36 protein-coding genes and 1 riboswitch (1 of these 37 only partly in view) are annotated in these 45129 nt (G+C 44.2%); of the genes, 19 read left to right on the plus strand and 17 right to left on the minus strand.

Annotation, left to right across the window (positions count from 1 at the left end; all coding sequences use genetic code 11):
* Nucleotides 1-1310, minus strand: partial view of a carboxypeptidase M32 gene (locus QWZ04_RS19795; protein WP_290329965.1) — the 5' portion only. The gene continues 172 nt to the left of window position 1, outside the view; 1310 of the gene's 1482 nt are visible here — the first part of the coding sequence; it begins with the start codon at nucleotides 1308-1310; its stop codon lies beyond the left edge, outside the window.
* 191 nt (nucleotides 1311-1501) lie between these two features.
* On the opposite strand from QWZ04_RS19795, the gene QWZ04_RS19800 reads away from it, so the two are divergent.
* Nucleotides 1502-2140, plus strand: coding sequence for a LysE family translocator (locus QWZ04_RS19800; protein WP_290329966.1), 639 nt, complete (start codon nucleotides 1502-1504; stop codon nucleotides 2138-2140).
* Nucleotides 2141-2212: 72 nt separating this feature from the next.
* Here QWZ04_RS19800 and QWZ04_RS19805 read toward each other — a convergent pair whose 3' ends face one another.
* Complete coding sequence (locus tag QWZ04_RS19805; RefSeq protein ID WP_290329967.1) at nucleotides 2213-3589, minus strand: alanine/glycine:cation symporter family protein; 1377 nt, start codon at nucleotides 3587-3589, stop codon at nucleotides 2213-2215.
* Nucleotides 3590-3682: 93 nt separating this feature from the next.
* Nucleotides 3683-3788, minus strand: a riboswitch (glycine riboswitch).
* A 461-nt stretch (nucleotides 3789-4249) separates the two neighbouring features.
* Here QWZ04_RS19805 and QWZ04_RS19810 point away from each other — a divergent pair.
* Together QWZ04_RS19810 and QWZ04_RS19815 are read left to right on the plus strand one after the other, a co-directional pair.
* Nucleotides 4250-4408: a hypothetical protein gene (locus QWZ04_RS19810; protein WP_290329968.1), complete on the plus strand. Its 159-nt coding sequence runs from the start codon at nucleotides 4250-4252 to the stop codon at nucleotides 4406-4408.
* Between the two features lie 15 nt (nucleotides 4409-4423).
* On the plus strand, nucleotides 4424-5170 hold the full coding sequence (locus QWZ04_RS19815) for a chromosome partitioning protein ParA (protein WP_290329969.1): 747 nt from the start codon (nucleotides 4424-4426) through the stop codon (nucleotides 5168-5170).
* A gap of 373 nt (nucleotides 5171-5543) precedes the next feature.
* Here QWZ04_RS19815 and QWZ04_RS19820 read toward each other — a convergent pair whose 3' ends face one another.
* Entirely contained in the window at nucleotides 5544-6503 is a 960-nt protein-coding gene (locus QWZ04_RS19820; protein WP_290329970.1) for a transposase, read from the minus strand.
* 250 nt (nucleotides 6504-6753) lie between these two features.
* On the opposite strand from QWZ04_RS19820, the gene QWZ04_RS19825 reads away from it, so the two are divergent.
* Nucleotides 6754-7110, plus strand: a complete 357-nt coding sequence (locus QWZ04_RS19825; RefSeq protein WP_290329971.1) for a rhodanese-like domain-containing protein — start codon at nucleotides 6754-6756, stop codon at nucleotides 7108-7110.
* Nucleotides 7111-7369: 259 nt separating this feature from the next.
* On the opposite strand, the gene QWZ04_RS19830 is transcribed toward QWZ04_RS19825, so the two are convergent.
* The 4 genes from QWZ04_RS19830 to QWZ04_RS19845 are packed head-to-tail and all read right to left on the minus strand — an operon-like array spanning nucleotide 7370 to nucleotide 12036.
* Entirely contained in the window at nucleotides 7370-8506 is a 1137-nt protein-coding gene (locus tag QWZ04_RS19830) for an ABC transporter permease (protein WP_290329972.1), read from the minus strand.
* Nucleotides 8503-9669 (minus strand): ABC transporter permease, encoded by a 1167-nt coding sequence (locus tag QWZ04_RS19835; protein ID WP_290329973.1) that lies wholly within the window; start codon nucleotides 9667-9669, stop codon nucleotides 8503-8505. Before QWZ04_RS19835 ends, QWZ04_RS19830 begins: the two co-directional genes overlap by 4 nt.
* Entirely contained in the window at nucleotides 9650-10633 is a 984-nt protein-coding gene (locus QWZ04_RS19840; RefSeq protein ID WP_290329974.1) for an HlyD family secretion protein, read from the minus strand. Before QWZ04_RS19840 ends, QWZ04_RS19835 begins: the two co-directional genes overlap by 20 nt.
* Complete coding sequence (locus QWZ04_RS19845; protein ID WP_290329975.1) at nucleotides 10630-12036, minus strand: TolC family protein; 1407 nt, start codon at nucleotides 12034-12036, stop codon at nucleotides 10630-10632. Before QWZ04_RS19845 ends, QWZ04_RS19840 begins: the two co-directional genes overlap by 4 nt.
* A 218-nt stretch (nucleotides 12037-12254) precedes the next feature.
* Here QWZ04_RS19845 and QWZ04_RS19850 point away from each other — a divergent pair, with 218 nt between their 5' ends.
* The 4 genes from QWZ04_RS19850 (at nucleotide 12255) to QWZ04_RS19865 (ending at nucleotide 16580) form a co-directional block, all read left to right on the plus strand.
* Nucleotides 12255-13856, plus strand: coding sequence for an ATP-binding protein (locus QWZ04_RS19850; protein ID WP_290329976.1), 1602 nt, complete (start codon nucleotides 12255-12257; stop codon nucleotides 13854-13856).
* Between the two features lie 17 nt (nucleotides 13857-13873).
* Nucleotides 13874-14536 carry a response regulator gene (locus tag QWZ04_RS19855; protein ID WP_435433640.1) on the plus strand — a complete coding sequence of 221 codons (663 nt, stop codon included), beginning with the start codon at nucleotides 13874-13876 and terminating at the stop codon, nucleotides 14534-14536.
* A 65-nt stretch (nucleotides 14537-14601) separates the two neighbouring features.
* Nucleotides 14602-15564: an ABC transporter substrate-binding protein gene (locus QWZ04_RS19860; RefSeq protein ID WP_290329978.1), complete on the plus strand. Its 963-nt coding sequence runs from the start codon at nucleotides 14602-14604 to the stop codon at nucleotides 15562-15564.
* A gap of 14 nt (nucleotides 15565-15578) precedes the next feature.
* On the plus strand, nucleotides 15579-16580 hold the full coding sequence (locus QWZ04_RS19865) for an ABC transporter substrate-binding protein (protein WP_290329979.1): 1002 nt from the start codon (nucleotides 15579-15581) through the stop codon (nucleotides 16578-16580).
* Nucleotides 16581-16752: 172 nt separating this feature from the next.
* On the opposite strand, the gene QWZ04_RS19870 is transcribed toward QWZ04_RS19865, so the two are convergent.
* From QWZ04_RS19870 to QWZ04_RS19885, 4 genes are all read right to left on the minus strand, one after another.
* A complete protein-coding gene (locus QWZ04_RS19870; protein WP_290329980.1) occupies nucleotides 16753-18297 on the minus strand; it encodes a tripartite tricarboxylate transporter permease in 1545 nt (514 codons plus the stop codon).
* Nucleotides 18298-18310: 13 nt separating this feature from the next.
* Entirely contained in the window at nucleotides 18311-18787 is a 477-nt protein-coding gene (locus QWZ04_RS19875) for a tripartite tricarboxylate transporter TctB family protein (RefSeq protein WP_290329981.1), read from the minus strand.
* Between the two features lie 172 nt (nucleotides 18788-18959).
* Nucleotides 18960-19931, minus strand: coding sequence for a tripartite tricarboxylate transporter substrate binding protein (locus QWZ04_RS19880; RefSeq protein WP_290329982.1), 972 nt, complete (start codon nucleotides 19929-19931; stop codon nucleotides 18960-18962).
* A 257-nt stretch (nucleotides 19932-20188) separates the two neighbouring features.
* A complete protein-coding gene (locus QWZ04_RS19885) occupies nucleotides 20189-21931 on the minus strand; it encodes a methyl-accepting chemotaxis protein (protein WP_290329983.1) in 1743 nt (580 codons plus the stop codon).
* A gap of 630 nt (nucleotides 21932-22561) precedes the next feature.
* On the opposite strand from QWZ04_RS19885, the gene QWZ04_RS19890 reads away from it, so the two are divergent.
* The 10 genes from QWZ04_RS19890 to queC all read left to right on the plus strand — a co-directional run bounded on the left by QWZ04_RS19890 (nucleotide 22562) and on the right by queC (nucleotide 35135).
* Complete coding sequence (locus QWZ04_RS19890) at nucleotides 22562-23272, plus strand: GntR family transcriptional regulator (RefSeq protein ID WP_290329984.1); 711 nt, start codon at nucleotides 22562-22564, stop codon at nucleotides 23270-23272.
* Nucleotides 23269-24168, plus strand: a complete 900-nt coding sequence (gene prpB / locus QWZ04_RS19895; RefSeq protein ID WP_290329985.1) for a methylisocitrate lyase — start codon at nucleotides 23269-23271, stop codon at nucleotides 24166-24168. The genes QWZ04_RS19890 and prpB overlap by 4 nt, the downstream gene beginning before the upstream one ends.
* A gap of 130 nt (nucleotides 24169-24298) precedes the next feature.
* The gene (gene prpC / locus QWZ04_RS19900; protein ID WP_290329986.1) at nucleotides 24299-25429 is read left to right on the plus strand and encodes a bifunctional 2-methylcitrate synthase/citrate synthase; all 1131 of its coding nucleotides are present in this window, start codon (nucleotides 24299-24301) and stop codon (nucleotides 25427-25429) included.
* 129 nt (nucleotides 25430-25558) lie between these two features.
* On the plus strand, nucleotides 25559-28168 hold the full coding sequence (gene acnD / locus QWZ04_RS19905; protein WP_290329987.1) for a Fe/S-dependent 2-methylisocitrate dehydratase AcnD: 2610 nt from the start codon (nucleotides 25559-25561) through the stop codon (nucleotides 28166-28168).
* 12 nt (nucleotides 28169-28180) lie between these two features.
* Nucleotides 28181-29452: a 2-methylaconitate cis-trans isomerase PrpF gene (gene prpF, locus QWZ04_RS19910; protein ID WP_290329988.1), complete on the plus strand. Its 1272-nt coding sequence runs from the start codon at nucleotides 28181-28183 to the stop codon at nucleotides 29450-29452.
* Nucleotides 29453-29481: 29 nt separating this feature from the next.
* On the plus strand, nucleotides 29482-31362 hold the full coding sequence (locus QWZ04_RS19915; protein ID WP_290329989.1) for a propionyl-CoA synthetase: 1881 nt from the start codon (nucleotides 29482-29484) through the stop codon (nucleotides 31360-31362).
* Between the two features lie 189 nt (nucleotides 31363-31551).
* The gene (locus QWZ04_RS19920) at nucleotides 31552-32031 is read left to right on the plus strand and encodes a GNAT family N-acetyltransferase (protein ID WP_290329990.1); all 480 of its coding nucleotides are present in this window, start codon (nucleotides 31552-31554) and stop codon (nucleotides 32029-32031) included.
* Between the two features lie 93 nt (nucleotides 32032-32124).
* The gene (locus tag QWZ04_RS19925) at nucleotides 32125-33561 is read left to right on the plus strand and encodes a bifunctional NUDIX hydrolase/phosphatase PAP2 family protein (RefSeq protein ID WP_290329991.1); all 1437 of its coding nucleotides are present in this window, start codon (nucleotides 32125-32127) and stop codon (nucleotides 33559-33561) included.
* A gap of 221 nt (nucleotides 33562-33782) precedes the next feature.
* Nucleotides 33783-34433: a 7-carboxy-7-deazaguanine synthase QueE gene (gene queE / locus QWZ04_RS19930; protein ID WP_290330012.1), complete on the plus strand. Its 651-nt coding sequence runs from the start codon at nucleotides 33783-33785 to the stop codon at nucleotides 34431-34433.
* Nucleotides 34434-34442: 9 nt separating this feature from the next.
* Nucleotides 34443-35135 carry a 7-cyano-7-deazaguanine synthase QueC gene (gene queC, locus QWZ04_RS19935; RefSeq protein WP_290329992.1) on the plus strand — a complete coding sequence of 231 codons (693 nt, stop codon included), beginning with the start codon at nucleotides 34443-34445 and terminating at the stop codon, nucleotides 35133-35135.
* On the opposite strand, the gene QWZ04_RS19940 is transcribed toward queC, so the two are convergent.
* The 6 genes from QWZ04_RS19940 to QWZ04_RS19965 form a co-directional block, all read right to left on the minus strand.
* Nucleotides 35098-37059: a tetratricopeptide repeat-containing diguanylate cyclase gene (locus QWZ04_RS19940; RefSeq protein ID WP_290329993.1), complete on the minus strand. Its 1962-nt coding sequence runs from the start codon at nucleotides 37057-37059 to the stop codon at nucleotides 35098-35100. The genes queC and QWZ04_RS19940 overlap by 38 nt on opposite strands.
* Nucleotides 37060-37315: 256 nt before the next feature.
* Nucleotides 37316-37666: a DUF2750 domain-containing protein gene (locus QWZ04_RS19945; RefSeq protein WP_102521542.1), complete on the minus strand. Its 351-nt coding sequence runs from the start codon at nucleotides 37664-37666 to the stop codon at nucleotides 37316-37318.
* Between the two features lie 79 nt (nucleotides 37667-37745).
* On the minus strand, nucleotides 37746-38363 hold the full coding sequence (locus QWZ04_RS19950; protein ID WP_290329994.1) for an OmpA family protein: 618 nt from the start codon (nucleotides 38361-38363) through the stop codon (nucleotides 37746-37748).
* A gap of 15 nt (nucleotides 38364-38378) precedes the next feature.
* A complete protein-coding gene (locus QWZ04_RS19955) occupies nucleotides 38379-39680 on the minus strand; it encodes a TolC family outer membrane protein (protein ID WP_290329995.1) in 1302 nt (433 codons plus the stop codon).
* 525 nt (nucleotides 39681-40205) lie between these two features.
* The gene (locus QWZ04_RS19960; RefSeq protein WP_290329996.1) at nucleotides 40206-40826 is read right to left on the minus strand and encodes an OmpA family protein; all 621 of its coding nucleotides are present in this window, start codon (nucleotides 40824-40826) and stop codon (nucleotides 40206-40208) included.
* Between the two features lie 15 nt (nucleotides 40827-40841).
* Nucleotides 40842-42146: a TolC family outer membrane protein gene (locus QWZ04_RS19965; protein ID WP_290329997.1), complete on the minus strand. Its 1305-nt coding sequence runs from the start codon at nucleotides 42144-42146 to the stop codon at nucleotides 40842-40844.
* Nucleotides 42147-42602: 456 nt separating this feature from the next.
* Between QWZ04_RS19965 and QWZ04_RS19970 the strand changes: the two genes are divergently transcribed.
* A partial coding sequence (locus QWZ04_RS19970; RefSeq protein WP_290329999.1) for an Ig-like domain-containing protein occupies nucleotides 42603-45129 on the plus strand: 2527 nt, incomplete at its 3' end.

Genomic DNA, 45129 nt, shown 5'->3' on the forward strand with positions numbered 1-45129 from the left:
TTCAGATGCTTTTTAACCGTTGCCATTTGTTGCGCAGCATACATAGCACCAAGCGTGTAACTTGGGAAGTATCCGAATGCGCCGTCAGTCCAGTGAATGTCTTGCATGCACCCATTGGTGTAGTTACCTACCGTATCAAGGCCCAAGTATTGTTTCATCTTCGCGGCCCAAAGCTCTGGTACATCAGTATGAGAAATTTTACCGTTGATCAGGTCACGTTCAATTTCATAGCGAAGAATAACGTGGGCCGGGTAGGTTAGCTCATCGGCATCGACACGGATAAAGCCTTTATCCACTTTGGTGTAAAGTTTGTGGAAGTTATCATAAGAGAAAGCAGAATCGGATTGACGTCCGAAGTACTGTGCGGCTTTTTCAGACAGAGTTTTAATGAACGCATCACTACGACCTAGCTGCATTTCAAAAAATAGAGATTGAGATTCGTGCACACCCATTGAACGCGCTTCTCCAACCGGAAGCCCTGCTAATGATTTCGGTAAACCTTGTTCATAACGAGCGTGGCCTGTTTCGTGAACCGTGCCCATTAATGATTGTACAAAGTCATTTTCGCAGTAACGCGTGGTCAGGCGCACATCGGATGGCACACCACCACAAAATGGGTGGACACTCTCATCAAGACGACCGTGATTGAAGTCGAACCCAAGCAGTTTCATTACATCCAAACCCAATTCGCGCTGGCTTGATGTTGGAAAAGTACCACTTGGTTGAATGCTCTGTTGTTGCTGTTGTTTTTCAATCACTTGATCAATGAGGCTAGGAAGCCATGTTTTCACATCGCCAAACAGACCCTCTAGAAATTCTGTATTCGTGCCTGGTTCGTAGAGATCCAGCATGGCATCGTATGGTGTTAGGCCTGCGGCATCTGCACGAATTTGAGATTCTTCACGAGAAAGCTCAACCACTTCACGCCAGTTTTTTTCGAAACCTTGCCAATCATTTTGGCCGCGTTGGCTGCGCCATGCGTGTTCACATTTAGAACCCGCGAGTGCTTTTGCTTCAACAAGAGCTTCTGGCAGCACGTTGCTGTTGTTCCAGTTACGCTTCATTTCACGTAGGCTGGCGGCTTCAGTCGTTGAAAGAGATTCTTGTTCGGCTTTGTCAAACCATTCTGCAAGTTGTGGTTGAGTTGATAGGCCGTGAACGTGAACAGACAGTTCTGCCATTGCTTCCGAGCGAGCTTGGTTGCCACCACTAGGCATCATTGCAGCCTGATCCCAGCCACATATAGCAGAGAGATGATTGAAGCGAGAGATCTTCAAGTTGTGGTCGACAAGTTTTTTGTAATAGCTCATGGTTATCCTTATTTCGTAGCTTAAACGAGCGGAATGAAATCCAAGCCAAACTATATCAACTATTTAACAACGAATCCTGTGCAATTTGGTTACCTATCCGAGTTGATTCGACTTTTTTCTGTAAACTTCGCTTTCCAATCTTTGAAACAATTGTTATACAGATGGAATGATTTAACTATTTGTTCCTTACTATGCAACTACTGAATATTGAAGCTTTTTTGATTGCCATTACTATCCTAACGTTAACTCCGGGGCTTGATACGGCTTTGGTTATTCGCAATACCAGCCGTAGCGGTGCGCTTCAAGGGAGCATAACCAGTTTAGGTATTTGCTTGGGTTTGTTCGTGCACGCTACATTTTCGGCCATTGGTATATCAGCCATTCTCTTGCAATCTGCTGAAATGTTTATGGTTATGAAATGGGTTGGCGCCGCGTATCTAATATGGTTGGGTATAGGCTCATTAAAAACCATGTGGCGTGGTGGCGACGCACTACAAATTGAGGCGGTAAACAGTGGTTCACAAGGGGATTGGAAGAAGTCGCTTAAAGAAGGCTTTTTATCCAATGTCCTGAACCCGAAAACCGCCGTGTTCTATCTCGCTTTTCTACCACAGTTTATTCATCCAGATTATTCACCATTCCTACAATCGCTGTTAATGGCGACGATTCACTTCTTTATCGCTATGGTTTGGCAATGCAGTATTGCTGTTATGATCAATCGGGCGAAAGGTGCGTTAGGTAACACATCGTTTGTTCGTTGGCTTGAAGGTGCAACAGGGGTGGTATTGGTTGCATTGGGTGTGAAGCTTATTATGGAAGAGCCTTTATAGCAGCCATCGTATAGACATAGCTTAGACAGAAATAACAAAGTCCGCAGTTATCGCGGACTTTGTCGTTTTAGATTATGCTTGAACTGGTTTCGAGGATTGTAAGCCAGACTCAATATCAAAGAATCGCTTGGTTTCTTCAATTACGACACTTCTTAATGCAATCAAACCAATTAAGTTTGGAATCGCCATTAGGCCGTTTACGATGTCTGCGATAACCCAAATCATGTCCAACTTTAAGAAAGCACCTGATGCGACTAACGCTACGAAGATGATTTTGTAAGGCAGAATGGCTTTGGTACCCATCAAGTAAACCACGCAACGCTCGCCGTAGTAGTTCCAACCTAGAATGGTAGTAAACGCAAAGAACATCAAACCAACCGATACCATCATCGGGCCGATTGATTCAGAATCTAAGCCGACTGAAAAGGCGTAAGTCGTCATCTCTGCGCCAGCAAGATCGCCTTGCCAAGCACCTGTTAGAATAAGAGTTAAGCCGGTCATCGTACAGATGATGATGGTGTCGAAGAAGGTACCGGTCATTGAAATCAGGCCTTGTTTGACACAAGAGTCTGTTTTCGCTGCTGCCGCCGCCATTGGCGCACTACCAAGACCCGACTCGTTAGAAAACACGCCGCGAGCAATACCTGATTGGATTGCGAGCATTATGCTGGCGCCTAAGAAGCCACCACTTGCCGCAGTATTGGTAAAGGCAGAACTCACGACTAACGAAATCGCGGCACCAAGTTGGTCTGCATTCATTGCCAAAACACTGATACATGCAAGGATGTAAAATAGCGCCATGGTTGGTACCACTTTACCTGCAACTTTAGCGATAGACTGGATTCCGCCCAGTGTCACGATGGCAACCAGTGAAGTTAAAACAATGGCAGAAACGTCACGAGATACCCCAAAAGACAGATAGCTAGCGTCTAAAATGGCATTCACTTGTGGGAAGGTGCCAATACCAAAGCATGCAACTCCCAACGCAAAAATAGCGAACATGACGGCTAAGAATTTTGAACCTACACCGTACTGCAAGTAGTACATTGGTCCGCCAACCATTTGGCCTTTATCATCAACTTTACGGTATTTCACCGCAAGCAAACATTCGGCGTATTTCGTCGCCATGCCAAATAAAGCCGCGAGCCACATCCAAAATAGAGCGCCAGGGCCACCCATTTTGATAGCGGTAGCAACACCAACAATGTTACCCGTACCAATGGTTGCCGAAAGAGCAGTACACAAAGCGGCGAAGCTGGAAATATCACCTTGTTTTTCTTGGTCTTTGTTTTTGCCAAACACTAGTTTTAGTGCAGTAGGCAGGTGACGGAACTGCAAAAGGTTGAGTCGAAAAGTGAAGTATGCGCCGGTACCAACTAACAGAATTAGCAGTGGTGGACCCCAAACGAGGTTGTCGACAATTTGTAGAAATGAATATAGGTCTTGCATGGTTTCCCCTTAATAAACAACATATAAGGAGAAGAGAGAAAGGGGATCAACGATCCGCAAATGGCTCAATAGATTGAGTTACATGGTATAGCCTTTCACTCCTCTGTCCTTTTGCCTGAGAGTTTCACTCAACACACAAAATGTGCGTGAGCTTGCTCCTTCGGCGACCGATTTAACGGTTCTCTCCAGAGGTTCCTCCAATGACAGTCCTCACTGTTACTTAAAACAGCACCTGAAAGATTCGGCGATTTACTGCTGCCAGTAAAAGGCTATGCTTCTTCGGTAGGTCTCTCTAATTAAAGAGATTCCGCTCTCCTGTACATCTTCATCGGAACACGAATCCAACTAGTGGATTATGTTTGTCCTTAACGCACTAACGTTAAGAAGATGAGGAGGTTATCAGGAATTTTGAATAATTCAACTGATTTTGATCAAATGTTTACGAGTAATGTAATACGCGATGCTTTAATCCTATTCGAGTAAGGTTTGATATGCTCTCATCGGGCGTATTGGTAATCAGATGGGGCGAGTGAGGAAGCGAAAAACAACAAATTTATAATTGCTTGCATAATTCTTAGTCGATTAATGCAAACAGCGACATTACACTGACGCGAACTTGGCGAAAAAGTGGTATAACTGATTGAGGTAAGGGAGATTGCTATGACAAGATTAATTGCTATTGCGGCCTTAATTGGTATCGCCGTTTTACTGTTTAAATATCGCACCAATGAAAAATTGCAAAAGGGCGTTATCTATACTTCAGTAATTGGTACAGCAAGCTATATTGTATATGTTGTGTTGATGGAACTAATTCGTTGATGTTGGAGTATAACGGTGAGTAAAGAAAACGAAGCCATTGAACGAGATGATCTCGACGATGAAGTCGTGATTGTAGAAGAACGTAATAAGACGTCTTATTTATATATTGCCGTTGCGGCCTCATTGGGCTTGGCAATCGGTGGATTAGCAGGCTCTATTCTTACTCAGAATAGCTGGCAGCAAGCGTATTCTAGTGTTGAAGCTCGCGTTCAAAAGCTAGAAGGCGAGAAAGTGGGGATGGAGCAAACCTTACTCAGTCATCAAAAGGATTTTGACTCTAAAGTGGAAGTTCAGCTTACTACTCAGTCAGACAAGCTTACACAAGAATACGAAAAGACCATTTCTGAGCTAGAGAAAAGCGTCACCGAGCTTGAGAAAGTGAACTTAGATCAGGAAAACCTAATCGCCAAACAGAAGAAAAGTTTGGAAACGGCGGAGGATGATAATCAAAAGCTGAACCGCCAGGCAGATCTTCAAGCAACGGTTTTCGAACGTTCACGTGAAGTGTTTCAACGTGAGCTCACCATAAAGCAAGAGATGAATGATTTAGTCAGAGAACAAGACGAATTACTTCCACAAAAAGAACGAATGAAAAAAGAGTGTGATGTGTTCTTAGAAGGTACTTCTTGGGATTCAAAAAGTGATGCGTGTGATAAAAGTGATGAGTTAAGTTCGAGACTCAGCCAAATCAACCAAATGCTGGAAGTTCACCGATTAGATCTACAGCAGATCCAACAGCTAAGTGAAGATATCGGCTTATAACACCGAGTTCTGATTGTTGATTGAAGTAAAAATGCAGCGAATCATCGCTGCATTTTTGTATAGACGCTATAGAGTTACTGCTCTTCTATGCGTACGTCTACACAACAGACACACACCTCAAATGGTTCCTATAGGACTATCTCTATAAACTAGACACACACCTAAATGACTTCTATAGAACTATCCCGAATTTAAAGTAAGCGAGTAATTCCACTTAGTAACCTGTCATCGATATTTGTGTGGTTTGCCTAATAGGGGCGTAGGAAAAGGTTGGTTTTAAAGATAATGTCGGGTTAAATCAATTTTGAGACAAACTCAGTTTACCAACTAAATGCTGGCGAAATATTGGAAATTTAAAAGTATAAGTGATTATCTATTCGAGCTGATAGCAGTGAATTCTTGATTTTTCTAGCGCAGCTTTTGCACGGTCAAGGTTGCAAGGTGATCCGATTGCTGTGGAACGTTTTCTTTCGAGTGTGGAGCAAACTTCCAACCAACGTGTTTGATTGAAGTTAAGTCTTTCTAAAATTGGGGGAAGATGCTCAGCCATCGATGCTTTATCTTCTCGAAACTGTCGTGCTGTCCAGTCTACTAATTCTATATAATCTATTAATCTAAAGGGTAGCCCATTCATCATTGTTTTGGTCGGATTACCGATGAATGGATGCAAACAAGGAGCAGTTTCTAGGTTTTCGTTAAGTGCCTTTAGTCTTGCTTTGATTGAGGTGAAATTCGACTGTTCAGGGGATGTCGCGATACCAGCGCGAACAGGATTTAAGTCTACATACGCCATGGCGGAAGCTAAGGCTTTTTCATCAAGCAGTGCTTGGCTCTTAAAGCGGCTTTCCCAAAAGTGCCCGGTGCATTGGTCTTCTTGATTAGCTTTACAGGCAATGTCGTAGTTAAGCTCTTTCATAAACCAACTTAATGACCATAACCTTTCTCGCCATGCTTCGATGATTTCGATGCACCTATCTTCTTCAGCTTGAGTCTTTAATTCTCGGCTTAGCCAACGCTGAATTAAAACGGGCAATTTATGAACATGGCACCAGCGTTCGACCACCTCACCAAGCGATAGTTCGAGAGCTTGATTGCGATTGATGTGCAGCACTAAGTGGTAGTGATTACTCATCACGGCATAGGCGCACACATCGATACAATAGGTGTAGGTGAGTGATTGAATTTTGCGTTCGATCCATTCTCGGCGATGTTCGTAGCATTTGTTTATGGCGGTATCTTTACCACATAAATAGCTTTGCCTTACACACCTTGAAACGCAATGATAGTAGGGCGTTACATCAACTGAGATGAGCTGTTTTCGTGCGGTCGCCATGAGTTTCTCCAATGTTTTTCCAAAGATAACAAATGTATCAGGTTGGAAAAGTTAGCGAGAACCGAACTGGAGTCGTCTCGACGTAAACTCAGTCGTTTTGCCATACTATTTGGTGTGTGTCCGGTGTAGAGAGGGATGGGTGGTTAGCTTGTTGTGTGAAGTTTGGTTTATCAATAAATATTAGCAATTGCTAAATTAACAATGTATAATTATTGGCAATGAAAACAATGATCGTGTGATAGGTATATTGATGAATGACCAGTTGATGTTAATTGTTGGGCTATTTGCGTTATTTTTCCTTTATCGACGTTTTAAAGCGAATAAAGTCAAAGCGGAACTATCGGGCCTAAATACAATGGATATTCAGTTATTAGATGTAAGAAGTGGAACAGAATTTTCTGGATTTAGTGCTCCGGGCAGTTTAAATATTCCAGTTCAATCTTTGATTTTAGGTGATACCAAAGGCTTAGATAAGAACAAAACGATGGTCGTGTATTGTGCGTCTGGGATGCGGTCTACGAGTGCTTGTGCTTGGCTTAAAAAACAAGGATATACTGTGATCAATGCGGGTACTGTAGGTCGTGTCATTCAAAATATTGGTTCATAAAGGAAAGAGATTAAGTAGACGCAGTCAAGCTAGCTTGTCGAAGAATTAGAAAACCCTTTTTGAGGGAGAAAAGACGATCGCTGAGCCAAGTAAGGTCGTAATTAAAGTTCTACTGTGTCACACGGTATGATGCCTTCCAATGTATCTCTTAAAGTTGGACTGTCTGGTTAGGCGCGGCTCTAGTTTAGCCAAAGCGCTAGATATAAAAATGCAGCGAATCGGTCGCTGCATTTTTGTTTAAACGGCTACTTAAAAGCTATCACACCTCTGTTCGTGTCTTCACTTTCATCGAAACCCAAGCAATCACTCCCCAGAGTAGCGTCAGCAGCCACAGTTGGGTGACGAGCTCTTTTATCTGTGTAATGGATGCGCCCATTTGATTGATTTTTAAGAAGCTCATGATTGCTGGTGTACTTGGGATCAAGTTACTGAGCAACACAATAGGGCTTGGAATGCTTTCTACTGGCCAAATAAATCCAGCGCTAAATATCAAAGGCATTGAGCTTAGCAAGACGAGTAGCGTCACCAGTTCCGTTCTTGGTACCCATCGGCCGACACAAACTCCAATTAAGCTCGCTGAAAACAAGAAGGGAACCAGAACAATAGCTAGATCAATTGGTGCGGCTAGACGATTGATTTCATACATCTCAAAGCTGTAACCGAAATAAAATAGGCTTAGCAACACGTAGAGCATACTAAAGCATCCGACTCGTACCGCCAGCAATTGAAAATTAGTGGCATCAGACCAATAACCTTTTCTATTTCGCTGAGAACAGGTAAGAATACCGACCCCCATCAATAGGGTTTGATGAAGTATGATCACAAATACCGCAGGGACTACGTAGTCAACATAACCCATTTTCGGGTTAAACGTTGGTTTCAGATTTAAGTGAATAGGGGCGTGTTGCTCTGAGGCAAGTGCCATTGGTTCCCCCTCCATCACTAACTTAGCTACTTTAGCTTGTGCGCCTAACGTTCCACTGGCTTTGGCTAAACCCTCGACTACCGTGCCATATACTAAAAAGTAAGAGGCATCACCGGCATAGGCAAGTGTTGGGCTTTTACCCAGTAACAAATCTTTATAGAAATGCTCTGGAATAACCAAAATACCACTAGCCTGCTTGTTTAAAAACTGCTGTTTGGCTTGTTCTATTGTATGAGCACGCGTGGCAATTTTTACTTGTGGTGTGGCATCTACCATGCGTTCTAGCTGGTAACTGCTTTGGCTTTTGTCTAGGTTCACTACGGTGATTTCTTGCTCTTGCGCCACTTGGTGTGCGTATGGCAAAGGGTAGAGGAACGAATAAAATATGGTTCCTCCAAATACCGTGACCACAATAGCTGGATGGGTAAGAATCGCCATCAGCTCTTTCTTAATCAGTGTCCACCAGCTCATGCTATTACCTCTTTCGCCAAATGTTTCTTAACCAACACGATGACCAGTAAGGCTGGTAAAATAAAGCCGAGCATGGGTAGTTGAGTTGTTAAGGTTTGCACCACATTTGCACCATAACTGGCTTGGTAAACTTGCGCCTCAATATAGTGACTCACGGGAAGTAAGCTACGCCAAGCTTGCGCGAGTTGATTCATATCAGTTACCGGGAAAGTAATGCCCATAAAGGCAAAGCTCGGGGCGGTATAAGCACCAGCAAAGCTCATGGCTCGTGTAGCGTCCATCGTTAAGAAGAAGAATAGACTGCCCATGATCATACAGGCGAGAATCATTAATAGTTGGCAAATGATAACCAATAAGAAGCTGCCATTGAATGCCCAACCGATACCAACAAATAGCCAATACAACAGTGCCAGCCCATGTAATGCAAATATGAGGCTATAAGGCGCTAGAGTTCGTACAAGGCGAGAAATCGGTGCGCTGCCTAACCAAGCTGATAGCGTTTGAGTTCTCAGTTGAGCCGCTATGATCATGACCGTAGAAACTACGATGGCGATTTGCCATATGGCCGGTACAACGGCTGAAATAAGAAACTGACTGTAGCTGGTGTTACTGTTAAACAGTGGCGTTATTTGGCTTCGGATCGGTACAGCTTTACCTAACGCTTGAGTTGGTGTCGCGTTGCCTTTCGCCAGGATCTTACCTGCATCTAATTTGGCGTTAAAAGTTCCTTGAGCTTGCAATAAGGCGGAATTTACCAAGCGCCCAACAAGAATGTATTGGCTATTAAAAAATGCCGTTACTTGCGGTGGTTGCGCTAAGTACGCCAACTTACTGGTGTCTTTTGGGATCACTACATAAGCGTATATGTCGCCAGATTGCAGAGCCAGCTTGGCTTGATGAGTATCGGTATAGTGAGCCGATACGGATAAGCTAGAAGTCGCATCATAGTGCTGAACCATCTGGCGTGACACTTGGGTATGATCCAAATCTACTACGCCGATAGGAATGTCTCTGGCGATGCTCGAAGAGAACACCCACCACAGGCTAACCATCAACAAGATAGGTAGCCATGTCAGTACAGACAGCAGCCACTTATCTTTTTTGACGATCTGCCACTGGTGCGCCAGAGAGGTCAGGTTTGGGTTATAAGTTTTCGATGACAACACTCATTCCCACTCGTAGGTTATCCATAGTAACGACAGGGCGCGCCTCTACTTCGAAAGTGCGCATATCAAACCCTTGGCTCGAATCGGTAGAGCGCCAAGTCGCGAAGTCACCCATCACGGCAACGTGGCTCACTTCAAGCATCACTTTCTCATCAATAGCAGGGATAAAGACTTCGAACTGGTTGCCTTTTTCGAATTTACTTAGCTGGTCTTCACGGACGTTAAATACGGCCCATGCGTCTTGCATATCAAGAACGGTAACGACAGGGAAGCCTTGTGGTGCAAGCTCGCCACTGTTTAGTAACACCTGAGAGACTTCTCCATTAAACCAGCTTTGAATTCGAGTGTCAGCTGCGTAAGCTTCTACTTCTGCCACCGCACCGGCTGCCATGCGTGCTTTTTCAACCGCTGCACGTTTGGTTTCGTCACGAGCACCTTCTTGCGCCATTTGATACATTTGGAATGCGGCGCTTTCGGTGTATTTGGCTGCTTGCCACTGTGTTTTGGCTTCATCACGTTTTTGCTCCGCGACGACCCCGTCTGAATAGAGGTTATTAACACGCTGGTAGGTTTTTTCCATGAGATCAGAGGCCGCTTTTGCTTTCATCCACTGATCTTTTGATGCTTGAATTTGCTGAACGCGAGCGCCTTTTTCTGCTTGTTGAGCCATTGCTCCCGCGGCTTCTTGACCAGCCACGGCTTGTTCTAATTTCGCTTCAATCTCTGGGCTGTAGATGGTGAATACCATATCGCCTTTACGAACCATATCGCCTTTACGTACAAGTACTTCATCAATACGGCCGGCAACTTTAGAAGAGACATTGTATTGTTGCGCTTCGATCTGACCTTGCAGACGAATTGGCTGATCTTCATAAGCTGTTGCAAAGCTGTAGGCCAACCAGCCAACTAGTGCAAGAGTGGCAGTACCGGCAATGGCAGGTTTAAGTAGTTTGGTGTTCATGAGTTATCCTTCTGAGCGATTGCACTAGATTCGTATTGGCTGAATGTGTTCATTTCGTTGCTAAGTGCTAGCAACTTATTTAAAGCGATAAGGTAGTTGAATCGCGCGAGGTGTTGTTGCGTTTTGATGCTTGCTAAATACAGTTCTGCATCGACGACTTCTAACGAGTTTGAAAGACCTTGATTAAAGGCTCTGCTACGTAAATTTAGGTTCTCTTTTGCCAAACTTAAGCTCGATTCTAAGCCGTTTACTTCTTCCATCGACTGTTCAGCGGAAAGGTAGGTTTTTTCAACCAAAACTTCGAGGTTCTTCTCGGCTTGAATGCGAAGGTATTGCACTTGTCGAACGGCGCTATGTGCTGCTTGAGAACGGTCAGAGCGACCAGACGTATCAATTAAAGGCACGCTTACACCGATACCAACCATCCAGTCAGGTTTCATTTGGCTCGCTAAACTTTCGTGTTCGTAAACAGAGTAATCACCGTAAACAAATACTTCAGGTAAGTATTTTCCGTCTTCTGCTTTGACTAAATTGGTCGCTTGCTTCTTTTTGGCATCTAGAATGTCTAACCCTGGGTAGGTAGCTAGAGTTTGATCAACAAACGCCGATAGTGGAGGAAGCTTATGATTAATGAACAGCGCACTTTCTAGCTCGATGTCTTTTTGGTTGAGCATGCTGGCAAGCGCAGCAGAGGCAATTTCCATGTCTCGGGCGGCTTTACGTGTGTCTACTCGAGCTTTATCCAAAGAGGCTTCGGCTTGTAGGCGTTCTACTTTGGCAATTTGGCCTTGTTTTTCAAGTTTGAGAGCAAAGTCTCGGTGTTGGGTGAGGCCTTTTTCTACCGCTTGACGAGTGACCAGCACTTCTTTGGTGAGCACAACACTGAAGTAGTATTTACTTAAATCTTCAAATCGAGCTTGGCGTTCCATCGCGTATTCGCTACGGGCTTGATCAGCTTGGCCAGAGGCGATTTCTTGAGCTGCAGTGATGCGGCCGCCAGTAAATATCGGCCAGATGGCACGGATAGATGAAGAAAAGATATCTCGTTCCGTGACAGTTGTTTCGATACCTCCGATGAGGTTACCAATAGCCTGATCAATAGCCGGAATACCACTACCAGATAAGCCTGTTGTAGCGTCTGCTAGTTGGTGACCATTCACCGTCACGTCTTTATCTAACACAGTGTAATTGGCGGATAGCTTGATGCTCGGTAAGTTCAAACCGTCTTTAGATTGTTGTAAGTAGCGGTAGCGATCAACGTTGGCTTGTGATGCCGCAAGTGAATCGTTGTCATTTTGTACAATTTGCCATGCTTGTTCAAAAGCCAGCGGCTGCGCATTGGCTGCAGCAAAGGGAAGTGCAAGAACACTGCCGATTAGCCAAGAGGTCGTACGTTTCATCATTGTCCGCCTAAGGAAGTACATTATCTAGAGTATATACTCTATTTTAAAGGTCTAACATCTAATGTAAAGAGTAGAAAGTGTAAATCAAAGTTACACATAACGGTAGCTTACTAAGTGTTCGATTAGCAATGATTAAAAAGCAATATCTGCCATAGTTAACAATATAAATGTAACGAGAATGTTATTGTTGGCTTTCCAATAGGTTAAGGAAAGACACATTGAATTGGAATAGCTTAAGTTTCAGGCGAAGACTATTGATAATCATGACCTTTTCGGGGTTAATTGAGCTGCTCATTTTATCTGGGGCGGGCTTTGCCTACATCAAACATTCTCAACAGCAAGAAATGGGGCAAAAGGCCCTAGGAATTGCACAATTTCTTGCTCAATCTCCAACGGTTGTTTCTATGGTTGAACGCTCAGAAGCCGATAGGTTATCTGATCAGATAGCAAGGTTAACTCAATCAATAGGCGCGACGTTCATCGTGATAGGAGACAGTCGCGGAGTGCGGCTTATTCACCCTTTGCCAGAACGAATTGGTTTGCCGATGAAAGGTGGAGACAACATCCGCGCGTTGGAAAAAGGGGAATCCTACGTGTCTTTCGCCCATGGTTCATTGGGCAAATCTGTTAGAGGTAAAACCCCAATCTTCAATGCGAGTGGGCAGATCATCGGCGTGGTTTCTGTCGGCTATTTACTGGATAGTTTGCAAGATCGAATAGAGCCATTTTTGGCTTTTCTTATCGCCATGGCACTGTTTGTTGTTGTCGCAAATGGGTTCTTATCAAATTATGCTTCACGTCGTTTTCAAAAAGCGATATTAGGCTTTGAACCAGAAGAAATTGCTCGTTTGTATGTTGAGCTCGATATCACCATGAGCACCATTAAAGAGGGGGTTATCAGTATCGATAGCCACGGGTTCATTCGTTCTATCAACAAAAGTGCTTGTGAGATTTTGCAAGTTTCGCGAGACCAAGCCATTAACCAAGCGATGAAGTCCGTACTTCCAGACAGCGGCCTTACCGAAATTTTGACCACCAAAGAGGCCCAGCAAGATCTCGATATCTACCTTAACGGTCAGCATATTGTGGCAAATAGGTATCCGATCATTGTCGAGGGGCAAGTAGTTGGAGCGGTATCGAGTTTTCGTCGCCGAGATGAAATCACAGAGTTAACCAAGCAGCTATCGCAAAGCCGTGAATACGCCGATATGTTGCGCTCTCAAACACATGAACATCGCAACAAACTCAATACGATCAGTGGGCTGGTGCAGTTGGGTGAAATAGAGGCGGTGCAACGCCTTATTGGTCAGGAAACCGATCACTATCAAAGCTTGATCGGTTTCATTCGAGAAATAGTAACCGACCCTTTAGTCGCGGGCTTGTTGTTGGGTAAAACAGAGCGAGCGAGAGAACTCGGATTAACACTTGAAATAGATGAAGACTCGCGGTTGATGTCGCTGCCGGAGGGCATGAGCGCCGACAACATAGTGACCATTTTAGGTAACCTGATTGATAACGCTTTTGATGCCACTTTAAGTAATGAGAAACGCGAGACTAATAGCATAAGTGTCTCTATCGGTGATTATGGAACAGAAGTGGTACTTGAAGTAGAAGACCGAGGTTGTGGTTTACCCAAACACTTGTCTGTTGAGCAACTATTTACTAAGGGCATATCAAGTAAAAATTCGGTCGGAAGGGGCATGGGGCTGTACCTAGTTAACAAGCTCGTTAACTTAAATAATGGTCAACTAGAAATAGTAAATAACGCCTCTCAAGGAGCGAGAGTCGCGGTGTATTTACCCAAGGAAAAGCAGAAGTGACAGAATTAATTAGAGTCATGATCATAGAAGATGACCTAGCCATCGCAGAAGTACATCGTCGGTATTTGGCTCAGATAGGCGGCTACGAAGTGGTCGCAATTGCGACGAATCAAACGGAAGCCGAAATGCAGCTAGACATCCTAAAGCCTCAGTTGGTGATACTTGATGTTTATCTGCCTGACGGTAATGGGTTAGAAATTTTGCGTCAGGTGCGTCAGCAGCAACAAGCGTGCGATGTTATTTTGGTTACCGCTGCCCGTGATGTAGACACCTTACAAGAAGCCATGCGCGGAGGCGTAGTCGATTATCTACTTAAGCCCGTTATGTTCCCAAGGCTAGAAGCCGCGCTAAAAAAATACCAGCAGCAACGACATCAGTTAACAGGGACAAACGACTTAGATCAGCAGATTGTCGACAAAATGCTCCAAGCACAAAATGCCGATGATGCCTCAGCTCGATTACCTAAAGGGATAGACGGTGTAACGTTAGATAAAATACGTGAATTGTTTAAACATGAAGCTCAGTTAACCGCGGATGAATCTGGAAATCGGATTGGAGCAAGCAGAACAACGGCGAGACGGTACTTAGAATATCTCATTTCAACCGGCGAGCTTGAAGCCGACGTAGTGTACGGAACGGTAGGGAGACCAGAGCGAAGCTATAAAAAAGTAATCCGTTGAAAGTAGCGTCGTATGGAAAACTCTCGTCTACACTTATTGGATAGTAAGAGCATGAAGGAGTGAGTATGTTCAAATGGTTACTGTTCGTCTGCATGGCCGTTTTTGTTTCACACACTCAAGCAAAAAATGTGGTGTTCGTTCATAGTTATCATTTTGGTTACCCTTGGGTGAAAGATTATCGAATTGGATTTCTAGAGACAATAGATAAAATGGAAATCCATGAATTTCAGATGGATACCAAAAGACGAGACCCAAAAGAGTTTGAAGCGATTGCAGAGCAAGCTTGGTCTTTTGTAATAAAAAATTCACCGGATGTCGTGGTGGTATCAGATGACAATGCGCTTAAGTACCTTGGCCCTAGGTTGATAGAACAACGCATCCCATTTTTCTTTATGGGAGTGAATGCCAACCCGCGTAATTATATTCCAATCACCGACACTGTTTCTGGCGTTTTGGAGCGGCCTTTAGTTCGTCGTTCTGTCTATATGATAGGCAAGGTATTGCCAAGCGCTAAGCGCATTAGGGTACTCATGGACTCAACCGTTACTTCTACGGCAATACTTGAAACCTCTTTTGGTAATAAGCTCAATCAGACCGTGACGGGAATAGAGGTAGACACCCAGTTGGTAGAGAGCTGGGAGCAATGGCAACAGCTGATATTTGATGCCAAAAGTGAAGGTTATGATGCGGTTGTTGTTGCCAATTATGCCGGATTAAAAGACAAAGACGGTCGCCATTATCACATGGATCTTGTGAGTGAGTGGACGAGCCAAAATAGCGACCTTCCTTTATTTGCTTTTTGGGCATATTCCGTCGGTAAGAAAAAAGCCGTAGGTGGGTTGAGTATTAGCGCAACACAGCAAGGTATTGTGGCAGCGCAATTGGTTAATCAATATTTTCAAGACCACACAATGCCTATGATCACGACTCCCGAGAAAGGGGCATTTGTATTCAGCCAGTCGGAACTTGACCGATGGAATTTGCATTTGCCTGCTGAAATTCACTCAAAAGCCAGGATGCTTGACTAACAGTAGGTAAAACTATGGCATTGATGGGGAAAAAATATTTTAAGCTGCTGCTGACGCTGGGCATTGCGTTGACTTCAGCAAGTGCGCAAACTCAGTCAGAATCAGTTAAGTTGTCTTTCATACACAGCTATCATTTTGATTATCTTTGGGTGCAAGATTACCGACGGGCTTTCTTAAAATATGTTGATGACTCTGTGGTTGTCGAAGAATTTGAGATGGATACCAAACGCAAGTTTAGCCAGCAAGACCTTCGCGCTGCGACAAAAAAGGCAAAACAGTTTTTTCGCGAAACGCAACCCAATTTGGTTGTTCTTGCAGATGACGCCGCCTTGCAACATGTAGGCGCTTACATTCAATCTTACGACATTCCTATTTTCTTCTCTGGTATTAATAACAACCCAAGAAACTACATTGATCTCAATAGTAGCGTAAGTGGGGTCCTAGAAAGGCCGTTACTGCTTCGTTCGGCAAGTTTGCTTGGTCATATTGTTCCTGGTCTTTCTAAAATAAAAGTACTAATGGACGCCTCTACATCGTCTAGAGCGATCCTTGAAACGTCATTTGCCAATAAGATGAATCAAACGATCACCGGAATTGAGCTTGGAGGCGTTATGCTGAATCGTTTTGATGAATGGCAACAAGAAGTATTAAGCGCGAAAAGCGAAGGTTATGATGCCATTATGCTGTTGGTTTATAGCCGCTTAGAAGGGGACGAAGGCACTTACCTCACCACAAAACAGGTAGATAGCTGGACGAGCCAACACAGTGAATTACCCGTGTTCGCGGGATGGGAATTTTCTATCGGAAAAGGCCGAGCCATTGGTGGCTTTAGCTTAAGTGGCTATGAGCAGGGTAAAGCACTGGCGGAACAAGTTAATTATTACCTAAAGAATAACGAAATGCCCACGGTAGTGACGCCTAAAAAAGGCGCGTACGTTTTTAGTGAATACGAGTTAGAACGATGGAATATTCGCCTGCCGAACAGCATTGACCGGCAGACCTTATATAAAAAATAACCTAGCGACCTATTACTTATAAAACAACGGTTACTTATAACAACGGCCTTACGCTAAGATAAAAAATGCGCCCATTAATTTAGGCGCATTTTCTCTTTTATGTCGCTTTCGGTTACCTGTAACAGCTTTCGTTTTGCATGTTAACTAGATGAATAGCTCCACTTGACGAGATCTAGTCCACTTGCGTTGGGTTGTCGGTACTGACATCGTTTCTAGAGCGCAAATACTGAATGAATTTACGAATCAGTGGCGCAGCAAGCACCGCAATCGCCAAGCATGTAAATACAGCCGTAATAGGGCGCTCCCATAAGAAACTCAATTCCCCGTCGCTGATCATCAGTGCTCGTCGTAGGTTCTCTTCCATCATTCCGCCCAGGATAAACCCAAGTAATAACGGCGCGAGCGGGAAATTTGCCAGCCTTAACAGGATGGCAGCAAACGCAATTATCAGCATGATGAAGATATCAACGGTATTGAACGAGATCAGATACACGCCTGTGATAGAGAAAAACAATATCATTGGTAGTAATACCGTGCGCGGAACCATCAATAGCTTTGAGATGTAAGGAATAAGCGGTAAGTTCAAAATCACCAATACAATGTTGCCAAAATACATGGAAATGATCACAGACCAAAACACATCAGGGTGATCAACAAACAAACGTGGGCCAGGCTGAATACCATAGGCGATTAACGCGCCGAGCATAATGGCGGTTGTACCAGAACCTGGAATACCAAGAGTAAGCAGAGGAACAAAAGAACCACTAGAAGCAGCGTTATTTGCCGATTCAGGAGCCACTAGCCCACGGATACTGCCTTTACCAAATTCTTCTTGTTTGTCTTTTGGAGCAAGGTTTCGTTCAAGACCATAACTTAGGAACGCCGCAATGGTGGCACCAGCCCCGGGTAATACACCAGTGAAGAAGCCAACAATCGACGATCGGATAGAAACAGGCGCCACTTCCATGATTTCTTCCTTGGTCACTTTCATGCTACCAATCTCGCCAATCATTTTACTTTCTTGATCACGAGTATCAGATTGTGGTTTAAGAATACCCATTAAGGTTTCGCCGAGCGCGAAGGTTGCCATTGCCAACAGTAGGAATGAAAAACCGTCCATTAAATCCGTCATACCGAAGGTAAAACGTTCAACACCGACGCCTTTGTCGATACCAACGGTGGAAAGCATCAAACCAAGAATGGTCATCATCCAAGCTTTTAGCACTTGGCCTTTACCGGCAAAGGCTGCAACCGCAGAGAGCCCTAATAGCATTAATGCAAAATAATCGGACGACTGAAAACTGAGTGAAACGCTGGCCAGTGCAGGTGCCGCAATAAGCAGCATAATGGCCGAAAGGGTGCCACCGGTGAATGACGAGTAAGCAGCCAATGCAAGCGCTTTACCGGCTTGACCTTTTTGTGCCATTGGGTAGCCATCGAATGCAGTTACTACGGTAGAAGAACAACCAGGAGCGTTAATCAAAATGGAAGAGGTTGAACCGCCAAATACCGCGCCGTAATACACGCCTGCCATTAAAATTAGGCCTGACGAAGGGTCGAGTCCGTAGCTAATCGGGATCATTAAGGCAATGGCGGAGATAGGCCCAAGCCCGGGCAGCATGCCTATGAATGTACCCACGAAACAGCCAACGATAACCATCATTAAATTGAAGGGCATGATAGCAGTCGATAGCCCAGATAAAATTCCATCTAACATAATCTTGTCCCTATTAAAGTGTGAATAAAATGCCGGGTTCTAGATAGACCTCTAGCACTTGGGTAAGCAATAAATAAAAGGCAATCACGAATGGAAAAGAGGCACCAAATAACACGCTTTTTCTACGTTCACCCAAAATATAAAACCCAGCCAATAGGAAGAAGCTCGTAGCAAGCACAAAGCCAATATAGGTAAGCCCAACGCCATAAACGGCCATCAATGCAAGAAAACCGAAAAGTAGCTTCCAGTTAAAGTCCATAATCGCACCGGACTGTTCATCTGTTTTTGCCGTGACGATCATCGCCAGTGACAGGAAAATGCCAATCGCCGTCAAAATGAAGGGCAGAGTTCTGGCGGTAAAAGGTTCATATTCGTCACCCGGAAATAGCGGGATCTGCGCAGTTTGGTAGCCGTAAACAAAGCAAACCAGCAAAAAAAGGATGGCTCCTACTCGGTCACGGCATAATAGGTTAGGGACTTGGGGTGACATAGTAAACTTCCTATGTGATGCACTTTCTACCAGGTTATAAAAAGTGAAAAAGGCCATATACACGGAAGGTCAAAGGGGCGTGTTACGGCCTCATATGACATAAACAAAGGAGTGTATCGGTGTACTTGTATATGGCTTAAATAGTTATAATTAAAGTGGTTAATCTAAGGGGCTATTTTAGGAAGCCCAATTCACGCATTAATGAGCCCATCTGCTTTTCTTGGTCTTCAAGGAAGCGAAAGAATGCTTGATCTGGCTTGTAGTTATCAATCCAACCGTTTCGGTCGCGAACAACTGCCCATTGCTCAGTTTTGTACATTTTAGACAGTGCTTCGTTGTATTCATCGATTTTGGCTTGGCTTGTGCCTGGTGCTGCAAAGAATCCACGCCAGTTAGCAAAGACAGTTTCGTTACCCGTTTCAACGAGAGTTGGGATATTAGGTGCAGCAGGTAAACGTTTTGGTGCGGTTACGGCAAGAACGCGTACCTGTCCGCTTTTCGACATTTCTAAAACTTCGCCAAGGCCAGTTGATAGCAATTGCGTTTCACCAGACAACAATGAAGCCATGGCTTTACCGCCTGCGTCATAGGCAATGTAGCGTACTTTCTTAGCATCAAAACCCTCGCCTTTGAACGCAGCAGCAACCACTAAGTGATCCATGCTGCCACGAGCCGAGCCGCCCGAGACTTTTACGTTACGTGGGTTTTTCTTGAATTCGTCAACCACATCCTGCCAAGTTTGATACTTTGAATCGACAGACGTAACGATAGCGCCGTAGTCAGCGATGGTGGCTGCGACTGGTGTTAAATCACGGAATGATTGAGGGAAGACGCCAGTTAAAGAACGAACAACAATCGGAGTCGAATTCACCATTAATGTGTCTGGTTGGCGAGCTGCTGTTTCTATTAAATGGGCAATGGCTTTACCGCCGCCGCCGCCAGATAGGTTTTGGAAAGACACTTTGTCGACAATGTCAGACTTGACCAAGGCATCGCCTGTCCCACGAGCCGTCATATCCCAGCCCCCTCCTGCGCCACCAGGGATCAAGAAGTGAATTTTCTCAAGATCCGATGCAAGAGCGCCGAATGAAAGAGTGGTCGCTATAATTGAAGCAGCAAGGGTAGGTTTAAATGCTTTAAACATGTCACGTTCCTTATGTATCCGTTATGAATTAAGCACCAGCGAAGTAGGGTGTTAATAAAATGTTATCGCTGATGGGTTAAACATAAGGTGATTTAACGGGCGTGACTATAAAGGGAGTTTAAAGGCAATAAAGTACAAAAAGGGAGTTTTGTTCATATTGTTCACGACGGTGACTCTCTTGCTACAGGCCAATAAAAACGGCATTCCTCGTAAAGAAATGCCGCTGGCCGATGAATCAAAGTTGTGAACTTGTACTGCTATGCTAATTTGAATTGGGCGACGATGCGTTCAAGTTGCTGGTTGGTTTCGGCCAGTTGATGGCTGCTTTGCACTGTGTTGTTACTGTTTTGATTCAAGGTGTTTATCATTTCTTGAATAGTGGCCATAATCCGGCTAATTTCATCACTAACAACGTTTTGCTCACTGGCTGATGTTGCGATTACAGACGCTAACTCATCTATCTCACTGATCGACTCAACAACATGATCTAATGAGTCCATGACTTGTGAGGTGCTGTCGGCGGTTTGTTCACAGCTGTGTTTGGTTGCGTCCATGCCTTTAACTAATGATTGGCTGCCATTGTGTAATTTGGTCAGCATTTCATTGATTTCAGAGGTGCTGTGTTGAGTACGAGCGGCCAGTGCACGTACTTCATCGGCAACGACTGCAAAACCTCTGCCTTGCTCTCCTGCACGGGCTGCTTCTATCGCAGCGTTCAATGCTAATAGATTGGTTTGCTCGGCAATTTCACCAATAACCGTAAGCACTTTGCTGATTTGCTGCGTATCTTGACTCATTACCTGAACAGATTGAGACATGCTGTCGACTTCTTCAATGAGAGCTGAAACACTATCTACAGCGTGATGAACGGTTTGTTTTGAGCGGGAAGCTTCATTGTTGGCTTTTTGCGTTAATGTTGCGGCATGCTTTGCGTTTTCTGCCACCGCATCGGCGGCTGAACTCATTTGCGTAACCGCAGTGGCTGCTTGGTCTGTCTCAGCACTGTGGGCCGTTAGTAGAGTCTGGGTGGAATCGGTTTGATGCTCGACTTGGTCAATTTCATTACTGATTTTCATTCGAGACTGAGAAACCTCCAGCATCATAGATTGTAATTGGCTGACAAATTGATTGATGCTGTTGGCAATCATGCCTAGATCATCTTTTGTTGACACTTGTAATCGACGGGTTAAATCACCTTCACCTTTGGCTAGATCAGTCACAATGTTTCTTAGAGATACGATGGGTTTATATGCAAAATATAGCGCTAGAATACTCAGTGGCATTATGATCCCCGCAGAAATAAGTAAGGCTAAAGTAATCGCGTCGTTAACTTCATTCGTATTCTTTTTAATAAACTCTTTGTCGATGTAACCGGTCAAGCGCCACTGTTTACCGAATAGTACGATGTTGTTTTCTAGAGGGATGAGTTGGCCATCTTGCTTATTTGAGAAAATGGTCATGTTATTATTGTCGATGAGTTCAATGTAGCTTCCCTCAACCGCTGTTGTAGTAAGCAGTTCTCGAATATGGCTCAAATCAATGTAAAAAAGGTCCCCCTCAGACATACCCCTAGGCACCGTGATAGAGATCATTGGTTTGTTGTTACGCATTAATACATCACTCACAACTAAGGTGTCGCCAGCATGTTTGATTTGTTCCAAAATCGAGTTAGCCTGAGTGGTATCAGTCACTTCCCCGTTCTTATCGAACACAAGGTCATAAGAGGCTTTATAGATGTTATCGAATCCCGTTTTTTCCGAAGTATCAGAGATTGATACAAGGTTCACCTGTAAGCTTTCTGCCAGCAAGACTTTATAGTTCATCTCATCAATGAGCTTATCTTTCACCAGCTCTAATTGTGCATTGATACTCTGCGTTTCTTTCTTATAGATATAATCACTAATAAAATAATTGGCACTGAAGTAAGAGGTGAAAATGGTGCCGATAAAAATACTGAAAACGACTAAAAATACTTTTGCTTGAAACGATATACTCTTCATTTTGTTGCTGCTCCAATAGATTGGAATGTCGGATTTTAAGAAAGAATGCTGGTTATTGTGTGCTATACAAAAATAGACAGTTGCTAATTAGAAATAGTTTGCTCTTTCGTCACACTGTTTTTAATAAGCATTGCATTGTAGCTAAGCCTATAAATTTGATTAATCACCAACTAGTCAAAGAGTGAGTGCGATCTACAGACAAAAATAAACCAGTGATCTCACGCATGCCATTATGTTGAGTGGTGAATATGCAAGTATGAATGAACGTTCGCATTGTCTCTGATTAGTGTGAGAATGGCTTAGCACTGGCTGGGGGTTTTTAACAAAATTTAAGGTTCTCAATGGGCTTAATGCGTTTAATTACCGGTTTATTGTGAACTCAAATATGAAGAACATTACTAAACGTCTTCCGATTTGACCTTTTGTCGACAATGTCGAGTTTCCTTCACTAGGTACTTAATTAGGTGGGTTTTTATGAACTCTTTGTTATTTAAGGATTTTGTCAGGATTTCATAATTTTAGGATAGAAATTACAAAATAGACTTTAGTCTAAATTGTAGACAATTATCTTGATTGTCGACAATCTTGTGGTGTAAGTTAATCCCATGTTAATTAAATGTTGGTTGTCATGTGTCTGATTTACATTTAAGCGTGTCTGATAAAGAAAACACCAAATCTGAAAACCTAACCAATTACCTGATTGAAGCGATTGTTGGAGGCGATATTCCTCTGGGCAGTAAAATATCTGAGCCTGAAATCGCTAAACGTCTTAATGTAAGTCGCGGCCCATTGCGTGAAGCCATCATGCGGTTGGAAGGGCTAGGGCTGATTGAGCGCATTCCCCATGTTGGTGCTCGTGTCGTCAGTTTTTCTCTAAACAACCTTTGTGAATTATATGCAGTACGCGAGCCACTTGAAGGAATGGCGGCGCGTTTGGCTGCAAGAAACATTACCGATGAAGAGATTCGCGAACTTGATGGGCTGTTAAATACTCACTCTAGCCATATAGATCTGGTTGAAGGTAAATCGTACTTTCATCAGCAAGGGGATTTTGATTTTCATTATCGAATCATTAAAGCCAGTCGTAATAGTAAATTAGTCACACTGCTGTGTGATGAGTTGTACCACCTTGTTCGAATGTACCGATATCAATCCCCTAAGTCCCCGTCGCGTCCTACTAAAGCATTGCAAGAACATAAATTTATCCTACAAGCGATTCGAGATCGTGATGAAGAATTGGCGGAAATGCTAATGCGTCGTCATATATCGGGTAGCCGAAAGTTGATTGAACAACAAATTAACGAACAGAAAATTGAAGAGCAAAAGGAGAATGCATCATGAGCCAGAGCCAAGGCGCCAAATTCCGTCAAGCCGTCGCAGATAACGATCCACTGCAAATCGTTGGAACCGTGAATCCGTATTGCGCCATGATGGCCAAAACGTTAGGTCACCAAGCCATTTACTTATCTGGTGGCGGTATCGCCAATGCCTCATACGGTTTACCGGATCTTGGTATTACCACCCTTAATGATGTGCTGGTGGACGTAGAACGCATTACCAATGCGTGTGATGTGCCTTTGCTGGTGGATATAGATACTGGGTTTGGTGGTGCGTTTAACATTTCTCGTACTATCAAAGCGATGGAAAAAGCGGGTGCCGCGGCAATTCATATGGAAGATCAGGTGGCGCAGAAGCGTTGCGGGCACCGTCCAAACAAAGCCATTGTTAGCCAGCAAGAAATGGTTGATCGAGTGAAAGCGGCGGTGGATGCAAGAAACAACGATGAGTTTGTCATCATGGCGCGTACCGACGCGTTAGCCGTTGAAGGTATTGATTGTGCGATTGACCGAGCCATTGCCTGTGTTCACGCAGGTGCAGATATGATCTTCCCTGAAGCCATGTCAAAGCTGGAAGAGTATGTGAAGTTTTCCAATGCGCTTAACTCTGAATTTGGTAAAAACGTGCCTATTCTTGCCAACATCACGGAGTTTGGTCAAACGCCACTATTCGGCTGTGAAGAATTAGCAAAACACCAAGTCGACATGGTGCTTTACCCATTGAGTGCTTTTCGAGCGATGAACAAAGCGGCAGAAATGGTGTACCAACATATTTTGTCAGAGGGGAATCAGGAAGCACTGCTTGATGATATGCAAACTCGCAAAGAGCTGTATGCCTACCTTAATTACCACGACTACGAAAATAAGTTAGATCACTTGTTCAAAAGTGGTGCTGAATAAACTCGCTTATCCATAGAAGATACGCAGTTAAATAAGTTCGACAGATTTATACCATTGTCATATTTAGACCAAAACGTATTGCTGCTGGAGCGTGCTCTAGCAAAACAAAAGAATAGAGAAGGAGTTCGTCATGTCAGAAAAACAATTAGGTGGCGCGGGATTGCGCGGACAAAGTGCGGGAAGCACGGCTTTATGTACAGTAGGCCAGTCGGGCACCGGGTTAACATACCGCGGCTACGACATTACCGACCTAGCAAATCATGCTCAGTTTGAAGAAGTGGCGTTTTTGCTACTGCAAGGCCATTTACCGAATCAATCTGAGTTGGACGAGTATAAAACACGCCTAATTGGCTTACGTGGTTTACCAGATGCACTGAAAAAAGTGTTAGAGCTGATCCCCGCTGACGCTCACCCGATGGATGTGATGCGTACCGGCTGTTCAATGCTGGGAAATCTAGAACAAGAGCAAGATTTCTCTGAGCAACAGCGTGCTACAGAGCGTATGTTGGCCCTCTTCCCAGCCATGATTTGTTACTGGTATCGCTTTAGCCACGATGGCATTCGCATTGATACCGATGACCGATCAGAAGATTCCATCGGCGGTTACTTCCTCAAGATGTTAACGGACAAAACGCCATCCGATCTGCACAAGCAAGTGATGCATTGTTCACTTATTTTGTACGCAGAGCATGAGTTTAATGCGTCTACATTTGCAGGCCGCGTTTGTTCATCGACACTGTCAGACATCCACTCTAGTGTTACCGCAGCGATTGGCACGTTACGTGGCCCTCTTCATGGTGGTGCAAACGAAGCCGCGATGGCAATGATTGAAAACTGGCAAACACCTGATGAAGCAGAAAGCAACATTATGAAAATGCTAGAAAATAAAGACAAAATCATGGGTTTTGGTCATGCGGTTTATCGTGAAAGTGATCCGCGCAATGCACTGATCAAGGCTTGGTCTGCCAAGTTATCGTCATCGGTCGGAGACACGCACTTATACGCGGTTTCTGAGCGCGTTGAGTCGGTGATGAAGCGTGAAAAAGGGTTATTCTGTAACGCCGACTTCTTCCATGCTTCGGCTTATCACTTCATGGACATCCCGACGAAATTGTTCACGCCGATATTTGTTATGAGCCGATTAACTGGCTGGGCTGCGCACATTTATGAGCAACGTGCCAACAACCGAATTATTCGCCCAAGTGCCGATTACACAGGCCCAGAACATCAAGATTGGTTGCCAATAGAAGCTCGTAAGTAACGGGTGCGACAAGAAGTTTGATCTCTAGATACTTAAGCATCATAAGCCTAAGCAGCAGACAATTTGGTTTATACATTGGATAGGCCTCCCAACGAAGGAGGCCAACAAAAGACAGCATGGATGGACAATATGAGCGCTCTCCCTACCAATACCCAATATCGTAAAGCCTTATCGGGCACAGAACTCGAGTTCTTCGACGCAAGAGACGCGGTGAATAGCATCACTGATGGCGCGTTTAATTCACTGCCGTACACATCTCGCGTGTTAGCTGAAAACCTCGTTAGACGTTGTAGCCCAGATACGTTAACAGACTCTCTAAAGCAGATCATCGATAGAAAGCGTGACCTAGATTTTCCTTGGTATCCTGCTCGTGTTGTTTGCCACGATATTTTAGGACAAACCGCATTAGTGGATTTAGCTGGCCTGCGTGATGCCATTGCTGACCAAGGAGGCGACCCTGCTAAAGTGAATCCTGTAGTAGAAACCCAACTTATTGTGGATCACTCGTTAGCGGTGGAGCATGCGGGGTTTGATAGAGAGGCGTTCGACAAAAACAGAGCGATTGAAGATCGTCGTAACGAAGATCGCTTTCACTTTATTGAGTGGTGTAAAACAGCGTTTGAAAACGTCAGTGTGATCCCAGCTGGCAACGGTATTATGCATCAAATCAACCTTGAGAAAATGTCCCCGGTAGTACAGGTGAAGCATGGTATTGCTTTTCCCGATACGTGCGTGGGAACAGACAGCCATACTCCACATGTAGACGCATTAGGTGTGATAGCCATAGGTGTTGGTGGCTTAGAAGCTGAAACCGTGATGCTTGGCCGCCCGTCGATGATGCGCCTGCCTGATATCGTCGGCGTTAAGCTGAACGGCAAACGTCAAGAGGGCATAACGGCAACCGACATCGTTTTGGCCATTACTGAGTTTTTAAGAAATGAACGTGTTGTTTCATCCTATCTAGAATTTTATGGTGACGGCGTAAAAGATCTCACCATTGGCGACAGAGCCACGATTTCAAACATGACTCCGGAATACGGTGCGACCGCAGGCATGTTCTACATTGATGATCAAACCATTAACTACTTAAAGCTAACGGGCCGAGATGCCGAGCAAGTTGAGCTGGTAGAACGCTACGCCAAGCAAACAGGGCTGTGGGCCGACGATTTGAAAGATGCAGTTTATGAACGCGTACTTGAATTTGATCTCTCTAAAGTAGAGCGTAATTTAGCGGGACCATCAAACCCACATCGCAGACTACCGACCGCTGAGTTAGCAAGCCGTGGGATTGCCAAGCAGTGGCAAGAACAAGACGGAAGTGACGAAAATAAAACCATGCCCGATGGTGCCGTGATCATCGCAGCGATTACCTCTTGCACCAATACCAGTAACCCAAGAAACGTCGTCGCGGCTGGCCTACTGGCCAAAAAAGCCAATGAGCTGGGTTTAGTGCGTAAACCTTGGGTGAAAACTTCGTTTGCTCCGGGTTCAAAAGTGGCGAAATTGTATTTAGACGAATCGAATTTATTGCCTGAATTAGAACAGCTTGGTTTTGGTATCGTCGGTTATGCCTGTACAACCTGTAATGGCATGAGCGGTGCGCTTGACCCGAAAATTCAAAAAGAAATCATTGACCGAGACTTGTATTCAACAGCGGTGCTTTCCGGTAACCGAAACTTCGATGGACGCATCCACCCATACGCGAAGCAGGCTTTCTTAGCGTCGCCTCCTTTGGTCGTCGCTTATGCGTTGGCAGGCACCATTCGTTTTGATATCGAGCGTGATTCGCTTGGAAACGATGCTAAGGGCAACCCAATATACCTTAACGATATTTGGCCAAGCGATGCAGAAATTGATGCGGTCGTGAGTAAGAGTGTTAAGCCAGAGCAATTTAAACAAGTTTATATTCAGATGTTTAAATTGGGTGATGAAACCGCCAACAGCAACCCGCTCTATGATTGGCGACCAAAAAGTACGTATATTCGCAGGCCTCCTTATTGGGAAGGCGCTTTAGCCGGGGAACGAACACTATCGGCAATGCGACCTCTGGCTGTGTTGGGTGACAACATCACCACGGATCACTTGTCGCCATCCAACGCCATTTTGGCTTCCAGCGCGGCAGGCGAATATCTCGCGAAAATGGAGGTGCCAGAAGAAGACTTTAACTCCTACGCGACTCACCGAGGTGATCACCTCACCGCTCAACGTGCCACGTTTGCGAACCCTAAGCTGTTCAATGAAATGGTTCAAGAGCAAGGTGAAGTCGTACAAGGCTCTTTGGCCAGAGTTGAGCCTGAAGGTAAGGTTAGCCGCATGTGGGAAGCCATAGAAACCTACATGAACCGAAAGCAACCGTTGATCATTGTTGCTGGTGGTGATTACGGGCAAGGCTCATCACGAGATTGGGCGGCGAAAGGCGTTCGACTTGCAGGGGTTGAAGTGATTGTTGCGGAAGGGTTCGAGCGCATTCATAGGACTAACTTGGTTGGCATGGGCGTTATGCCGTTGCAATTTAAAGCTGGCGTAGACAGAAAAACACTGGGTTTGGATGGTTCAGAGCTATATGACGTCGTCGGGGATATTTCTCCCGGTGCGGATTTGGCTCTTATTGTTACACGCTCAAGCGGTGAGAAAATCGATGTGCAAGTGACGTGTCGATTGGATACCGCCGATGAAGTGAATGTGTATAACGCGGGGGGTGTATTGCAACGTTTCGCCCAAGATTTTTTAGCCCAGTAGGAGACAAGGCCAATGACTGATTTATCAAGTAAATCCGAAAATACAAGTCCATTGTCTTCTGATGGGCGGACTTCTAATGCGGTAAGCCAAATTCGGGTTCCCGCTACGTATATGCGTGGAGGCACCAGTAAAGGGGTGTTCTTTAATTTGGCTGACTTGCCTATAGAAGCGCAGACAGCAGGACAAGCACGAGATAATTTGTTGCTTCGCGTTATTGGCAGCCCTGATCCCTATGGCAAGCAAACCGATGGAATGGGCTCCGCCACATCAAGCACCAGTAAAACGGTGATCGTATCTAAAAGTACATCTGAACAGCACGATGTCGATTACCTGTTTGGTCAGGTTTCTATTGATAAACCGTTTGTGGACTGGAGCGGGAATTGTGGCAATTTGTCGGCAGCGGTAGGTCCATTTGCCATACACTCTGGCCTGATTGATGTCAGCTCATTACCTCAAAACGGCATAGTTACTGTGCGTGTTTGGCAGGTCAATATTAAAAAAACAATATTGGTGCATGTGCCTATAGTAAATGGCTTTGTTCAAGAAACCGGAGAATTTGAACTCGATGGGGTGACCTTTCCGAGCGCAGAGATTCAAGTGGATTTTGTCGATCCAGCTGACAGTAATGGCTCTATGTTTCCAACTGGCAATTTAGTGGACGACTTGGAAGTCCCAGATTTGGGAATATTAAACGCCACCATGATAAACGCAGGCATCCCTACCATATTTTTAGATGCCTGCTCAATTAATTATCTAGGCACAGAGCTGCAAGACGACATTAATAATGATGAAAAAGCGTTGGCGATGTTTGAAAGTATTCGAGCGCATGGCGCGGTTAAGATGGGTTTGATTTCTCATATAGACGAAGCAAAGACAAGGCAACATACGCCCAAAGTGGCGTTTGTTTCTAAACCGACAACCTATCCGTCGTCAAGTGGAAAGGTGGTAGAAGCCAGCAGCGTGGACGTGCTTGTCAGAGCGTTGTCTATGGGTAAGCTCCATCATGCCATGATGGGCACGGCAGCGGTGGCGATTGCGTCGGCGGCCTGTGTTCCTGGCACATTGGTCAACTTGGCTGCTGGTGGTGGCGAAAAAGAGGCCGTCACCTTTGGTCATCCATCCGGTACTTTGAAGGTAGGTGCGAAGGCTTGCCAAACTGGAACCGATTGGAAAGTAGAAAAAGCAATAATGAGCCGCAGTGCTCGAATCATTATGGAAGGGTGGGTCCGAGTACCTGTCGATACATGTGAGCCTAATAGTGTTGAGAAGGGCGCTGGTTTATAGGCTATGGCATACATTCAAGGAGGGGCACTATGTCTACTTATGAGCAAGAGTACCAACTTTCAATTAACGATCCTGAGCAATTTTGGAAGAAACAAGCGCAAGCAATAGATTGGTTCACGTTTCCAAATACCATCTTGGAAAATGATGATAACGGCATTGAACGCTGGTTTGTTGACGGCGAGTTAAATACCTGCTGGCTGGCACTCGATTACCATGTTGAACAGGGGCGTGGAGATAACGTTGCGTTGATTTACGACTCTCCCGTCACCAATACTAAAAGACGATATACGTATTTACAATTGCAGCAGCAAGTAGCCAAAACGGCGGGCATGTTGGCTAATCAGGGCGTCGAAAAAGGTGACCGTGTGGTTATCTATATGCCAATGATCCCGGAAGCGGCCATGGCCATGCTCGCATGTGCAAGGTTAGGGGCGATTCATTCCGTAGTGTTTGGCGGCTTTGCTCCCAATGAACTAGCCGTTCGCCTTGAAGATGCCGAGCCAAAAGTGGTGATGACCGCTTCTTGTGGAATCGAAGTCAATAAAGTGTTGCCTTATAAACCCCTGGTTGACCGCGCTATTTTAGACAGCCGATGGAAACCTGAATCGGTATTGGTATGGCAAAGAAAACAATGCCCTGCGGAACTGAATCAGTCACGTGATTTAGATTGGGAGCAAGCGCAGCAATTTGCCATGCCACACGATTGTGTGCCTGTTAAAGCGACCGATCCTCTTTATATCTTGTATACCAGCGGCACTACCGGTAAGCCAAAAGGCGTGGTGCGTGATAATGGCGGCCATGCCGTTGCGATGAAGTATTCCATGAGTGCGATATACGATATTGACCAAAACGGGGTGTTCTGGGCTGCTTCTGATGTCGGCTGGGTGGTAGGTCATTCATACATTGTTTATGCCCCGCTGATCCACGGTTGCACGACGGTGTTATTTGAAGGTAAGCCAGTTAGAACTCCAGATCCAGGAGCGTTTTGGCGTGTGTGCCAAGAGTATAAGGTAGACGCACTGTTTTCAGCCCCCACTGCGTTCAGAGCCATCAAAAAAGAAGATCCTGATGGTAAGTTGCTCAACGATTACGATTTATCGGGTCTGAAAACTATTTTCATGGCAGGAGAACGGCTCGATCCGCCCACTCTTGAATGGGTGGAGCAACACACCAAAAAACCGGTTATCGATCACTGGTGGCAAACAGAGACGGGTTGGGCCATTGCAGGTAATCCTACCGGTATTGAAGTGATGAAGGTGAAAGCGGGTTCAGCAACCAAACCTATTCCGGGCTACCAAGTTGAAGTGCTGGATGAGCTAGGTGAAACCGTATCTGCTAATCAGCAAGGCTTCGTCGCACTGAAAAGGCCATTGCCACCCAGTTGTTTGCCGACGGTTTGGCGCAATCATGACAGATTCGAGTCTGGTTATTTGGGCCAATTCCCGGGTTATTATGTCTCTGGCGACGGTGGTTATTTTGATGATGATGGCTATCTATTCATTATGGGCCGTATAGACGATGTGATAAACGTTGCGGGTCACCGTTTGTCGACAGGAGAAATGGAAGAAATCGTCGGAGGGCATCCAGCGATTGCAGAGTGCGCTGTAGTTGGCGTGCACGATGACCTCAAGGGCCAAATGCCATTGGGTTTAGTGGTATTGAAAGATGGCATGAAAATCGATGAGCTTGAATTAGAAAGCCAGCTGGTTGGTAAAGTGAGAACGGAAATTGGCGCGGTCGCTTGTTTCAAACATGCCTTAGTTGTTGAGCGGTTGCCTAAGACACGTTCTGGTAAAATATTACGCCGAGTGATACGTCAGATAGCGGATGGAGAAAGCTATACGGTGCCGTCCACGATTGATGACCCCGCTAGCCTGAGCGAACTGGAAAAAGTGTTACATACCGATTGATTGAAGTGTTAATTTGGTTAAAAGGCTCTGTTGTTTGTCATCAGGGCCTTTTTTGTGCCTACAAGTTAAAAGCTGTGTTGCGAGAGAAAACACGTTTTTTACCTGACTTGTCAGATCAACTCGCTATTATCTAGGCAAAGTTGCTTCTGATCTTTATCATAGAGGCAAAATAAAATAACAAAGATATTTATGCCTTCTTATACAATTCGCGCTGCCAATTTTGCTGACTTGCCTAAGTTAAATCAAATGATGTATCAACTGCATGAGCATCATCACTTAGCCTCACCGGATCTATTTAAAACACCAGAAGAAGTCGAAGAAGAGAAAAGCATCGCCAGTTATCTAGATAACCCGGAATGCTTTGTTTATGTCGCTATAGATGAGTCGGGTCATTGTGCTGGATTTATTTCAGGCCATTTTTGCGAATTAATTTCTCCGATCGTAAAATCGATGCTGATGGGAAGTGTTGATGAGATCTACACCGATGTTGAGCATAGAAACAGTGGTGTCGCGCTGCAATTGTTCAACCGATTAGAGTTGTCGTTCAAAGAGTGCGGTGTGCAGCAACTTTTCGTAGAAGTTTGGCAGTTTAATCAGACGGCAGTGAATTTTTACAATAAATCTGGTTTCGAACACCATATTCATTGGATGCGAAAATCCATTACATAGTATGTTTATAAAAGTAAACCAATGAGGCACATTCTCATCACTAGAATGTGTCTTGATTTTTTGCGCTTAATTAAGTGCTTATAGGGAGTAGATGTGTTGTTACGCTGTATTTCAACTGTGTTGTTGAGCTTTGTTTTTGGATTGTATTCTCAGTTGGCGTTGGCTGACGCCCCGGCAGAACTAAAAGGGGCTTTGTGCCTGATAAAAAGCGACCAAGAGCAAATTGTATTAGTGCGTGAAACCATTACCAATAAATTGTCTTTACCTGGCGGTACGATTGAACAGGGTGAAGATCCAAGTTTGGCAGCCCAAAGAGAAACATGGGAAGAAACGGGCTTAGTTGTGACGGTTGGTAAACAACTGGGTTACTCGGGTAGGGCGGTGGTATTTGATTGCGTGTCGGACTCAGACGTGATTGCTTTTCATCATGTGAACGCCCAGCATCACCACATTATGCCAGCTTGGTTTGCTCCGCATTACGGAATAGAAGTGAATCAAGTGTTGCTTGCGTATCTTGAGGGGATTGAACCTGCCGACTATCGTTATCCATACCAAGTTGCCGATATTTTGAAGCTGGCTTCAGGTGCGACAGAACACGACATCACCTTTATTGAGCATGCCTCCCAAGCAGCACCGACTATCCATCAAGCTGAGTTACCCTATATTCAGTCGTTACAACAAAACATTGCTAACTTGCCCGACCAAATTAAAACCATACTGCATCAGTTTTTCTTGGTTGCGGAGGCAATTGCTAGCCCAGTGTTGCTGATTTTAACGCTCGTGTTTGCTTATCTACACTATGGCCGAAGCTTTGGTGCTAAATTGATATTCGCGGTGACCAGTGTTTCTTTGCTTGGTCTTGTCGCTCAAATAGGCCTAGCATTGCCACGCCCATTCGTTTATATGCCAGAGCTCCAGTTAGCTCAGCACTTTGGCTTTGGTATGCCCAGTGTGGCCTCGGCACTGATGGTTTCAGTGCTTGGCATGCTATATATTCAATTAGAAAAAAGTTCAGGTGAGCATGCAGCGCGGCGTTATCTTTCGGTGATGTTTACACTGCCAGTGTTACAAGGGTTTGCTTCCATTTATTTAGGCAGCTCATTTTTCAGTGATGTGATAGGTGGGTTTGTTCTAGGTGGCTTGATCGTTTGGCATTTTGACCGACTGGAAAGAAAGATTGGCAGCAAGCTAGATGATATTCTGACTGGCGCACCATTATGGTGGATTGTGGTGCTGGTGGTGTCGGCGTTGGGTTTGGTTTGGCCTCGCCCTGAGTTCTCCTATTGGCTTTCGATTGTTATTTCATTAGCTGCTGTTTTTACATTCCTAAAACCTAAGCAAGAGCATTTAAACCTGTCGAGCAATCAAGTTGTGATCGGACTGGCCGGCATATTTGTTATTAATATGCTGTTAAGTTCGCTGACTCCGTTATTTGATTCAAGCTCCATGTCATCTCTGATCTTGCAGGCTGTTCATTACGCGGTGTTGATCTTGGTGTTTGCAGTTGGCGTCGTTGTGTTTGAAAAATGAATGCCAACTACAAAGTAAATCTCTAAAATCTTGCATTGATGAAAACAACAATTCGTCATCGATGGTTTATCTTCAGTTTGGATAAATTCCTCCCACTTGCCATTTTTACTTATGGCAGTGGGTTACTGAGCTGGCAAACCGAGGTTTTCAGCGTATAATTCCCCACCCAATATCTGAATTGAAAGTATACCGCTTTGACTACTCGCTACAAAATTAACGAAATGTTTGAAACCATACAGGGTGAGGGCTCGTTTACCGGTGTTCCGTCTGTTTTTGTCCGTTTACAAGAATGCCCGGTTGGCTGTGCTTGGTGCGACACTAAGCAAACTTGGACAGCAGAGCCTCAAGACGAAGTCCCGCTTGGCGATATCATGCTCAAAACGGCAGATACACCGACATGGTGCAGTGTTAGTGGCCAAGACATTGTTAGTGAGTATCAACGTCAAGGTTATACAGCAACCAATATTGTGATCACTGGTGGCGAGCCATGTGTTTATGACTTAACGGCACTGTGTGAAGCGTTTGAAGCCATTGGTTGCCAATGCCAGCTTGAAACCAGCGGTACGTTTGAAGTTAGAGTTACTAGTACAACATGGGTTACAGTGTCACCAAAAATTGCGATGAAGGGTAAGCTACCTGTTTTAGTTTCTGCGCTGGAACGGGCTAACGAAATCAAACACCCTGTTGGAACAATGAAAGACATTGAGCAGTTAGATGAATTAATTGCGTCAGCAAACCTCGATGCAAACAAGTCTATTGCCTTACAACCTATTAGCCAAAAACCGAGAGCAACACAGTTGTGTATTGATACCTGTATTGCTCGTAACTGGCGTTTGTCGATTCAAACTCATAAATATTTAGATATCGCTTAAGGGATCATCATGAAAAAAGCTGTTGTTGTATTCAGTGGTGGACAAGACTCCACTACGTGTTTAGTCCAAGCTCTTAAAGAGTATGATGAAGTTCATGCGATTACGTTTGATTATGGCCAACGCCACAAGTTAGAAATTGAAGTCGCGCAGTCTCTGGCGATTGAGTTAGGTGTGAAAGCGCACAAAGTGATGGATGTTAGCCTGCTCAACGAACTGGCAGTAAGCTCGCTGACTCGTGACGATATTCCAGTTTCACACGAGCTACAAGAAAATGGCCTGCCTAACTCTTTTGTTCCTGGCCGTAATATTCTATTTTTGACGCTGGCCGGCATATACGCCTATCAAATTGGGGCACAGAGCGTTATTACAGGTGTGTGTGAAACGGATTTTTCTGGTTATCCAGATTGCCGTGATGAGTTTGTTAAAGCAATGAACACCGCGCTTGTTTCTGGTATGGATCGCCCGTTTGATATACTAACACCGCTAATGTGGCTCAATAAGGCGGAGACTTGGGCATTGGCAGATCAGTATCAGTCGTTGGCTCTGGTACGTGAGAAAACACTGACTTGTTATAACGGTATTATTGGCGATGGTTGTGGCGATTGCCCTTCTTGTGATTTAAGAAAGGCAGGCCTTGAAGACTACTTGAATAATCGTGAATCGGTTATGCAGGCACTGGTCGAGAAGCAGCATAGGGCATAACATCCACAGGGTCGTGGTAGGCGTCTATCACGCAATCACGACCATTTTGTTTTGCTTGGTATAACGCTTGATCTAGGATCGAATAAAGTACGTCAAATTCTGCGAGATTCTCAGATGTTGCCAAGAACGAGAAGCTGGCAGATAAATGGATTGGCGCTTCGTCTTCAGAATACAATGGCTGGCTAGAAATCGCCATTCGCAACATTTCTACTCTATTACGTACGTCGGACTCTGCGACGTCAGTTAAGAACACGACAAACTCTTCTCCTCCAAGTCGACCTATAAATTCGTTTTGATTCAAATGCTGGTTTATGCTTTGAACGACGTGCTTTAAAGCTCTGTCACCCGTTGGATGGCCGTAGGCATCGTTGATTAATTTGAACTTGTCTAAATCAAACAAGACCAGGACGTGCTTTTTGCTTGGCTTGCTTATTGAGCTTTGCGCTCTAATGTTTGCAACAGCACCCATTCTACTTAAGGCATGAGTTAATGCGTCGTGATCCGCTAAACGGCGTACTTTTTTGTTTGCGTAGATCATTGCTGTAATCGTTATGCCAAGCAGGGCGATGAACAAGCCGTATGCGAGATTTTGTCGCTGTAAACTATCCAGTTCTAATCGTTGTGACGTATTCTTAAGAACGAGTTTCGAATTTTCGAGTTCCTCGACGAGCCTTGATTTACTAAGATCAAGTGCTTCAAATGCATTACGGTTATCTATAGTGTGTTTGTCGACTTCGAGTTTATGAAATTGTTTGTAATATTCCAAAGCTAGATCCAGTTGACCGTCCAATTCAAACAGATCTGAAAGTTGCAATAGGGCTTTTGATTCGTATATGTAGATATCATCATTCTGCGCGTACTCTAGAGCGGTTTGCGCATATTCAATGGCAACCCGGTTCAGCTTTCTTGCTTGGTAGGCATGGCTAAGGTACAGCGTGATTTCAATCGTCATCGCTCGGTTGTTTTGTTCTGATGCCATATCGAGAGCTTGATGCAAGTATGCATTACTTAGATCATGATTACCGTATTTTGTGTGCAATTTCCCTAATCCAATATAGGCCAGCGTGATTCCATATTGATGGTCGAGTTGTTTTAACAACACTAGAGATTTGTCGTAGTGTTCCAGAGAAACGTCGTAGTCTCCCATTTCGTAATATAGGTTGGCGAGGCTATGTATTACTTGAGCGACGGCTAATGGTAGAGTGTTGCCATGGCTTCTTTGATCATAGGAAAGTGAGAGATACTTTAATGCTTGTTCATATTCACCCATATCGGTAAGTAAATTACCGACGTCGTTATAGATGCCCGAGTTATCATGGTATGACTTTGCTTGATCGATCACTTTAAAGTAGTCATTTAGCGCTAGTTCGTAGTTACCTAAATAATCATGATTATTTGCAGTCAAGCGGTATAGGTCCCGAAGTGGAATGAATGGATCGTCCATTTGTTCTAGATGAGATCTCGCCGAATTGCAGTAAAATTTCGCACTGTGATGTTCTCCCATTCTACTCAATAGCCTACATAGCTGATATTCGATAACGGTTCTAGCGTTGTAATCGTGATTAACCTTAGTTTGGCTTAGCAGGTTTCTTAGCCGCGCATAAGACGATTGATTTTTCTGGTTTAACTCATCGTTTAGCGACGCTATTAGATTTGAGTGGAAACGGTCGTAATTGGTTGGGTTATCTTTTGTTACACCAAAATAAGGTTGACCACGCAAGCTTAGAAAACGGTGGATTAATGTGGAGATATAAAGTCGTTCGCCACCGTTGGGAAGGGCGATATGCCTTTCTTGTAGCATTGATAGTGTTGCGTTGTCATTAGCTTGTGTTGCCAGCAGCTTGTCCCAGCTGTCTCTATCAAATGCGAATGCATTATGGCCAAATACCAGCGCAATAATTAAAGCGGCTAATTGAAATTTCATTAATATGCTCGTATTTGAATAATGGGGGGTATGTTACGTGCTAAGGCGCAAATGCAAAGGGCATTGGTCACTATTTGAATGATATTTATTTTATTCTTAAAAATAATATGAAATTGGTGAAGTGAGTGCTGAAATTTGATGCAACAAACGTAACTGCTGATAATAAGTTTGATGAGGGAATAGGTTAAAAGATAATACCTGTAGCTTTGGTCGATAGAAAAGAAGCGGCTTATTAATCCGCTTCTTTCAAAATCAATTAAAGGTAGAGCTTCGCTAGTTCACCTGGCTCGATTTCTTTACCTTGCAGTTCTGCGTTCCAGTTACTGCCAACGAGTACACCGTCTTCAGATAGAGTGATTAGCCAGTCTTCTACGAAGATGTCTAGTGGGATTTCTAATACTTCAAAGTCAGCCCATTCTTCAACGTTATGAGCTGCTGCGTCTTCTTTTGAAGACCAAAATGGCATGACTTCACTGTTTTCAAACTCAGTTGAGTCACAAGCTAACCAACCTTCATCGTTTCGAAGGCCCCAAACAAGTTTGTTCTGCTTAGTTTCTGTAACGAATAATTCAAGGTTTGCTTGAAGATCACCGGTTAATTTAGTCATTTTTGAATTCCATAGATGTAAGACGGCGCTAGAGTATCATTTTATGACACGACTTGAAACGCTTTGCGTTGTTTGAATTCTACTTCGCGATGGTTGTAAATATGGTCCATTCTTTGGCGACTTCACCATGGAAACCAACAACGGTTGCAACCACTCTGCGATTAAGTGCGTGCGTTGTGTCTGTATCGCCTTTTACAGCGGTGACGGTATCGCCAAAACCAACGGTCTTAATGCGTGTGTGACTAACACCGTAGCTGATCAGTGCTTTGCGCACGTTGGTTGCTCTTTGTTTAGATAACGCCAAATTATGTTCAGGATTTCCAGTCTTACTAGCAAACCCTTGTAGTTCAATGGAAGTGTCAGGGTAGGCTGTCAAAAACTCGGCCATGGTTCTTACTTGGGTAATAAATAGAGGTGAAATTTCTGTAGCGTTATTGGCGAACAGCACTTTTAATTGCTTTTTCTCCGTTGCTTCATAATAGGTTTCACACCCATCGTTATCTATTGAAGCACCCGTCGGTGTGTTTTTGCATAGATCTCTGGCGTTAATGACACCATCACGGTCTTGATCGGCTAGATCTGCGGCTTGAATGGAAACCGGTGTATCTAAGTAGTCGTATTGCTCATGAAACTCTTGTGTTGCTGCATTGATCGGTGTTGCGCTGATTAAGGACAGTATTAAGAATAGGCGTTTCATATGGGTCTCTAGTAATTAGTAGTGTTGGTTCTTAGTCCACTCTTCAGGGATATCGACTCGAAGAGCATCGAGCAAATTACCACTGGCATTCATCACACGGTATTTGGCTAACTGTTCTGCATAGTTCGCATCGACATAGGCTTTACGTGCTTCAAAGAGTTCGTTTTCGGTATTGAGTAGATCAAGTAGTGTTCGTTTTCCTATTCGGTACTGCTTTTCATAAGCAATAACAGTATTAGAAGCTGAGTCGACGTGATCGGCTAAGAATTCTTTTTGCTGGAGCGTGAGATCCAAAGCACTCCATGATAGTTGTAGGCTCTCTTGAATGTTCCGGTGTGTTCTGTCGCGTAAGTCTTTGGCTTTATTTAGCTGGTAAGCTGCGCGCTCCGAGTTTGCCTCATCGCTACCTCCGTTATAGAGGTTATAGCGAACTCGCAGCATGGCACTGGTTTCGCTACTACTGCCCTCAAGACCGCCAGCGTCATCACGCCAAGTTTGTGCTGCTTCAAATGACAATGTAGGGAAATTCACGCCTTTGGTTTGATCGTATTGAAATCTGGCTGCATCGACGTCAGCACTCGCCACTTTTATCACCGGGTGAATGTCATAGGCACTGTCTAACGCTTGCTGGAATGTTAACGGTAAGGCCGTCACATCGGCGCGCGGAAATACTAAGCCTTGAGGCCGTTGTCCAACGAGGCGAGTGAATTGAGTATGAGTATCAAATAGGTTGTTTTGAGCCGCAAGGAGGTTGCCATGCGCTTTCGCGATACGTGCTTCCACTTGAGACACATCTGCAATTGATCCAATGCCCGACTCAGCTCTTCGCTTGATATCGTTGTAGATTTTTTTGTGAACCGCTAGGTTGCTTTCCGATAATTTGAGTACTTCATTCGCTTTTACCGCATCTAAATAGACGCTGGCTACCGCTAGGGCTTTATCTTGTGCGTTGGCGATCAATTGAAATCGCATTGATTCGGTTTCTGCTGCGGTTCTATCAATGTTATTGAGTGTTGATGACCCATCCCAAATCAGTTGGTTAAAAGACAAGGTTGCGTCTTTACGATTCAGGTTTTTTCGGTTGTCTGATACTGAGTCGACGCTTTCGAAACCAATACCAGCATCGAGATTGATTTTTGGCTTATAAGCACCGGTGGCTGACTCGTTATCTTTTTGATAACTCATATAGTCGTTGAAGGCACTTTTGATCTCTGGGTTTGTTGCCAAAGTCATTGCAATAGCTTGCTCTAGTGTTTGAGCATGTGCCGATATAGATCCGCTTATAAATACAGCAATAGCGCACAATCGGATATTCATTGCGGCAATTCCCCAGTAGTAAATTCTAAATTATTGTATATATATTAGCGTAATATTGTTCTCATTTCTGAGACTGTAATGCAAGGTGGGAACTATTGGCGGTCTAAAAATTGCGGTGTTGAAGTTATTGAGGATTTGAATTCGGTTATTTTATCGATTGCGTTCAAATTTTTTTCGCGTGATAAATAAGCTGTTGTTTTAATGTTAGAAAATAATGGGAATGGATCACTTTTTAAAATATCACGTTTGAATTTATTGTTTGATATTTATAATACAAATAAATATGCAACTCAATGTTATGTGTTCGGGTTAGTTTAGTTCGCAAATAATGTGATGGTAGTTCCAATTCTGGGGTTGTGGGAGCGGAAGAAAGAAAAAGCACTTGTTTTATCATTGTATAAGTTAGTTATTCTTAACGTTTGGCTTAAAAGTTCCAAGTTATCGCTGCAATATTGACGCAATAAAAAACCGCACAAAATGCGGTTTCTATATGACTTAAAATAAAAGAAGACTGGCCGATGAGTGCTATTTTTTCCTTACTGTAAAAATGGTCCACTCCCTAACGACGTCCCCCTTAAAACCAACAACTGAGGCGGTCACACGCCTGTTCAGAGCTTGGTTGGCTTTGCTGTCACCTTCTACGGCTAGCACCGAATCACCAAACCCTACAGTTTTAATTCTTGTATGGCTTACCCCGTAACCGATGAGGGCCCGTCTTACGTTTTGGGCGCGGGTTTTAGATAACTCTAAATTATGTGAAGCATTACCAGTACGGCTCGCAAAGCCCTGAAGCTCGATGGTTGTTTCTGGGTAGATATCCAAAAACTCTGCCATCGTGCGTATTTGCGTTAAGAAAATTGGCGATATTTCAGTTTCATTATTACCGAATAAAACTTTGAGCTGCTTTTGCTCTCTGTTTTCGTAATATTTCTCGCAGCCTTCGTTATCAACTAATGCGGTTCGCGGAGTGCCACTGCATAAATCTCGTGCGTTGATTACTCCATCGTAATCATCGTCGGTAAGATCGGCAGATTGCTTCGCGATAGGAGTAGCAATATATTCATGTTCTTCTGCCTGAACCGCTGTCGTACTAGTTACTGCCAGTATGATGAGCGGAAGCAGTGTCCTTGCTAGTAAATTATTCACGATTGTATACCTAATTTAGTAGTCAACGGGTTCGTTCCACTCGTTCGGAACGTCGATTAGTAATGCACTTAACAGGGTGCCGGTTGCGTTCATCACTCGGTATTTAGCGAATTGCTCAGCGAAGTGAGCATCAACATACGATTTTCGAGCTTCAAACAATTCATTTTCTGTGTTTAACAGATCAAGTAACGTTCGTTTACCTATTCGATATTGTTTTTCATAAGCTATAACGGTTTGAGCTGCGGAATCGACATGGTCGGCTAGGAATTCTTTTTGTTGAAGCGTAAGATCCAATGCACTCCAAGACAGTTTTAGGCTTTCTTCAACCGTTCTGTATGAGCGATCTCTTAGATCTTTTGCTTTATTGAGTTGGTATGCAGAGCGTTCGATATTCGCATCATCACTGCCACCGTTGTACAAGTTATAACGCATACGAATCATTGCAGAAAGCTCGTCGCTGCTGCCCTCTAATCCGCCGGCATCGTCTCGCCAAACTTGGCCAGCTTCGAATGAAATTGTTGGGTAATTTACGCCTTTAGATTGGTCGAACTGAAACCTTGCCGCATCAACATCGCTCATTGAAACTTTAAGAACTGGGTGATTATCGTTAGCGGTTTTTAAAGCGTCACCAAGGGAGAGTGGGAGTTCGTTTACGTCTGCTCGAGGGAAGACAAGCCCTTGCGGTGTTTGGCCAACAATTCGGTAAAACTGAGTATGGGTATCGAAAATGTTATTTTGAGCCGCGAGTAAATTGCCGTGAGCCTTTGCTATACGAGCTTCTACTTGTGAAAGATCAGCGGTTGATCCAATGCCTGATTCTGCTCGCTTTCGGATGTCTTTGTAGATCTTTTTATGAACCGCTAGGTTACTCTCTGAAAGCGCTAAGATCTCGTTCGCTTTTACTGCATCGAGGTATATTTGAGTCACCTCCAGCGCCTTATCTTGGGCATCTGAAAGTAGCTGAAAACGCATGGATTCGGCTTCTGCTGCAGTCCTATCCATGTTGTTCAACGTGGCTGAGCCATCCCAAATTAACTGGTTGAGCGTGAGTGTCGCTTCTTTACGATTTAAGTTAGTACTAACGTCCTGTGTGGTATTCACTTTTTCGTAACCTATTCCTGCATCTAAATCGATAGAGGGGAGGTAAGCGCCGTTCGCAGACTCATGCTGTTTAACGTAACTTTTGTAGTCGTTAAAGGCACTTTTAAGCACAGGATTTGTCGCTAGAGTAATCGCAATAGATTGCTCAAGCGTTTGAGATAAAACACTATTTGACAGCAGTAACGCTGATGCCAGTAGCGTGATTTTTGTCCTATTCACGACGTTCTCCAGGTTGTCCATTACCAAGTTTTAACAAGTGTATGAGTAAATGCGGTCTCAAATGTGAGAATTTAATGATTAAGTTAAGACTAAATAACATATTTACTAATGATTAGTATACCTAGTGTTGCTAATTTTATTACCATTAATGTATTACACGTATATCTAGTTTCTCACTCATTCTTGGTTGTTTTGATTTGTTCCGTTTTAAGCGGTTTCATTGTAACTGGTTACTTATTGATTATGGTTCATAAGCAATCAATAAGAAAAAGTGAGGTTGGATAATGGGACTTATCTCTAAGTTGTAAAAGTGACGTCGGCCATATGTCACAGCCAGTGTTGGTTTTGTGGCCTTGGTTCCACTTCGATGATAAGTTACCTGTTCGATCATTTTTTTAACATCCATCAATTCACTTGGGTTTGGTGAAGGATGTAAAACTGTTTTTAGAGGTTCACATGGATTCTGTTTACTCATTGTTGTCTGCTAGTGCTGTTGCATCAGGGCAAATTATTGTTATTGATGCGTTAGGTAATTTGAAAGTTGTTCCTCAGGGGACGGCGTTAAAACCAGGAGAAGTCGTTGTAAGTAACGGTGACGATCAAATTACCGTTGATGGCAATGATCTTCCGTCAGCAAGTATTGTTGGTGATGATCTGTCTTTGACAGAGTTGAACCTAGACGATGAGATTAACCAGATCTTTGCAGCATTAGAAAGCGGAGAAGATCCCACTCAATTTGATGATGAATTCGCTCCAGCAGCCGGTGAGGCCAGCAGTGGTTCAAGCTTGACCACTTCTGGTGAAATTGAACGTACTGGTGCACAAACCCTTGCTTCAACCTCTTTTGATACCAGTGCACTTCAAAGTCAGGGCCTCTCTCAAACCCAAAGCCTGACTTTATTAGAATCCTATAGAAGCCTAATTTCGACCGACGATGCGGCACCTGAATCAGAATTGCCAGTTATCACAGTTGCGGACATTAGTGAAACCGAAGACAGCACACCTTTATTCAGTGGAACCGCTACCAATGTAAACGGTGACTTAACCCTAACGGTTAATGGTAAAGACTACACAGTGACACCAGAAGCTGATGGCTCATGGTCATTCGAATTACCACAAGAAGATGCTTTGGCTGATGGCGCTCACGAAGTGACGGTGACTGGGCAAAACGCTCAAGGTGATAGCTCGTCTGCATCTGATCAATTTTCTGTTGATGTGAAGCCTCAGGTAACGATTGTTGACCAAACGGTTTCTGAATCCAATACACCTGTATTTTCGGGTACATCATCAAATACTGATGGTGATCTAACCGTCAATGTTAATGGTAAAGATTACAGCGTTACTCCAGATTCTGATGGTAACTGGACATTACCTTTACCTGCTGAAGATGCCCTAGACGATGGTGATTACACCGTTGTGGTTACGGGATCTGATGCTCAAGGTAACAGCGCGACCGATTCAGATAGTATTCAAATTGATGCCAATAAACCGTTAGTCAGTATTTCAGACCAAACGGTTACCGCTGATAATACGCCTCTATTCTCAGGCACTTCGTCACATACCGATGGCGATCTAACACTAACTGTAAATGGTAAAGGTTATTCCGTTACTCCTAACGCCGATGGGTCTTGGTCATTTGAGCTCCCTGCGGAAGACGCACTACCTGATGCGACTTATGATGTGGTGATTAAAGGCTCTGATTCTCAAGGTAATGAAGCGCAGGATACGGATGAGTTTGTTGTTGATGCTACTGCGCCCGAAGCGCCAAATATCTCTCTTGATAATGATACGGGCACTTCTAACCAAGACTTCTTAACCAAAGATGGTTCATTTTCGATTTCAGACATAGAAAATGGTGCGACGGTCGAGTATTTCGTTGACGGCTCGTGGACGACTTCAGCTCCAACACCTGTAGAAGGTGAAAACACCATTACAGTTAGGCAAACTGACGACGCTGGAAACTCTTCTGAATCATCTTCTTTAACGTTTACTCTCGATACTAAAGCTGATTCCGGCGTGGTTAGTATTGATGATATTACTTCTGATGATGTCATTACTGTTACTGAAAAAGGCCAAACCATTGCTGTCACAGGCAGTGCTGTTGGTGGTGATATTCAGTCCGGAGATACTGTCACGGCTGAGATAAATGGCAAAACATATACGACAACTGTGGGTGAAAACGGTAAATGGCAACTTGATGTTAATGGTGAGGATTTAGCCGCTGACACCGCTTTTGACGTATCTGTTAGCTCTGAAGATGCCGCTGGAAATTCAGTTGAGAGCAAAGGTAGCTCGACGCACACCTTTGATGAAACACCAGTAAACGTCAATATCGACATAAACCCAATAACCGATGACTCCGTTGTTAACGCAAAAGAAGTTGCTGGCACAGTAACTATAACAGGTACTGTAACTGGTGAAACGTATGAAACGGCGGTCGTGACACTAACAGTTAACGGTGTTGAATACACAGGCACTGTGACTGATGGGAAATACAGCATAGATGTTAATGGTTCTGATTTACAATCGGACTCTAACAATGTCGTAGACGCAAAAGTTGATGTTGTTAACGCTGCTGGAAATATAGGCTCCGCGACCTCAACAGAGTTCTATTTAGTCGATACTTTTGCTAGAGGCACAATCTCGATTGACTCAATCACCGATGATAACGTGATTAATAAAAGCGAAAGTGAAAGTACAGTGGCTATTACTGGCTCAGTTGGCGGTGACGCTAGGCCGGGTGATCAAGTTTCGGTTGTTGTGAATGGCGTAACTTACCTGACAACAGTTTTGAGCGATAAATCTTGGGCTGTTGACCTTCAGGGGAGTGAGCTAGCTGCTGATAGTTCAGTGACCGCCACGGTAACTGGTGATGATTGGACTGGGAATGAGTTTAGTGGTTCTGTTTCAAAAGGTTATGTGATTGACACCACGGCTCCAAGCGTGCCAGTGGTGAATGCTCAAACCACGAGTGACGTGACGC

It is taken from the genome of Vibrio tapetis subsp. quintayensis (assembly GCF_030409945.1).
GTDB classification, from domain to species: domain Bacteria; phylum Pseudomonadota; class Gammaproteobacteria; order Enterobacterales; family Vibrionaceae; genus Vibrio; species Vibrio quintayensis.

Excerpts from the sequence above, each read along its gene's own strand:
- QWZ04_RS19800 (WP_290329966.1), top strand. The coding sequence starts at position 1,502 with ATGCAACTACTGAATATTGAAGCTTTTTTGATTGCCATTACTATCCTA.
- QWZ04_RS19805 (WP_290329967.1), bottom strand. The coding sequence starts at position 3,589 with ATGCAAGACCTATATTCATTTCTACAAATTGTCGACAACCTCGTTTGG.
- QWZ04_RS19810 (WP_290329968.1), top strand. The coding sequence starts at position 4,250 with ATGACAAGATTAATTGCTATTGCGGCCTTAATTGGTATCGCCGTTTTA.
- QWZ04_RS19820 (WP_290329970.1), bottom strand. The coding sequence starts at position 6,503 with ATGGCGACCGCACGAAAACAGCTCATCTCAGTTGATGTAACGCCCTAC.
- QWZ04_RS19825 (WP_290329971.1), top strand. The coding sequence starts at position 6,754 with ATGAATGACCAGTTGATGTTAATTGTTGGGCTATTTGCGTTATTTTTC.
- QWZ04_RS19830 (WP_290329972.1), bottom strand. The coding sequence starts at position 8,506 with ATGAGCTGGTGGACACTGATTAAGAAAGAGCTGATGGCGATTCTTACC.
- QWZ04_RS19840 (WP_290329974.1), bottom strand. The coding sequence starts at position 10,633 with ATGAACACCAAACTACTTAAACCTGCCATTGCCGGTACTGCCACTCTT.
- QWZ04_RS19845 (WP_290329975.1), bottom strand. The coding sequence starts at position 12,036 with ATGATGAAACGTACGACCTCTTGGCTAATCGGCAGTGTTCTTGCACTT.
- QWZ04_RS19855 (WP_435433640.1), top strand. The coding sequence starts at position 13,874 with ATGATCATAGAAGATGACCTAGCCATCGCAGAAGTACATCGTCGGTAT.
- QWZ04_RS19860 (WP_290329978.1), top strand. The coding sequence starts at position 14,602 with ATGTTCAAATGGTTACTGTTCGTCTGCATGGCCGTTTTTGTTTCACAC.
- QWZ04_RS19865 (WP_290329979.1), top strand. The coding sequence starts at position 15,579 with ATGGCATTGATGGGGAAAAAATATTTTAAGCTGCTGCTGACGCTGGGC.
- QWZ04_RS19870 (WP_290329980.1), bottom strand. The coding sequence starts at position 18,297 with ATGTTAGATGGAATTTTATCTGGGCTATCGACTGCTATCATGCCCTTC.
- QWZ04_RS19875 (WP_290329981.1), bottom strand. The coding sequence starts at position 18,787 with ATGTCACCCCAAGTCCCTAACCTATTATGCCGTGACCGAGTAGGAGCC.
- QWZ04_RS19880 (WP_290329982.1), bottom strand. The coding sequence starts at position 19,931 with ATGTTTAAAGCATTTAAACCTACCCTTGCTGCTTCAATTATAGCGACC.
- QWZ04_RS19885 (WP_290329983.1), bottom strand. The coding sequence starts at position 21,931 with ATGAAGAGTATATCGTTTCAAGCAAAAGTATTTTTAGTCGTTTTCAGT.
- prpB (WP_290329985.1), top strand. The coding sequence starts at position 23,269 with ATGAGCCAGAGCCAAGGCGCCAAATTCCGTCAAGCCGTCGCAGATAAC.
- prpC (WP_290329986.1), top strand. The coding sequence starts at position 24,299 with ATGTCAGAAAAACAATTAGGTGGCGCGGGATTGCGCGGACAAAGTGCG.
- acnD (WP_290329987.1), top strand. The coding sequence starts at position 25,559 with ATGAGCGCTCTCCCTACCAATACCCAATATCGTAAAGCCTTATCGGGC.
- prpF (WP_290329988.1), top strand. The coding sequence starts at position 28,181 with ATGACTGATTTATCAAGTAAATCCGAAAATACAAGTCCATTGTCTTCT.
- QWZ04_RS19915 (WP_290329989.1), top strand. The coding sequence starts at position 29,482 with ATGTCTACTTATGAGCAAGAGTACCAACTTTCAATTAACGATCCTGAG.
- QWZ04_RS19920 (WP_290329990.1), top strand. The coding sequence starts at position 31,552 with ATGCCTTCTTATACAATTCGCGCTGCCAATTTTGCTGACTTGCCTAAG.
- queE (WP_290330012.1), top strand. The coding sequence starts at position 33,783 with ATGTTTGAAACCATACAGGGTGAGGGCTCGTTTACCGGTGTTCCGTCT.
- queC (WP_290329992.1), top strand. The coding sequence starts at position 34,443 with ATGAAAAAAGCTGTTGTTGTATTCAGTGGTGGACAAGACTCCACTACG.
- QWZ04_RS19940 (WP_290329993.1), bottom strand. The coding sequence starts at position 37,059 with ATGAAATTTCAATTAGCCGCTTTAATTATTGCGCTGGTATTTGGCCAT.
- QWZ04_RS19945 (WP_102521542.1), bottom strand. The coding sequence starts at position 37,666 with ATGACTAAATTAACCGGTGATCTTCAAGCAAACCTTGAATTATTCGTT.
- QWZ04_RS19950 (WP_290329994.1), bottom strand. The coding sequence starts at position 38,363 with ATGAAACGCCTATTCTTAATACTGTCCTTAATCAGCGCAACACCGATC.
- QWZ04_RS19955 (WP_290329995.1), bottom strand. The coding sequence starts at position 39,680 with ATGAATATCCGATTGTGCGCTATTGCTGTATTTATAAGCGGATCTATA.